The sequence below is a fragment of the Streptomyces sp. NPDC001406 genome, from assembly GCF_042895285.1.
GTDB lineage: Bacteria > Actinomycetota > Actinomycetes > Streptomycetales > Streptomycetaceae > Streptomyces.
Window position 1 is genome coordinate 393,324 of record NZ_JBIAWG010000008.1, and the last position, 46,051, is coordinate 439,374.

Consider the following 46,051-nt stretch of genomic DNA (forward strand, 5'->3'; position numbering starts at 1 on the left):
AGTCCTCGTCACGGCGCGGGCAACCGCGGCACGGCTCGCGCATCCAGTCCGTGCCACGGTATCGGCTGAAGGCGCCGGAGTGCTCCCAGATCCACGCGAGCGGATGGTCCGCGACATTGGGCGGATCGAGGCCGGGCAGGGTCGCCGCGGCCGGACAGGGCAGCACGGTGCCGTCCGGAGCGACCGTGAGCGACACCGCACCCCAGCCACCCATGCACGGTTTCGCGACCCCGTCGACGTAGTCCGGTACCACCCAGACGAGTTCGGTCCGCTCGGCCGGCCGCTCCCGCCACCGTGCCACGGTCTCCGCCGCGCGGCGCAGCTGGTCGCGGCTCGGCATGAGTGCGGCACGGTTGCGCAGGGCCCAGCCGTAGAACTGGGTGTTGGCGAGCTCGATCCGGTCCGCGCCCCACTCCAGCGCAAGTCGTACCAGGGCGTCGATCGCGTCGAGGTTGTCGCGGTGCAGGACGACGTTGACCCCCAGGGGAAGGCCTGCCTGCCGGACCAGCGCGGCCGCGCGTTCCTTGGCGGCGAACGACCGGCGCCCGGCGATCCGGTCGGAGGAGACGGGGTCCGCGTGCTGTACGGACAGCTGCACGCTGCGCAGTCCGGCCGCCAGGAGCCCGGTGAGCCGGGCCCGGTCCAGTCCCAGCCCGCTGATGATGAGCTGCGTGTGGATCCCCGCGGAGTCCGCCGCGGCGACGATCGCCTCCAGGCCGTCCCGCAACAGCGGCTCCCCGCCGGACAGATGAGTGCTGACGACGCCCAGGTCCCCGGCCTGCAACGGCAACCAGCCCGACGGCTCGGACCAGGTGCTCGAAGCGGCTCTGAAGCCTACGGCGCCGTGATCCGCGCAGAGCGCAGGGTCCCCTCCCAGGCCGGATGGGCCGAGGTCAGTGAAGTCGCTCCGCGATGTGGTCGCCGACGCGCAGGGCGTTGGCCATCGCGGTCAGGGAGGGATTGACCGCTCCGATGCTCGGGAAGAAGCTCGTGTCGACGACGTAGAGGTTGTCGAGGTCGTGGGCCTTGCAGTTGACGTCCAGGGCCGAGCTTGCGGGGTCGCTGCCGAAGCGGACCGTGCCCGCCTGATGCGCGGTGGCACCGATGGGCATCCCCTTGTGCAGGTAGATGCTGCGCGACAGGAGATGGTGTTCGTGCATGCCCAAGTGGCTGAGCATGTCCTGCAGTTTGTGCCGCAGACGTTGCAGCCCGGCGATGTTGTTCTTCTCGTCGAGGGCCAGGTGGATGCCGCCGTCCCGGTCCAGGGTGACGCGGTTGTCGGGGGTCGGCAGGTCCTCCCCGCACAGCCAGAAGTCGACCGCGTGGTGGGCCAGTACCTCGAACGGCATGTCGGGGGTCACGGCCCCGGCCCAGCGGGGTGCTTCGCCGTGGATCTGCTCGGCGTCGGACTTGCCGAGCATCTGGATCCCGCCGAGGGGGTATTCCCAGTCGTCGGATCCCAGATACCAGTCGTGCAGCGCCAGGGTCTTCTGGAACTTGGTGTCGTTCGGTTCTCTGGACACGGCCATCAGTGCCAGGTTGTTGTGCCGCATGTAGTTCCGGCCCACCACGTCCGAGCTGTTGGCCAGGCCCTGCGGGTGCCGGTCGTTGGCCGAACGCAGCAGCAGGACCGCGGAGTTGACGGCGCCGCAGGCGACGACCACGATGTCGGCGCTGAACTTCACGGTCGAAGGGTCGCCGTCCCCCACGGTGGCGACGACCGAGGTGACACTCCGGCCGGTCGCATCGGTTTCCAGGCGCCGCACATCCGCATGAGTGATCATCTCGACGTTGGGGTGTTCGAGGGCGGGATCGACACAGATGACCTGGGCGTCGGACTTCGCGCTGACCAGACAGGGGAAGCCGTCGACGCGGTCGCACCGGATGCAGGCGCTGGTGTGCACGGCCCGGCCCCGGTCGTCCTGGCTGAGGTTCACCCCGATCGGGAGGTGGAAGGGGTGCAGGCCCTGCTTCTCCAGGTCGTGGCTGAGCTGCTGGATGCGGGGCTCGTGCTGGACCGGCGGGTAGGCGTACTGGGCGCTGGTGGGACCACCGGTGGGGTCTTCACCGTGCCGACCGTGCACGAGGTAGAGGTGTTCGGCCCGGGTGTAGTAGGGCTCGAAGTCCTCGTAGCGCAGCGGCCAGGCGGGCGAGATGCCGTCATGGTGACGGAGCTCGCCGAAGTCCTCGGGGCGCAGCCGGAAGAGCGCGGCGCCGTAGAACTTGGTATTGCCGCCCACGTAGTAATTCACCTCGGGCGGGAACTGGTTCCCGCTTTTGTCGAACCAGAATTCCGGAGCACGGTATTTGCCTTTGACGAAGACCGCGGTGGAATCCCAGTTGTCGCGTTCGCGGGGCAGATAGTCGCCACGTTCGAGAAGGAGGATCCGTTTTCCCGTGTCCGCCAGCCGGTGGGCGATCGTGCCACCGCCCGCACCTGTACCGATGACAATGACGTCGTAGTGCTGCGCTTCGGTCATCTCGGCCACCGCCCTCGGGTCCTGGACTCCCACACAAAGGTATCTCCGGGCGATATTTCCGGCGAGTTGGCCCATTCAAGTGATTCACGGCGTCCGGCTCGCCCGGATGATGCCGTGCTCATACCCTTGACCTGCACAGCTACCGCTGAACGAAGACGGGCCCGACGACATGGACCGTATCGCTACCAGGCCGAAGGTCGTGATCATCGGCGGCGGCTTCGCCGGGCTGTTCGCGGCCCGCGAGTTGCGCCACGCAGAGGTCGACGTGACTGTCGTCGACCGTGCCGGCCATCATCTGTTCCAGCCGCTGCTCTATCAGTGCGCCACCGGAATTCTGTCCGAGGGGCAGATCTCCGTGCCGCTGCGTGACCTGTTCAAACGCCACCGCAATACCGAGGTGGTCCTGGCCGAGGTGTTCGATTTCGACCTCGCGGGCCACAAGGTGCTGGCGCGACGGCCGGGCGGGGAGGAGATCGAGCTTCCCTACGATCACCTCGTTGTCGCGGCCGGTGTCCATCAGTCGTACTTCGGACACGAGGAGTTCGCGCGCTTCGCACCGGCTATGAAAACCCTGGCCGACGCGCTGGAAATCCGGCGACGCGTGTTCGGCGCCTTCGAACAGGCCGAGACGGCTGCGGATCCCGTCGAACGCAGGCGCCTGCTCACCTTCGCCCTGGTCGGGGCTGGACCGACGGGTGTGGAGCTCGCGGGGCAGCTGCGCGAACTGGCCACGCACACGCTCAGGTCCGAGTTCCGCGCCATCGAGCCCGAGGACGCGCGTGTCCTGCTCTTCGACGGCGCCGAGATGCCGCTGGCGCCCTTCGGACCCAAACTCGCCGCCAGGGCGGCGCGCACTCTGCGGGCTCTCGGAGTCGAACTGCACATGGGTGCCCTGGTGACCCACGTCGACGCCGACGGGCTGATCGCCCGGGACCGGCAGGGCAACGAAACGCGCTATGACGCGGGAACCGTGCTGTGGACGGCAGGGGTGCAGGCTCCCGCACTCGCCGGCGCGCTGGCGAAGGCCACCGGCGCCTCCTGCGACCGGGCAGGCCGCATCTGTGTCGAACCCGACCTGACCGTGCCAGGACACCCCGAGATCTCGGTCGTCGGCGATGTGATGAGCCTGGACAAGCTGCCGGGCGTGGCGGAGGTCGCCATGCAGGGCGGGCTGTACGCCGGACACCGGATCAGGCGGCTGACCACCGGGCACGACGCCCCCGGTCCCTTCCGGTACCTCGACCTGGGCTCGGCGGCGTACATCTCTCGGGGCCAGGCGGTGGTCAGCGTCGGCCGCCTGCAGTTCGGTGGCATGCCGGGCTGGCTGACCTGGCTCTTCATCCACATCGCGTTTCTCACCGGCTACCGCAACCGCGTGGGTGCGATCCTCACCTGGGCGCCGGCGTTCACACGCGGCATCCGCCGCGAACGGCCGTTCATCGGCACGGCCATCGATGTCCAGCACGACCCGTACACCCGCGCGGGTCGTCCCCCGGGCGGCTAGGCCTTCACCAGGTTCGCGAGCGGCTCCGGGCCACGGGTGACATTCACCAGGTGTCGACCGTGTGGCGAGAGGCGATAGTGGACGGGACCAGTGTCCCACCATGTCGGCAGGGAGGCCCGTTGAGCAGGCCCGTCGGACATGCGCCGGTGGTGGTCGTGATGGGTGTGTCGGCGTCCGGGAAGTCCACGGTCGGAACGCGGCTCGCGCAGTATCTCGGCGTGCCGTTCCTGGAGGGCGACGATCTCCATCCGGCCGCGAATCGCGCCAAGATGGCCTCCGGGCACCCTCTCGACGAGGCGGATCGCCGGCCTTGGCTGGCAGCCCTCACGGCCTGGATCCGGACGGCTGCCGAGGAGCGGGGCGGAGTCGTGTCGTGTTCGGCCCTCAGACGCACGTACCGGGATCAGTTTCGCCGCACCGGGGCGAACGTGCGGTTTCTCCATCTGGCCCTGGCCCCTGAGGTGGCGGCGGAGCGGATCGCCCGCCGGAAGGGGCACTTCATGCCCCCGGAACTGCTCGACTCCCAGCTTGAGACCCTGGAACCGCTGCAGGCCGACGAGCCCGGACTCACGGTCGACGCATCGCGCAGCACTGCGGACATCCTGGACGCGGCGCTGCGCCGGCTCACCCAGCCGGATGCGTAGGGTCCGGTTCCTGGGGCGGTGCGGTCACTCACCCCATGGGGTGATCCCCCAGCGCATGGTGTGCCGATCACCGGGTTCCAGGGCGACGACCGAGGTCCCGCTGGCGAACGCGTTCGGCGGGCACGACATCGGTTCGACGGCGATGGCCCGGCGCCGCTCCGGCTCCGCGAGCGTGTCGCCTGTGTAGATCTGCAGGTAGTCCGCTCCTTCGCCCAGCCAGAGGTCCACGCCGCGCTCGCCGGTGGGATGGGCGAGGCGGACCGACGTGCGTCCGTGTGCGTCTCGTACGAGTTTGCCGAACGACGTGTCCAACTGCTCGCGGCCGATGGCCCGCGCCGTGCGGAAGTCGTACGGCGTGCCGGCGACCGGCTCCTCCGCCACAGGTAGGCCCCTGTCGTCGGTACGCAGCCAGGTCTCCGCCGGGACGGTCAGCAACACCTCGTCCACCGTCGCCGTACCGACCGTGAGATAGGGGTGCTGGCCGACCCCGTAGGGCGCGGTGCTGTCGCCCCTGTTCCACGCGGTCACGGCCACCTCCAGGCCCGTGTCGGCGACCGCGTATTCCGCGTGGACCTGGAGGTGAAAGGGGTAGCCCGGCTGGGGCCACAGGGTGCTCCGGAGCACGGCCCGGTGCCCATCGGACTCGGTCACCTGCCATGAGGTCCAGCGGAGCAGGCCGTGAATGGCGTTCCCCTGTTCCGGTTCGGACAGCGGCAGTTGGAGGTCCTCGCCGTCCCACCGGTAGCGTCCGCCGCTGATGCGGTTCGGCCAGGGCACGAGGATCTGGCCACGGCCGCCGGTGACCCGGTCATCCGCGCCGAACCCGTGGAGCACCTGCCGCTCGCCGACGGAGTAGGACCGCAGTGTGCCCCCGAGCTCCACCACGACGGCCATATGGTCGTGGTGTCGCAGTGTCAGCTGACGTCCGGTCTGGTTCTCGTGCACCTGTCGAGCGTGCGAATCGCGCCCTTACCGAGCAAGCAGGACACATGGCCGGCGACGGAATCGGGCCCGGAAGTCGCCCATTGAGGTGATGAACGGACCCATGCGGCAAACACCGCGGCCGAGTCGGCGGCCGGCCATGGTCACCCAGCGGTCACAGGGCTCATGACTGTCCGGTGACCGGAGAGCAGATAGAACGTTGGGACCGTCGCGGCGCTCCTGCCGAGCCGCGCAGGAGCGACAGCGCGTCAGCGTGCAACGCCGGCAGATCAGCGCACACCCGCCCGCCACCCCCTCTGACACAGGAGATCAAGCGGATGGCTCATCGGCTCCGGACCTGTACCGCGTTAGCAGCGACCGCCCTGATGGTGGTCGTGTCCAACAGCACTGGCAGAACCCCGGCCGTGCGGGCAGCGGCCGCCACAGCTGCCACGTCGGCCGTCTCCACCCATGCCCCCGCCTCCGCGCGCCCGGGCTCCGTGTTGCACCCGGGAGACGTCGCCTCTTCGGCGGTGGACGAACCGCCGCCCGTCGACGTGCTGGTCCATCGCCCCGGACGGGCCCAGGGAGACCTCTTCGTCACGGCCCAGGGGCAGACCGAGTTCCCGCGAGGGCCGCAGATCATGGATGACCACGGCCGCCCCATCTGGTTCCGCAAGGTGCCGGACGGCAACTTCGCCAGCGACTTCCGTGTGCAGGAGTACCACGGGCAGAAGGTGCTGACGTGGTGGGAGGGCGAGTCCACGAACACCGGTGTCGGCGCCGGCATCGGATACATCGCCAACCAGAACTACGAGATCATCGCCACGGTGCAGACGCCTGATCCCGGCGAGGTGATGGACCTTCACGAGTTCCTGCTGACTCCGCAGGGGACCGCGCTCATCGTGAGCTACCAGCAGAAGCCGTACGACCTGAGCGAGTACGGCGGACCCAAGAACGGCTCGGTCGTCGACAGTGTCGTCCAGGAGATAGACATCGCCACCGGCAGGAAGGTGATGAACTGGAGCAGCCTGGCGCATGTGCCGCTCACCGACTCGGACTTCCGGCCCGCCCCCGGCAGCACCGTCCCCTACGACTACCTGCATGTGAACTCCGTCGACGTCGACACCGACGGGAACCTGCTCATCTCCGGCAACGGGGCCAGCACGATCTACAAGGTGGACCGTCGCACCGGCAAAATCATCTGGCGGCTGGGCGGGCGGCACAGCGACTTCCGGCTCGGCGCGGGCGTACGTTTCAGCTGGCAGCACGATGTCCGGTCCGTCGGCCACAACACGTACCGCGTCTTCGACAACGGCACGCGGCGCGGTCTGGAGGGCTACGAGTCGCGGGTGGCGTGGATCAGGATCGACCCCGCTCACGGCACGTCGAAGCTGATACGCCAGCAGGTCCACCCGAAACTGATGTCGAGCCCGGTGGAGGGCAACAGTCAGGCGCTGACCAACGGAGACACCTTTGTGAGCTGGGGTGTGGCGGGACCGGGCCGTATGTCGGAGTTCTCGCGCGACGGCAGGTTGTTGTTCGACGCCACATTCCCGTACAACGGCAGCAGTTACCGCGCCTACCGGCTCGGCTGGGAGGGCCGGCCGCTGACCAAGCCCGACCTGATCGTCGATGATGCCGCCTCCGGTGTGGTCAGGGCCAACTGGAACGGCGCCTCGGACGTGGCCCGTTGGCGGCTGCTCGCCGGTGAATCGCAGGGCGGCCTGAAGCCGGTCGCCAACGCGGCCTGGGACGGGTTCGACACGCCGATCAAGCTGCCCGCCGACGCTCGCGACGCGGCGCGGCTCCAGGTCCAGGCCCTCGACGAGCGGGGCAAGGTGATCGACAGTTCGCCCGTCACACCCGTCGGCACCGGCGCGTCCGGCGTCCGCTGAGCGGGGGTCGGGATGACACACGCACGGATCGCGGCGCTTTCCTTCCGGACGCCGCCGGTGGTGAGGATGGCGGAACTGGCGGGTCATGTCGCCTCCGACGTCGGCGGCCTCGCCATCGCCAAGGTCGTCGGCAATTCGGCCATCTCCACCAAGGGCATGGCGGTCAACATGCTGGCCGAAGACCCACGGTGGTGGTCCACCCGGCAGCGGATGGACCGCGGCCTCGCCGAGGCCTCCCGGCTGGGCGGCGCGGCGGTGCTGGAGGCGCTCGGCCGGGCCGGACTGCGCGCGCGGGACGTCGGGCTGCTGGCCACCGTCACCACCACGACCCACTCGGCCCCCGGCCTCGACGCCCTCGCCCCGGCGCTCGGCATGCGCGAGAACGTCGAGATCCTCTCCCTCGGTCCGATGGGCTGCTACGCGGCCCTGCCGGCCCTGACCACCTGCGCGCACTGGGTCGCGGCCCGGCGCAAGCCCGCCGTACTGCTCGCCGTGGACCTGTTCTCGCCGCACATGCAGCCGCCGCCGTACGACAAGGAGGCGGCGGTGGTGTGGACACTCTTCGGCGACGGGGCGGCGGCGGTCGTGCTGCTGCCCGACAAGGACAGGCGGGGCATCTGCGGGGCGCAGGTCGTCGACGCCGAGCAACTGACCGTCCCGGCGCATGCCGAGGACCTGCAGGTGCACGTCGGCGACCTCGGGCTGCGGATCCGGCTCGCCCCCACCATGCCGGACGTCGTGGCCTCGGCCGTCGGTGTCCCGGCGAAGGCGCTGCTGGCCAGGAACCGTCTCGCGTGGGGCGACGTGGTCTGGTGGGCTGTGCATCCCGGCGGCCGGCGCATCCTCGACCGCGTCGAGGATGCGATCGGTCTGCCCGAGGACTCCATGGCGGAGGCCCGCGCCGCGATGCGCGCATACGGCAACACCGCGGCCCCCGCCGTCCTCGGCGTGCTGCAGCGGCTGCAGGCGGCCCGGCCCCTGGCCCCCGGAGAGCACGGCGTCGTCCTGGCCTTCGGGCCCGGCGCCACGATCTGGGCGGTGCTGCTGCGCGGCGCGTGAGCACCCGTAAGACCCGTACGACATGAGGAGAGACGATGTTGGAGATCTTCGGCGTGGGCTTCGGGCGCACCGGAACCCTGTCGCTCAAGAAGGCCCTGGAGCAACTCGGGTTCGGCCCGTGCCATCACATGCTGGGCCTGTTCGAGGACCCGGACACCGTTGCGCTATGGCAGGCCGCCGCACGCGGGGAGCCGGTCGACTGGACGCGGGTGTACCAGGGCTACCGGTCGGGCGTCGACTGGCCGGGCGCCGCCTTCTGGCGGCAGATCACCGCCGCCTTCCCCGAGGCGAAGGTGATCCTGACCGAACGCGACCCAAACGCCTGGTACGCCAGCGCCGAGAGCAGCATCCACGCCGCCGCCGTGGCACCGCTGCCCGACGACGCCGACCCGCTGTTCGCCCGGGTGCGGCAGATGTCGCTCGACGTCGTCTGGGACGGCGTCTTCGGCGGACGGTTCACCGACCGACAGCACGCATTGGAGGTTTACGAGGCGCACATCGCCGCGGTCAAGCGGGAACTCGACCCCGCACGGCTGCTCGTCTTCGAGGTCGGCCAGGGCTGGGAGCCGCTGTGTGCGTTCCTCGGGGTGCCCGTCCCCGACGAGCCCTTCCCGCGCAGCAACGACCGGGCGGCCTTCGCCGAGCAGATCGCCCGGCTCAGGACCGCCGGCAGCACGGCGGAGCCGGCCGGCTGAGCACATTCCAGGCACACGCCGACGTGCCCGCGGTGGGGGCTCCCCCGCCGCGGGCACGTCGGCCTTCTTCACGTTGCTGTGCCGTTCTCGTCCACCCGCACCGTCACCTCTCGCGAGGCCCAGGTGGTCCGTTGTGGTGATGGACCGGCCCGGGGCCGCCGGGCCCGGCGCCGTCGGAATCGCCCGGGCCGCCGCCCGGGGGCGGGCCGTGGTGATGGAAGATCGGCGGAGGCCCCCCGGGAACGGCCCGGCTGAGGTCCGGCGAACCGGCCCCCGGACCGAAGTGGTGATAGCCCGGCCCGGCGGCACCGGCAGGCTCGGGAGTGCGCTCCGGCTCCGGCTCCGGCAGCGGCGCGTCGTCGTGTCGCGAGAACTGGGTGCGATACAGCTCCGCGTAGAGGCCGTTGCGCGCGATCAACTCGTCGTGCGTGCCGCGTTCCTGGACCCGCCCGTCGTCGATGACGAGGATCTGGTCGGCGTCCCGGATGGTGGAGAGCCGGTGCGCGATCACCAGCGAGGTCCGGCCCGCCAGCGCGGACTTCAGCGCCCGCTGCAGGGCCGCCTCCGACTCGGAGTCGAGATGTGCCGTGGCCTCGTCCAGCACCACGATCGGCGGTGCCTTCAGCAGCAGCCGGGCCATGGCGATGCGCTGCTTCTCCCCGCCCGACAGCCGGTAGCCGCGGTCACCGACCACGGTGTCGAACCCGTCGGGCAGCGACTCGATCAGCTCCCAGATCTGCGCCGCCCTGCACGCCTCGATCATGTCCTGTTCGGTCGCCTGGGGGCGGGCGTAGAGGAGGTTCTCCCGCAGCGTGGTGTGGAAGAGGTGCGCGTCCTGGGTGACCATGCCGACCGTGTCGTGCAGCGACTCCAGCGTCAGGTCGCGGATGTCGTGGCCGCCGATGCGGACAGTGCCCTCCACCGGGTCGTAGAGCCGAGGCACCAGGTGGGTGATGGTCGTCTTGCCCGCGCCCGACGGGCCGACCAGCGCGGTCAGCTTGCCCGCGGGCGCGGTGAAGTTCAGGTCGCGCAGCACCCATGCGTCGCTGTCGCGTTCCCGCGTCGGCATCGCGATGGACTCCAGGGAGGCCAGCGAGACCTCCGACGCCTTCGGGTAGCGGAACGACACGTTGCCGAACTCGATCTCCGGTGCCTTCTCCTTCGGTGCGGCGGAGGACGGCAGTGCCACCGCGTCCGGCTTCTCCGCGATCAGCGGCTTGAGGTCGAGCACCTCGAAGAGCCGGTCGAAGCTGACCAGCGCGGTCATCACATCCGCCTGGGCATTGGACAGTTGGCCGATCGGCGCGCCCAGCCGGGTGAGCAGCGTGGCCATCGCCACCAGCGTGCCGATCTGGAACGCGCCGTCGATGGCCATCGACCCGCCGAAGCCGTAGACCACGGCCGTGGCCAGCGACATCACCAGCATGTTCGTGATGAACAGCATCTTCATGGACACGGAGTTGCGCACTCCCACGTCCCGGCTGCGGCCCGCCAGCCCGGCGAAGAGCCGCGTCTCGCTGTGGGGACGGCCGTAGAGCTTCGCCAGGAGCGCCCCGGTGACGTTGAAGCGCTCGTTCATCATCGAGCCCATCTCGGCGTTGATCTGCATGTGCTGGCGCAGCAGCCGTTGCAGTCTGCGGCCGACGATCCTGCCCGGCAGCACGAAGAACGGGAGCAGCAACAGTGAGATGACGGTGATCTCCCACGACAGATAGAACATCGTGACGAGGACGAAGACCAGGGTGAGGCTTGCGGAGACCACCGTGGCGAACAGGTTCGTCAACGCCTGCTGGGCTCCGACCACGTCGGTGTTCAGCCGGCTCACCAGGGCGCCGGTCTGCGCCCTGGTGAAGAACGCGATCGGCTGCCGCTGCACATGGTCGAAGACGCGGGTCCGCAGGTCGTAGACGAGGCCCTCGCTCACCCGTGCCGAGAACCAGGACTCCGCGTACGCGAGGAAGGCCGCCGCGACGGCCAGTACGCCCACCGCGACGGCGATCCACACGACGACGGACTTGTCGTGGTCGGCGATTCCGTCGTCGATCAGGTACTTGAACATCAGCGGCATCGCCACGGTGATGCCGGCGTTCAGCGTGGTAATGGCCAGGAGAGCGCTGATGATGCCGCGGTATGGCCGTGCGTAGGGAACGATCCGTTTCGCCGTGCCGGGCTTGACCCGCATCTTGCCCGAGGGCGTCTCCGGCCCTTCCCCGTGGATCAACACCGGTCCCGGGCCACCCATCATGGCCACAGATACCACCTCTGTCTTGTCTCGGGATTGCTGTCGGGACGAGCCGGCTCAGTTGGCTGTCTCGTACTTGCTCATCTCGTCGATGAGGCTCTGCGGGCGCATGTCCGTCCAGTTCTCCTCGATGTAGTCGAGGCACTCCTTTCGGCTGCTCTCGCCGAAGACGGTCCGCCAGCCCGCCGGTACCTCGGCGAACGCGGGCCACAGCGAGTGCTGGTTCTCGTCGTTCACGAGCACCAGGAAGGAGCCGTTCTCGTCGTCGAAGGGGTTGGTCATGGTCACTCCTGTCAGATGGTTGTCGCACGGAATGTGCGCAAATGCCGTGGGAAACAGGTGTCTTGTGCGGCGAAGAAGTCGACGATCGCGGAATTCACCGCCTCCGGCTTCTCCAGATATCCGTAGTGGCCGCACCCCGCGATCTCGGTGTAGCGGCACCGCGGGATGGCGTCGGCCACTTCTCTCGCCAGCTGGGGCCGCATGACCAGGTCGTCGCCGAATCCGATCACCAGGCACGGACAAGCGATGGCCCGGTATGCGGGCCGCCGGTCCGGGATCATCTGGAGCGCCAGCTGTCCGCGCACGCTCGCGAGGTCGACCATCGACATCTCGAAGACGTCGAGCCAGTCGCGCAGCCGGGCTTCGTCGTTGAGCGTGGCGGGCGAGAGGTTCTGCAGCGCCTGTACGTAGGCCGCGTAGCGCGGCGGGACCTTGATGTCGCTGTCGCAGAGCTCCAGCTCCGCGGCTGTCATGGCGTCGGTGAGGGCGTCGGCTCTGGCCGTGGTGGCCATCAGCACGGCCTGCCGCACCAACTCCGGCCGGGCCACGAGCAGTTCCTGGACGACGACGGCGCCCAGCGAGAAGCCCACGACCCGGCACGCACCGATGCCGAGGTGGTCGATGAGCGAGGCGACGTCCGCCGCCATGGCGTCGAGCGTGAATCCGTCCGGACACGGATCGCTCGGCGGAATGCCCCGGTTGTCGAGTGTGATCACCCGGTGGCCCGCCGCCCTGAGGGCGGGCACCTGGTGGGTGCGCCACATCCGGCCCGGCGCTCCGGTGCCGGTGACCATCACGACGGGATCCCCCGTGCCGTGGTCGTCGTAGCCGAGGTTGATCCCGTTGATGCGGGCAACCGGCATGTCCTGTACCCCCCTTCATCCGCCGGGTTCGGTCACCCGGCGTGCCCCGCGAACCTGCCGACCTTGCTGATGACGTCCTCGCCGTACAGACGCAGTGCCTGTTGCAGCGCGAACTCGGCCATGTAGCGCCGGAAGTCCTCCGGCGGATCCTCGGCGACGCGCAGCATCTTGCGGTTGGGCACCACGGCCGGCGCACTGAGCCGGTCCGCGGCCCGGGCCACGGCGGTGTCGAGCTCCTCCGGCTCCACGGCCTCGTCGAACAGGAACCGCGCGTCCGGCTCGGTCGCGAAGACACGACGGCCCTGGAGGATGATCTGGCGGGAGGCGCGCGGCCCCAGCGCCCGGCCGAGGCGGAAGTTGCCCGCGCCCGGCACGATGCCCTCCCGGGCGGCCGGCAGGGTGAAGTACGCGTCCGACGCGGCCGCCACATGGTCGAGGACGAGGAGCAGTTGGGCCCCGCCGCCGATCGCGAAGGTGTCGACGGCGGCGACCCACGGCTTCTCGATCGTGGGCGACTGCCAGGAAGCCGCCTCGTCGACCAGCACCCCGCGCACGAGCTTGTGGATGTAGCCGATTTCGCGGCGGAGCAGAAAGCCGACCAGCGAGATGTCTCCGGCGTGCAGGCTCTTGAGGTTGATGCCCGCGCTGAACACCCGCCGCCCGCGGTAGCGGGGGTGGGTCATCTCCCCGCCGCGCAGCACGCCCACGGACACGTCCGGGTCGAGCAGCGCGACGTCGACGGCCGTCTCCATGTCCTCGACCTGGACCTCGTCCTCGGCGTTGAGGCAGTCCTGCCGGCACATGGTCAGATGCGCCACGCCGTCGCGCCGCTCCAGCCGCACCGAGCGTAGTTCGAGCCGGCCGGTGGTACGGAACTCCGGCAGCAGCTCCAGCGCCCGCGGCGTGGGCCGCAGCATGGCGTCGAGCAGGTGCGGACCGGCCACCGGCGACCGCAGGACCGCCCTGAGGAAGATCCCCTGGTCGATCTCGTAGCCTTCCTTGCCGGCCTGGCGGTGACTGCGCTCGGACGCCAGCTGCGCTGCCGTCGGCACCATGCCGGGGCAGGCGTCCGCGGCGGCCTCGACCAGCTCCGGCAGCCGCAGGAAGACCGAGCGGTTGTCGGTGAGTTCGTCGTAGACGGCCTCGGCATGCCGGTCCAGGAACCGGGCCCGCTCGGTGCGGGCCACGTTGTGCGCCGCGGCCATCTCGGCCCGCTGTGCGGGAGTTCGCTCGGCGGGCTCCGGCAGGGCGGCGACCAGCTCCGCCACCCGTGCGGTCGCTTCGCCCACGCCCGGCGGCACACGGAACGCGGTCTGCTCGGCGACCCGTACGGCGGTCATGAGGCCTCCTTGGCGGCGATCGTGCGCAGTTGGCGGTCGCAGGCCGCCAGGTGGGTGCCCAGCGCGTCCTCGAAGCTTGTGGTCGCGGCGTCGAAGAGCAGCTGCCGCCGGATCGCGATCTCCTTGCCAGACAGGCCGCTGACCAGCCCGGCCGTGGCGGCCACCGCGCTCGCCGGGTCGACGACCAGCTCGTCGACGATGCCCAGCGACACCAGTTCCGGCGCCTCGAGCGACAGCCCGAAGAGCACGGCCTTGCGGATCCGGGCGGCGCCGGCGAACCGGACGAGCCGGTAGCCGGCCATGCCCGGCCAGGTGGCCTCGCCGTCGTGCGGTATGCGCAGCCGCATGCCGGGCGTGGCCACCCGGATGTCCGCGGCGAGGAAGGCGTCCAGCGCCGTACCGCCGCAGTCACCGCGGGCCACCGCGACCGTCGCCACGGGCAGTCGCTCCAGTCGGCGCAGGGCACGCTCCCACTTGCTCACCAGCATCACGTCCAGGCCGTCGGCCCAGTCGTCGCCGGGGGCGCCGGACACATGCACGCAGACGATGCCGCCACCGCGGTCCTCGGCCTCGTCGCAGAGCGAGGCCAGTGCCGCGACCGTCGTGGCCGTGGGCGGCCGGGTCCCGTCGATCACCAGCGTGAGCGGTTCACTCATCACACCCTCCGCGCTCACCATCGGACCAGCGCCGTCTCGATCGTGGAGCCGGGCCCCATCGTCATGAGGACGCCGTACTCGCCGGGCCTGGTGACGCCTTCGTCCAGGAGCCGCTCGTAGGAGAACAGGAACGAGCCGCTGGAGACGTTGCCGTGGTCGCGCAGCACACCGCTGGTATGGCGCACGTCGTGCCGGGTCAGCCCGAGGTTGACGGTGACGGCGTCGATGACCTTCTTGCCGCCGGAGTGCACCAGCCAGTGCCTGATGTCGCTGCGGCGCAGGCCTGTGTCCTCCAGGAGGCGGTCGACGACGATCTCGGAATGGGCTCCGACCACATACGGGATGAGGGGGTCGAGATAGAAGCTGAACCTGCCCTGGTCACGGTCCCACTCGTAGCGCATGGCGTCGACGGCTTCGGGGATGATGCAGCTGGCGAACTTCAGGATGCCGGGACCCTCGCCGTCGGCCGATCCGCCCGGTCCGCGGCCGCCTTGGCTGATCAGCGCGACGGCGGCGGCGCCGTCGCCGAAGAGGCTGTTGACGACGGCGGTGCGCATCGTCCCGTCCATGGCGTACGCCGAGGAGCACGCCTCGGCGCACAGTACGACGGCGAGCTCGCCCGGGTGCGCGGCGGACCAGCCCGCGACCACATTGAGGGCGTTCAGGCCGGCGTTGCAGCCCATGCCGACGATGTCGGAGCGGCTGCAGTGGCGGTCGATGCCCAGTTCCTTGATGAGCAAGGCGCTCAGCCCCGGGGTGAGGAAGCCGGTGGAGGTGACGCAGCACAGATGGCGCAGGTCGGACAGCTCGGCGCCGGCCCGCTTCAGACAGGCCCGCAGGGCCTCCGCCCCCATCTCGACCGCCGACCGCTTGTGCTTGTCGAGCAGATCGCCCTGCGGCTCCGAGACCCGCACCCCGTTCTCGTCCTCGGGGGGCAGGACCAGGTGCCGACGCTCGATCGCACTGTTCATGAAGACCGAGCGGATCCTGGGATCGGTGATGGCGAAGGCGTCGAGCACCTCCTGCTGCGTGTACGAGGTGGCGGGCGCTGCCGTACCGACGCCGATCATCCTCGGACGGGCCGCGGCCGGGTCGAGGCGCACCCCGACCGGGACCGGTGACCCGAGCAGATCCGCTTCCGGCGCTTCAGGAATTGCAACATTGACGGTCATCGGAAAGTCCAACCCCACATTCGCGGCTTGCTGAACAGCCGTCGCCGCCGAGTGACACGAACGCTGATCACGTGCATGCCTTTCTGAATCGATCGCGAATTGGTACGGATACACCTACGGATAGGTGTACGAATGCGTGTCAGGACGCCTCTGCTTCCGCCTCGATGAAGCGGACGAGCCGCCCGATGCCCTCTTCGATTTCCTCGGGCGTCAGATAGCTGGTGGACAGGCGGAGGGCGCGATGGCCGCCGCCGTGCGGATGAAAGTTGCGCATCGGCGTCCAGATGACGCCGAATTCCTCCGCGGACCGGGTCAGGGCCGCGTTGTCCGCCTCGAAGGGCACCTCGACCCGCAGGAAGAACCCGCCGGTGGGCCTGTTCCACCGCACGCCGAGGGTCTCCCTGCGGGAGGCGGGCAGGCGCCGGTCGAGCTGTTCGAGCGTGGCGCGCATGGCGCCGCCGTAGTACGCGGCGGGGCCGGAGTTGAGCTCCGACACCCGGCCCCGCGCGGCCAGCAGGGTGCCGGCGACGGCGGCCTGGCCGAGGGACGAGGTGTTGACCGTCACCATGCTCTTGATCTTGGCGAGTTCATCGGCGAGCAGTCCGGTGCGGCCGGAGTCGTCCACGACCCGCTGATCCGCTATGACGAACCCGACCCGGGCGCCGGGGAAGACGGTCTTGGAGAACGAGCCGAGGTGCACGACATGGCGCGCTCGGTCGAGCGACTTCAGTGTCGGCAGCGGCGGCCCGGGGCTGACCAGCCGGTACGGGCTGTCCTCCAGGATCAGGATGCCGTACCGGTCGGCCAGTTCCAGCAGCTCGGTACGGGTTTCGAGGCTCAGCGTGGTCCCGGACGGATTGGAGTGGTCGGGGACCACGTAGAAGGCACGGGGCCGGCGCCCCCGGGCGCGCTCCTCGTGGATCGCGGCCTCGACGTCGGCGCAGTGGAGCCCGTCCGGGCGCTCCTCGACGCCATGGACGGGGACGTCGAGCAGCCGGGCCGCGCCGGTGATGCCCACGTAGCAGGGGCTGGCGTGCAGCAGCACGTCCTCGGGCCGCGCCATCAGGGCGCGCAGCACGAGCAGCATGGCCTCCTGGGCGCCGACGGTCACCACGAGGGACTCGGCGGGGACGTCGATGCCCTCGTCGACGCGCAGGGAGTCGGCGAGGATCTGGCAGATTCGGCCGGCCGTCGGGCCGTACTGGTACATGGCGGTACGGATGTCCTGCTCCGTGGCGCCCTGTTCGGCCAGGTGGTCCAGATAGCCGCGGACGTGGGTGAAGATCTGCTCCGTGGCGAAGAACCCGTCGTAGGGGCGGCCGGGCGCGAAGGAGATCGCGTCGGGGTAGCGGAACGTCACCTCGTTGAGGAAGTTCATGGTGTCCAGGACCGGGTCCGAGACGCTGGCGTGCAGGTCCGCCTTGCGCAGGACCGCCGCAGGCTCCGGCTGCGGCCCGGCCGCGGAAGGCTCCGGACGCGCGGAGCGGGTCGCGGTCGCGGTGCCCAGTCCGGCCACCACCTCGGGCCGGACGTCGGCGACCGTGCCGGTCCCGGTGAACGCCATGGCCTCGGCCAGTTCCGCGACGAGGCGGTCCAGGGCCCGCGGCAGGCCCTCGGGCCCGGCGGCGAGCGGTCCGGCCACGGCCGGGTGGCCGAGCAGCACGGCGTCGGCGCCGTGGGCGAGGGCCACCAGCACATCGGCGCCGCGCCGGATGCCGCCGTCGAGCAGGACGGGGCAACGGCCCGTGACGGTCGCCGCGATCTCCGGCAGCGTGTGCAAGGAGGCGGCCACGACGACGTCGGCGCCCGCGTCGAGCGCGCGTACGGCGTCCGCGGCCGTGTCGATGCCTGCGGCGAGCAGCGGAAGTCCAGCGGCCTCGCGTACTGCCGTGAGGGCGGACAGGCCGAGGTGATCGGGTGTCACCAGCAGTGCGCCGAACCCGGCTGCCGGCGCGCGGCGGGCGAGGCCCAGGGCCGTCTCCCGGTCGCCCACACCGTGGAGTCGCAGCCAGGGGGCGGGGCCGGCGGCCGCCGTCAGATCGGGGAGTTCGCGTGCGCCGTACGCGCTGACGACGGCCGGGAGACCGGCCGCGCCTGCCGTCTCGACCAGGGCGAGTTCGTCCTGGGGACGGGTCGGCGCGGCGAAGGGCCCGACAGCCACAGGCGCGGCCCACGTACGGTCGAGGATCTTGGTCGCCGTGTCGGGCCGGCCGATCGCGCCCGACGTCCCCTGGCGCAGCCCGGCCCGGGACAGCGCCTCGCGGTTCGCCGCCCAGGCGCGCTCCTCCGCGGCCAGGAACCCGTGCGGCACGCGGGCCTTGCCGTGCCATGCCGACGTCGTCCCGCCGGCCCCCCGTACCGCCATGAATTTCCCCCACAAGCAGCGGCCAATTGCGTTGCCTTTCCGGTGATTAGATTTTCATGAGCGACGCGTGTCTACAACGGCGTCCAACTCACCGGAACGCAACAGCACCCATGCGACGGGGGACTGTTCCTGCTTATTCTTGTGGGGGACTCAATTCAGCGGAATCGTAAACTCCGTGAAAGCCGTGGGCCGGATGTCCAACCGTGAAAAGCGCACGGTTGGACGGCACGGCCCCAGTCGTGGACAGAGCGGTGCTCCTGCGCACGGGGGGACACTCCGGCAGGAGCACCGCGGTCTAGTGGGCGGCCAGCGCCTCGGTGGGAGGCAGCCGGGCCGCTCGTACGGCCGGATAGAAGCCGGCCAGACCGCCGATGACCAGGGTGGCCCCGACGCCCCCCGCCATCGCCCAGACCGGCACGATGGAGGGCCAGTTCTGGTAGGCGGCGTAGCCGCCGGTGACCGCGATGCCCAGCAGTACCCCACCGACGCCGCCGAGGCCGGACAACAGCAGTGCCTCGGACAGGAACTGGGTGCGGATCTGGCCGCGGGTCGCGCCGAGGGAGCGGCGCAGCCCGATCTCGGCGCGCCGTTCGAGGACGGAGATGACCATGGTGTTGGCCACGCCCACACCGCCGACCAGCAGCGCCACGCCGCCGAGGCCCAGCAGCAGGCCGCTCAGGGCGTCGTCGGTGGCCTCCTTGGCGGCCAGCGCGTCGGAGGGCCGGGAGACATCGACCTCGCCGGGGCTCTCCGGGTTGGCCGTGGCGCCGAGTACGCCCTGGACCTCGGTGACGGCGCCCTCGTCGGCACGCGTGTAGATCGTCGTCGGGTAGCCGTCGAAGTCCAGCTGCTTCTCGGCGACGGGCCAGCCCACCAGGGCCACGGAGTCCATCGCGGGCAGCAGTTCGTTGGGGGCGAGCAGACCGACGACGGTGTACCAGCGGCCGCCGAGCCAGACCCGTACGTCGGATCCCGCCCGGTAGACCCCCAACTGCTCGGCCGTGTGGGACCCGAGGACCACCGCGGGGTAGCGGCTGCTCGCCTTGTTGAGCCACTGACCGTCGACGACCTCGCCGCCGATGGACTTCAGCAGGTCCAGGCGTGCGGCGTTGACGCTGAGGCCGCCGGTCTCCTCCTTCGGCATGTGGTCGTTGCGGTAGATCTTGGCCGTCGTCTTGCCGACGGCCGACACCGACTCGACGGACGGGTTGTTGGCGATCATCCCGATGGACTCCTCCGGCAGGTGCGCGGAGTCGCCGGCCAGGGTCTGGCCGGGGGTAACCGTCAGCAGGTTGGTGCCGAGGGCGGCGAGGCGGCGGTTGAGGTTCTCGGTGGACGAGCTGGAGATGCCGACCACACCCACCATGGCGGCGATGCCGATGGCGATGCCCAGCGCCGACAGGAACACCCGCATGGGTCGCGAACGCAGTCCGGAGCCGCCGACCCGCACCACGTCCGCGAACCCCATCCGGGCGGGCTTGGGCCGGCGGGGCGCAGGTGCCGTGGGGCGGTCGGCCCCCTCGGGCTTGCTCGTGATGTCCAGCGCGCTCATCCCACAACCTCCTCGGTGACGCGGGCGAGCGGTATCGGCCGGCGTCCGGAATCGTGCTCGATCCGCCCGTCCTTGACGCGTACCTCGCGGGGCAGCGACGCGGCGATGTCACGGTCGTGGGTGATGACCAGGACCGTCGTCCCGGACCTGTGCAGCTCGTGCAGCAGCGCCATCACCGTCGCTCCGGAGCGGGAGTCCAGCGCACCGGTGGGCTCGTCGGCGAGCAGCAGCGGCGGGTCACCGACCACGGCCCGGGTGATGGCCACCCGCTGCTTCTCGCCGCCGGACAGCTGGTGCGGCTGGTGGTAGAGCCGGTGGCCGAGGCCCACCCGCCGCAGCGCGCGGGCCGCCAGCCGCCGGCGCTCGGAGCGCGGCATGCCGCTGTAGAGCAGTCCGTCCGCGACGCTGTCCAGTGCCGGGACTCCGGGCGCGAGGTGGAACTGCTGGAAGACGAAGCCGATGGTGCCCGCGCGCAGCGCGGACAGCTCGCGGTCGCTGAGGTCGTCGATGTCGTGGCCGTCGATGCGCACCGTGCCGGCCGTCGGGCGGTCGAGCGTGCCCATGATGTTGAGCATCGTGGACTTGCCCGAGCCCGACGGGCCGACGATGGCGAGCAGTTCGCCGCGCTGGATGACCAGGTCGACGGCGTGCAGTGCGACCACGTCGCCGTACGTCTTGGAGACCCCGGTCAGATCGACGATGGGTCGGGTCACTTGGGGACCCCCACTTCCATCCCTTCGTGGATGCCACTGCCGGACACCTCGACCAGGCCGTCGGCGAACATGCCGGTCTTGACCGCGACGTACTCGACGCCCTTGTCCGTGACGGCCTCCACGGAGTACTGCCCGCCGGGCTGGACGACCAGCGCGTTGATGGGGACGGCGAGCACGTTCTTGCGTGTCTCCGACTTGAGGGTGACATCGACGCCGGCCGCCTGGTAACTGCCCAGATCGTGCTGGTTCTTGACCTTCAGCTCCACGGGCAGGGTGGGCGTCTTGCTGTCGCTGGAGTCACTGCCGCTGCCGGAGGAGTCCTTGTTGGCGGGCGCGGTCGGGCTGCCGACGTCCGTCACCTCGGCATCGACCGTGGTGTCGTCGGGGAGGGCCACGGTGGCTTTGACGCCCTTGTGGACCAGGCCCTCGTACTGGACGTCCAGGTCCACGGTGATGACGCGCTCGGTTCCGGTCCAGGACAGCACGGTGCCGCTCAACTGGTCGCCGGGTGAGGCGTCCACGGCGGAGACCCGTCGTGCGCCGGACGCCACGACGGCGTCGCCGGGCTGTACGACGCCGGTCTCGTCCCGGCCCAGGTCCTTCTGCCACTCCTTGACGGCGTCGGCGGTGCCGGAGGTGTACTCGTCGTCGACGGTGAATCCGGTGTAGCCGAGCTTGGCGAGGTTCTGCTCCAGGACCTTGACGTCGTCGCCCTCCACACCGTCCTTCAGGGTGCGGTAGAAGGGCACGGATCCGTAGAGCAGGGGCACCGACTCCTCGTCGACCTTGTACACGGGTTTGCCGCGCTTGATGACGTCGCCCTCGCCGGGCGTCCAGGTGACGGTCCCGGAGGAGGAGCCGCCGCCGGAGGTGCCGCTGCCTGCCGAGCCGTCGCCCTGCGAGGGCTGCCCGCCACCGCTGCTGCCGCTGCTGCCGCTGCTCCCGCCTGCGGAGCCCGGGGCCTTGACGGTGGTCACGTCGCCGTAGCCGAGGTTGCCGTCGACGGTCTCCGTGCTGGTGAGCGTGGTGCGCTTCACGTTCGCCGTGGCCGGCGGGCCCGACGGCGCCGCGGCGGCGGACCCGCCGCCGTCACCGCCGAAGGCACCCGAGGCGGCGGCACCGGCCGCCGCTGCGACCGCAATGGCGATCACCACGATCATTGCGAGCCGGGCGGGCCGGCGCGGCCGGCGGGCGGCCGGCGCCGGAGCCTCGTCGCCGCCCTGGCCGTCCCCGCCGTCGTCCGCGACGGCAAGCGTGCCGTCGTCGCCCGGCGCGGCGAGCGCCTTCGACGTCTCGCGCGGCGCCTCGCCGTTCTCGTGGAGTTCGAGGGCGCCGCGCTCACCGTTGGCCCGGTTCAGCTCGTGAGTGCCTTCGGACGTCACTGGGGACCGCCGGGGCCCGAGAGCCTGAGCATGCCACCGGGGAACTTGTCCTGGCACGCCTGCTGCGCCTTCTGGAACGCGGGGTCACCCGGTGTGATGCCGGAGTCGCCGACGTTCACGACCAGTTCGTTGCCGTTGATCTCGGGGTCGGGCATCTTGGGCAGACCGTTCTTGCGCATGCACTTGGCCCACTCCGCGGCCTTCGCCGAGTCGACGGTGCCGCCGTTGGGTCCGCCCTGGCCCTGCGGCATCTTGTCGCGGCAGGCCGACATCGCCTTCTGGAACTCCGGTGAGTTCGGGTCCACGCCGCTGCCGGGACCGATGCGGACGCGGCCGTCGCTGTCCGGCTCCGGGTCCGGGTACTTGGGCACGCCGTTCTCGCGCATGCACTGCGCGAAGGCCACGGCCTGGTCGGCACCGGAAGTGGACGAGGAGGAGCTGGGCTTGTCATTGGTCTGCGCCTCCGACTCACCGGAGCAGCCGCTCAATCCAAACCCGAGGATGACTGCGGACATGGCCACTAAGGTCTGCGAGATGACTCGCTTGCGTGTCGTGAACATGGGCCAAGTTCTACGGGTCGGGCGGTCACACGCCGGGCACAAAGTCCCGGGCACCCGATGAGGGCGAAGTCCCGTGGGCGGACATGGCTGCGCCCCCGCCCTCGGACGATCCATCGGGGCGGGGGCGCGCGGGGCCGGTCAGCTCGCCTCGGAGGCGCTGGGCTGCTTCGTGCGCTCGTCGTCGTGCCGTAGCGTGATCGCGCCGGCCGGGCATCTGGCGGCCGCCATCCGTACCGCCGTGACCTGCCCGGGGCCGGGAGAGGCGGTTGCCAGGAGCACCTTGCCGTCGTCCTCGGACTGGTCGAAGACCTCCGGCACCGCCATCATGCACTGGCCGGTGCCCAGGCAGGTGTCGCGGTCGACCCGTACCTCCATCCTCACTTCTCCTCTCACCAGGTGACGGGCAGCGCTTCGAGGCCGTACTGGGGGGCCAGTGGGCGGAAGCGCAGTTCGCCGAGCGGGACGGCCAAGCGGAGATCCGGGAAGCGGCGCAGCAGTGCCGCATAGGCGATCCGCAGCTCCATTCTGGCGAGGGCCGCGCCCACGCAGAAGTGGATGCCGTGGCCGAACGCGAGATGGTTGGTCTGTTCGCGGGTGATGTCGAGCCGGTCGGGCGGCGCGCCCGGCGGCTGGATGCGATTGGCCGCGAAGAGCGAGACGTCCACGAGGTCTCCGGCCTTGACGACCTGGCCGCCCATGGGCACATCCGCGAGCGCGGTGCGGGGTGAGGCGGTGGAGACGACCGAGACGTAGCGCAGCAGCTCCTCCACCGCACGGTCCATCAACTCCGGTCGTTCTCTGAGCAGTTGAAGCTGATCGGGGTGCTCCAGCAGTACGAGGGTGCCCAGCGCGAGCATCTCGGCGGCGTTCTCGAAGCCGCCCGCGACGAGCGAGGCGCAGACGCCGCCCAGTTCCTTGTCGTCCAGTTCCTCGCCGTGCCCGAGGATCAGCATGCTCAGCAGGTCGTCTCCCGGCGCGCGGCGGCGCTGCGCCACCATCCTGACCATGTAGGCGTTGAACGCCTTCATGGCCTGGATGTTCTTCTTGGCGCGGCCGGAGGAGCGGATGTCGAGGGTGCGGGCCAGCTCGGCCTGGTCGTCCCGGGGCACGCCGACCAGCGCGCAGCCGACCAGGCCGGGCACGGGCCGGGCGAAGTGCCGCATCAGGTCGGCGGGCTTTCCGGCCCGCTCCAGCACATCCAGCCGCTCCTCAACGATCTTCTCGATCAGCGGCTCCATCCGCCGCATCCGCCGCACCGTGAACTCCGGTGTCAGCATCTGCCGCAACCGGGTGTGCTCCGGCGGGTCGTACTGGAGCAGGTTGCCCGGCTCGACCAGCCGGCGGGAGGCCTCGGCGGTCTCCGCCGGCGGTCTGGTGGTGAACCGCTGTGCGTCACCGAGGACCGCGCGCACCTCCTCCCGGCCGGTGACGACCCAGTCGTTGGCCCCGGGCCCGTCGTCGCGGACGAGGGGCGTCTGCGCGGCCGTCCGGCACAGCTCGGGCACGGGGTCCACTCCGTCCCGGATCCGGTGGACGGGCACCTCGGGTGGCTTCGGCATGGCAGGCAACCTCACCAGACGACGGGCAGTGTCTCGACGCCGTACTGGGGCGCCAGCGGTTTGAAGCGCAGCTCCTGACGGGGCACGGCCAGTCGCAGCTCGGGGAAGCGCCGCACCAGCGCGGCGAAGGCAATGCGCAGATTCAGCCGTGCCAGTGCGGCCCCCACGCAGAAGTGGATGCCGTGGCCGAACGCGAGATGGTTGGGGTGCTCACGGGTGATGTCGAAACCGTCCTGGTCCTCCTCTCCCGGCTGCGCCCGGTTGGCCGCGAACAGGGAGCAGATCACGCTGTCGCCCGCCTTGATCACCTGGTCCCCGATCCTCACGTCCTCCAGTGCGGTGCGCGGGGAGGCCACCGGGATGACGGACACGTAGCGCAGCAGTTCCTCGACCGCCTGGTCCATCAACTCAGGCTTTTCCCGAAGCAGTTCGAACTGCTCGGGGTGGGCGAGGAGGGCGAGGGTACCCAGGCCCAGCATGCCGGCACTGTTCTCCCAGCCGGCGGCCATCTCCGAAGCGCAGATGCCGATCAGCTCCTCGTCGGTGAGCTCGTCGCCGTGCTCGCGGAGCAGCATGCTGAGCTGGTCGTCGGCCGCTCCCGGGTCGCGCCGTTTCTGTGCCACGAGCCGGCCCATGTAGCTCTCGAACGCCTTGGCCGCCGCCTGCTGCCGGGTGCGGTTGGCGCTGCGGCTGAGGTCGAGGTTGCGCGCCAGCTCGGCCTGGTCGTCGCGGGGCACTCCGAAGAGCGCGCAGCCGACCAGGCCGGGCACGGGCCGGGCGAAGTGCCGCATCAGGTCGGCCGGTTGTCCCGCCCGCTCCATGACGTCCAGCCGGTCCTCGACGATCCTCTCGATCAGCGGCTCCATCCGCCGCATCCGCCGCACCGTGAACTCCGGTGTCAGCATCTGCCGCAGCCGCGTGTGCTCCGGCGGGTCGTACTGCAACAGGTTGCCGGACTGGGTGCGCCGGGCCAGCGAGGCGCTCGCCTCCGGCGGCCGGTTGCTGAACCGCTCCGCGTCGCCGAGGACCGCGCGCACCTCCTCCCGGCCGGAGACGACCCAGTCGTGGAACCCGGAGCCGGAGTCTTCGAGGACCGGCGTCTTTTCGGCCATCCGGCGCAGCCCCGGCAGCGGGTCCATCCCGTCACGGCCCTGGTGCAGGGGAATGTCTGTCGGTTTCGGCATGGGTGGATCCCTTCCTTCGATACGCCTCGTGGAGCCGCCGGTCGTGCCGGTCCGCTACCAGGCGACGGGCAGCTTCTCGACGCCGTACGTGGCGAGCAGCGGCGGCCGGAAGCGCAGTTCCCGACGGGGCACGGCGAGGCGCAGACCCGGAAAGCGGCGCAGGAGTCCCGCATAGGCGGTCCGCAGCTCCATCCGGGCCAGCGCCGCGCCGACGCAGAAGTGGATGCCGTGTCCGAAGGCCATGTGCGAGACGTTCTCGCGATCGACCCGGAACTCGTCCCTGTCGGTGTCGTCGAGCTGCGCGCGGTTGACGGCGAGCAGGGAGCAGGAGACGATCTCGCCCTCCTTGATCTCCTGGCCGCCGATGGTCACGTCCTCCAGCGCGGTGCGCGGCGAGGCGATCGGTACGACGGCGACGTACCGCAGCACTTCCTCGACCGCCTGATCCATCAACTCGGGCTTCTCCTGGAGCAGTTCGAGCTGGCCGGGGTGGTCGAGCAGCGCGAGGGTGCCGAGGCCGAGCATGCCGGCGACGTTCTCCATGCCGGCGGCGATGACGGACGCGCAGATGCCGACGAGCTCCTTGTCGGTGACGTCGGCGCCGTGGTCCTGGATCAGCATGCCCAGCATGTCGTCGCCCGGGTCGCGGCGCTTCTGCTGGACGAACCTGGCCAGATAGCCGTCGAACGCGTTCACCGCGGCCTGCCGCAGTTGCCAGTTGCGGTTGGCGCGCCGGCTGAGGTCGAGGTTGCGCGCCAGTTCGGGCTGGTCGTCGCGGGGCACTCCGAGCAGCGTGCAGCCGACCAGGCCGGGAATGGGCCAGGCGAAGTGCCGCATGAGGTCGGCCGGTTGCCCGGCCCGCTCCATGACGTCCAGCCGGTCCTCGACGATCTTCTCGATCAGCGGCTCCATCCGCCGCATCCGCCGCACCGTGAACTCCGGCGTCAGCATCTGCCGCAGCCGGGTGTGCTCCGGCGGGTCGTACTGCAGCGGATTGCCGATCTGGGTGATCTGCCGGGACTCCTCCTCGCTGTCCGCGGGTGGCCGGGTGGTGAAGCGCTGCGCGTCGCCGAGGACGGCCCGCACCTGCTCCCGGCCGGTGACGATCCAGTCGTGGATGCCCGGTCCGGTGTTCTTCAGCATCGGTGTCTCGGCGCTCATCCGGCTCAGCTCGGGCAGCGGTTCCAGACCGTCCCGGGTGTGGTTCTGCAGAACTTCCGGCGGCTTCGGCATTGGCGGATCCCTTTCGTCGTCTTCGTCGTCGCGCCCGGTCAGGCGTCGGTCCCGGACCGGAGCGTCTCGGTGATGACGCGCCCGATGTCCGCCAGATGCGCGGACTGCAGCATGTCGTTGTGGGCGGCGGCGATCTCGTGCACCACCACGTCCCCCGCGGTGTAGGGACGCCAGCTGTCCACCGCCTCCGCCACCGGCAGGTCCTCGGGCCGGTCCTCGGTCGCGACGAACAGCAGGACGTCACCGCCGAAGCGAGGGGGCGTGTGGTTGCGGGAGATGCCGACCGCGTTCCGCATGACCTCCTCCATGTTGGTCATCAGCGGACCGCTCACACCCATCGGCATTTCGCCGCCGTCCGGGGAGGTGTGGAACTCGCGCCGCTGCTCCGGCGCCGAGTGGGTCTCCCCCGCCTCGTCGTCGCCGACGAGGGCCCGGCCGAGCCCGGCGGGGTACGAGTCGAGCAGGGCGACCAGGGCGGCCTGCTCGCCGAGTTCCTCCAGGCGAGCGGCGATCGCCTGCGCGATCACACCGCCGAAGGACCAGCCGAGGAGGTGGTACGGGCCGCTGGGCTGCAGCCCCCGGATCTGCTCGACGTAGTCGGCGACCATCTCCTCCATGCTCTGCGGCAGCGGCTCGGGCCCGGCCAGCCCGCGCGCCTGCACGCCGTAGACCGGCAGGTCCGACGGCAGGTGCTGGAGCAGGGCCGCATAGCCCCAGCTGAGACCGGTGCTGTGGTGCACACAGAACAGCGGCGGACGGCTGCCCTCGGCCCGCAGCGGCAGCAGCACCTCCAGGTCGTCGCGATTGCGGACCTTGCGGCGCGCCGCCACGGAACCTCCGTACCGGTCCTGCCCTTTGTCCCGCAGGGCGATCAGACCCTCGGCGGTGCGTTTCGCCCGCTCGCCGGTGCGGACCATTCGCGCCCCCGCGGGCCCGAACGGACACGCCACGAAGCGCGAGCCGGTCCGGCCGGGCCGACCCGCATAGCCGCGGGCCGACGAGGCACCCGCCACATACAGGTCGCCCACGGCTCCCGGCGGTACCGGGCGCAGGAAGTCGTCCAGCACGTACGCACGGGTGTTGGCGACCGGGCCGCCCGCGAGCGGCTCCGCCGGCAGCGTCCCGGAGGGGGTGCGGTGCTGCCCGGAGGGGGCACGCTCCTCCCCGGCGGCGATGCGCTGCTCCCACCACGCCCCGCCGGCCTCGGCCGCGCCCTGGACGGTCACCAGCCGTGACTGCGGGTGTTCCGCCCGCCGGCTGTGCAGGTCCTCCGCGACCACCGGGGTGCCGTGGCCCATGGCCCACACTTCCGCGAACTCCGGCACGCCGTCGGTGATTTGTCCGTCCGGGAGCTGACCGGCGGTGGTGACCAGCACCGCGGTGCCGTCCGTCGTGGCCGCCACCGGCCGCGCACCGGGCGCACCGAGTCGTACGCTCATGCCCGCGCACAGCGCCGCGAGCACCGGCGCGAGCAGGGCGGCCTGTGCCTGGACGGGGGCCCGCCCGTCGAGCACCAGCTCCGCCGACTCCGCCGGCAGCGACCGCATCCGGTGGGCCACCAGATTGAGCAGTGTCCGGTGCTCGATCACCGCGACCTCGCTGAGGCCGTCCTCCGGCGAGACGGGCAGCAGCAAGGCCGCGCTGCCCGGCAGCGGCCGCGGCACCGCCACGCTCTCACGCACCCCGGTCGCCTCCTGCTCCTCCTCCAGCGCGACCACCGGGATCATGACGTCCTCGGGCACCACCCCGGCGATGGTCGCGGGGCACACCAGCGCCGCGGCGCCGGACTCGCGCACCAGCTCGCCGACCTCCTCCACGGGCCGGTCCGGTCCCGCGAACAGACAGACGGCACCGGCCTCCAGCACGCCGAGCGCGCCGACCACGACGCCGCTGCTCGGCGGCACGGCCACCATCACCACGTCGTCGGCCCCGATCCCCCGCTCGGCCAGCCGCCGCGCGAGCCGCGAGCCCGCGTCCCGCAGCGCCGCGTACGTCAGCGCGGTGTCCTGGCCCTGCTCCACGAGGGCGACGGCGTCCGGGGTGCGGGCCGCCCGGGCTGCCAGCAGCTCGACCACGGTGCCGGCCGGCACCTCGGCCGCCGTGTCGTTCCACACCTCGACCACCTGCTGGTACTCGGCCGGGTCCAGGAGCACGTCCACCTGGCTCAGGCGCAGTTCGGGATCGGCCGCGACCTGTTCGAGCACCCGCACCAGCCGGCCGGCCAGCGCCTCGACGGTGGCCCGGTCGAACAGCTCCGTCGCGTACCGGATCACACCGTCGATGCCGTCCGGTGTGCCGTCGTCGTGGCTCCGCTCGGTGAGGCTGACGGTCAGATCGAGCTCGGAGGACTCCGTCCCCGCGTCCAGGCGCCTGGTGCTCAGGCCCGGCATCTCGGAGGTGTCCCACTTCTCCGCGTCGTCGTCGTGCACCTCCAGGAGCACCTGGAAGACGGGATGGTGCGGCGCCGCCGGGTCGGGCAGGGGCAGCACCTCCGCCATCCGCTCGAACGGCAGGTCCCGGTAGAGCAGTGCCTCCTGGTGGGCGTCCCGTGACCGGCCGATCAGCTCCAGGAAGGTCGGGTCGCCGGAGGTGTCGGTGCGCAGCGGCAGCGGGCCGGCGAACGGACCCACCACACCTTCCAGGCTGTCCTCGGCCTCTTGGCGCGGCAGTACGGTGCCGAGCGTGACGTCCGTGCCCGCCCCCAGCCGGCTGAGCAGCAGCGCGAGCGCCGCGTGCACCACGATGAACGCCGAGGGCGAGCCGCCGGACTGCGCCGCCTCCATCAGCCGGTCGTGCGCCTCGGCGCCCAGGCGCACCGGCACCGCGTCCACGCGACGCGACGGCGACGCCTGCCGCGGCCGGTCGGCCGGCAGCTCGGTCTCGGCGCCGACGCCCGCCAAGGTCTCGCGCCAGTACTCCACCTGATCGCTGATCAGGCTGTCCGGCCGCTCCTCGCCCTTGAGCAGCTCCCGCTCCCACAGCGCGTAGTCCGCGAACTGCATGGGCAGCGGCGCCCGTTCCGACACCCGGCCCTCGCGCCGCGCGCCGTACGCCGCGGCGAGGTCCCGGACGAGCAGGTCGAGCGACGCGTCGTCCGCGGCGATCCGGTGGACGACGAGGAGCAGCACGCTGTCCTCCTCGGACAGCGGGAAGAGGTACGGCCGCCAGGGCGTCTCCCGTGCCAGGTCGAACCGGTATGCGGCGTGGGCGGCCAGCACTTCCGGCAGCTCCTCCTCGGTCGCCGGCGTCACCGTGAGCGAGGGACGGGCCTCGTCGAGGTCCAGTACCCGTTGGTGGGGCACGCCTCCGGCCTCGGGGAACAGCGTCCGCAGCATGTCGTGGCGCGCGGCGACGTCCCCGAGCGCCGCCCGGAGTCCGTCCTGGTCCAGTGGGCCGCCCAGGCGCAGCGCGACCGCGCTCTGGTAGGCCGTCGCGTCCTCGTGCCGGCGGTCCATGTGCCACGTACGGAGCTGGCCTGCCGTGAGGGGGATCTCCGCCGGGCGCTCGTCGGCCGGGCGGAGGGCGGGGCGCACCTTCGAGCCGAGCATCCGGGCGACGCCGACCGGGGTCGGCGCGCCGAAGAACTGCCGCATGCTCAGTTCGGCGCCGAGTTCGGTGCGGATCCGGCCGGCGAGGCGCATCGCGAGCGCCGAGTTGCCGCCCAGGTCGAAGAAGTTGTCGTCCGCGCCGATGCGTTCGGCCTCAAGGACCTCGGCGAACAGTCCGCACAGGATCTCCTCCACCTCGCCCTGCGGCATCAGCGTGGACACCTGGCCGCCGAAGTCGGGGGCGGGCAGGGCGTCGCGGTCGAGCTTTCCGTTGGGGGTCAGCGGCAGCGCGGCGAGCGGCACGATCGCGGCGGGCACCATGTACTCCGGCAGGGCCTTGGCGATGTGCTCGCGCAGCAGGGCCGGGGCGAGTTCGGCGCCGGCCGTGGCGGGGACGGCATAGCCGACCAGCTGCGGGTCACCGGGGCCGTCGATCCGGGCGACGACCGCGGCCTGGCCGACGTCGGGGTGGGCGGCGAGCACCGCCTCGACCTCCCCGGGCTCGATGCGGAAGCCACGGATCTTGACCTGTTCGTCCGCCCGGCCCGCGAAGTGCAGCTGTCCGTCCGTGCTCCAGCGGGCCAGGTCGCCGGACCGGTACATCCGCCGGCCCGGCGCGAACGGGCAGGCCACGAACCGCTCCGCGGTCTGCCCCGGGCGGCCGACATAGCCGCGGGCCAGACCGGGACCTGCGATGTACACCTCGCCCACCGCGCCGACGGGCATCGGCTGCAGGAAATCGTCCAGCACATACACCCGGGTGTTGGCCAGCGGGCGCCCGATCGCGGGTGGCGCGTCCTCGGGGCGGATGCCCTCATCGAGCGGGACGGCGGTGGTGATCACGGTGGCCTCGGTGGGCCCGTAGGTGTTCCACACCGTCGCCTGCGGCCTCCACCGCGCGGCAAGGTCCGCGCTCAACCGCTCGGCGCCCAGCACCCAGTTGTCCACGCCGGGCACGGTGGCCGGGTCCAGCACGCCGAGCAGCGACGGCACCACGCTGGCCGCGCCGACCCCGGAGCTGCGGATCATCTTCGCCAGCGCGGCCGGGTCGCCCCGCTCCTCGCTGGAGGCGATGGCCAGCGTGCCGCCCGTCGCCAGGGTGACGGCCACGTCGAGGACGGCGGCGTCGAAGCTGAACGAGGCGAACTGCAGCGTGGTGATGCCCTGTTCGGCGCCGAGCACCGGGCGCATCGCCTCGGCCAGATTCGCCACTCCGCCGTGCGCGACGGCCACGCCCTTCGGGCGGCCGGTGGAGCCGGAGGTGTAGATCACATACGCCAGCCGGTCAGGGGACGGCAGCGCCTCCAGCGGTCGGCCGGAGCGGGCCGCGACGGCCTCGGCGGCCTGGTCGAGCAGCACCACGTGTTCGGCGTCCCACGGCAGCCCGGCCGGCGCCTCGGAGGTGGCGAGCACCACCGACGCACCGCTGTCGGCGACCATGAACGCCAGCCGGTCCGCCGGGTATTCGGGGTCCAGCGGCACGAACGCGCCGCCCGCCTTCCACACCGCCACTTCGCTCACGACCATGTCGATGCCGCGGGGCAGACACAGCCCCACCCGGGACTCCCGGCCGATTCCCAGATCGCGCAGATGGCGCGCCAACCGGTTGGAGCGCGCCTCCAGCTCCGCATACGAGAGCAGCTCGCGCCCGCAGCGCACGGCCACCACGTCCGGCGCCAGCTCCGCCTGCTCGGCGATCCGCTCCACCAGCGTGCCCGACGGCATCGGACCCGTGGTGGCGTTCCACTCCTCCACCACCCGCGCACGCTCGGCCTCACCAAGGAGGTCGATGGCGCTCAGGCGGGCGTCGGGGTCGGCGGCGACCTGCTCCAGCACCCGGGCCAGGCGCGCGGCCAGCCCCTGGACGGTGTCCTCGTCGAACAGGTCGGCCGCGTACAGGATGCCGCCGCCGAGACCGGCCGGGGTGCCATCGGCGTCGCGTTCCTCGGCCAGGGTGACCGACAGGTCGAACCGGGCCGGCGGCGCCTCGGCAGCCGGTATCGGGGTGATCTCCAGTCCGGGCAGCTCCCAGCGGGAGTCGGGGACGTTCTGCAGTGCGAGCATCACCTGGAAGAGCGGGTTGCGCGACAGCGAACGGGCGGGGTTCAGCTCGTCCACCAGCCGCTCGAACGGCACGTCCTGATGCGCGTAGGCCGCCAGATCCGCCTCGCGCACCCGCCCCAGCAGCTCGGCGAAGGTCGGGTCGCCGCTGAGGTCCGTGCGCAGCACCAGGGTGTTCACGAAGAACCCGGCCAGTTCCTCCAGTTGTGTGTCGCCACGCCCCGCGATCGGAGTACCCAGCGGGATGTCGTCCCCGGCACCCATGCGGGACAGCAGCACCGCGAGCGCCGCGTGCACCACCATGAACATCGTCGCCCGGCCCCGTCCCGCCAGCTCCACAAGCGAGGCGTGCGTGGCCGCGTCCACGCCGACGGGCACACTCCCACTGCGGAACGAGGAAACCGGCGGGCGCAACCGGTCGGCCGGCAGACGCAACTCCTGCGGCGCGCCTGCCAAGGCCTGCTTCCAGTAGCCCAGTTGACCGCTGATCATGCTGTCCGGGTCGTCGAGGTCGCCCAGCGCCTCACGCTGCCACAGCGCGTAGTCCGCGTACTGCACCGGCAGCGGCTGCCGGTCCGGTATCCGGCCTTCGAGACGCGCGGCGTACGCGGCCCGCAGATCCCGCGCCAGCACCCCCATCGACCACCCGTCCGACGCGATGTGATGCGTCACGACCAGCAGCACATGCTCACTCGCCGACACCCGCAGCAGCCACACCCGCCACGGCAGCTCCTTGCTCAGCTCGAACCCCCGCTTGGAGTACGTGGCCAGCCGATCCGCCAGCTCCTCCTCGCTCGTCTCGACCACGGACAGGCGCGGGCGGGCGGCCGGGCCGTGCAGGATGCGCTGTCGCGGGACGCCCTCGGACTGCGGGAAGACCGTGCGCAGGCTCTCGTGCCGCTCCGCGACATCGCCCAGCGCCGCGCGCAGGGCGGCCACATCCAGCTCACCGTCGAGCCGGAGCGCCAGCGGCAGGTTGTAGGCGGCCGCGGCCGCGCCCAGGTCGCCCTCGTCCAGCCGGTTGAGGAACCACATGCGCTGCTGCGCGTACGACAGCGGCAGCACCTCCGGCCGTACCTGCGGCCGCAACGGCAACCGACTGGTGCCGGACGCACCCTCGATCAGCCGCGCAACCCCCGCCACCGTCGGCGCACCGAACAACTCACGGATGCTCACCTCCGCATCCAGCACCGACCGCACCCGCGCCAACAACCGCATCGCCAGCAGCGAGTCACCGCCCAGACCGAAGAACGACGCCTCCGCACCGACCCGCTCCAGGCCCAGCACCTCCGCGAACAGTCCGCACAGCACCTCCTCGGTGGGCGTGGCCGGGGCGCGGCTCTCGTCGCGGGCGGTCGGGGCGAGGGCGGGCAGGGCGGTGCGGTCGAGCTTGCCGTTGACGGTCAGCGGCAGCGCCTCCAGCTCCACGACCGCGGCCGGAACCATGTACTCCGGCAGGGACTTGGCGATGTGTTCGCGCAGCAGGGTGCTGTCGAACTCGGCGTCGGTGGCGGGGACGGCGTACGCAACGAGTTGCCGGTCGCCGGGGCGGTCCTCGCGGACGACCACGGCACTCTGGCCGACGTCGGGGTGAGCGGCCAGCGCCGCCTCGACCTCGCCCAGCTCGATACGGAACCCGCGGATCTTGACCTGCTCGTCCGCCCGTCCGACGAAGTGCAGCTGCCCGTCGGCCGACCAGCGGGCCAGGTCCCCAGAGCGGTACATGCGCCGGCCCGGCGCGAACGGGCAGGCCACGAACCGCTCCGCGGTCTGCCCCGGACGGCCGACATAGCCGCGGGCGAGTCCCGGCCCGGCGATGTACACCTCGCCCACGGCACCGACGGGCACCGGCTGAAGGAAGTCGTCCAGCACATACACCCGGGTGTTGGCCAGCGGGCGGCCGATCGGAGGGGGCGCGTCCTCCGGAGACAGAGTGTCCTGAAGGAGAGTGGCGGTGCTGATGACGGTGGCTTCGGTGGGCCCGTAGGTGTTCCACACCCGTGCCTGCGCCCGCCAGCGGGCGGCCAGGTCGGCGCTCAACCGCTCAGCGCCCAATACCCAGTTGGACACCCCGGGCACGGCGGCCGGGTCGAGTACGCCGAGCAGAGAAGGCACCACGCTGGCCACCGAAACGCCCGACGTGAGGAGCATTTCCGCCAGCGCGGCCGGGTCGCCCCTCTCTTCGCTGGAGGCAACGGCCAGCGTGCCGCCCGCGGCCAGAGTCACGGCCACGTCGAGAACAGCCGCGTCGAAGCTGAACGAGGCGAACTGCAGCGTGGTGATGCCCTGTTCGGCACCGAGCACCGGACGCATCGCCTCGGCCAGGTTCACCAGACCGCCGTGCGCGACCGCCACACCCTTCGGACGGCCGGTCGAGCCGGAGGTGTAGATCACATACGCCAGCTGGTCGAGGCTCGGTGACGACCCCAGCGGCTCCTCCGGCTCCGCGGCCATCGCCTCCGCCGCCTCATCCAGCAGCAGCACGTGCTCGGCCTCCAACGGCAGCCCGGCCGACGCCTCGGAGGTGGCGAGCACCACCGCCGTACCGCTGTCGGCGACCATGAACGCCAGCCGGTCCGCCGGGTATTCGGGGTCCAGCGGCACGAACGCGCCGCCCGCCTTCCACACCGCAAGCTCGGCCACCACCATGTCCACCCCACGCGGCAGACACAGCCCCACCCGCGACTCCGCGCCAACGCCCAGGCGGCGCAGGTGTCGGGCCAGCCGATTCGCGCGGGCCTCCAGATCGCCGTACGAGAGCATCTCGTGCCCGCAGCGCACAGCCGTGGCCTGCGGAGTGCCCTCGGCCCGTGCGGCGATGAGGTCCACTATCGAGCCGGACGGCAGCGGCCGCGCGGTGTCGTTCCACTCCTCCACGACCCGCGCACGCTCGGCCTCACCAAGGACGTCGATGTCGCTGAGGCGCAGCTGCGGTGTGGCCGCGATCTGCTCCAGCACCCGGGCGAGGCGCTGGGCCAGCCGCTGGGCCGTGTCCTCGTCGAACAGGTCGGCGGCGTAGAGGATGCCGCCACCGAGACCGGCCGGGGTGCCGTCGGCGTCGCGTTCCTCGGCCAGGGTGACCGACAGGTCGAACCGGGCCGGCGGCGCCTCCATGGGCGGCAGCGGCGCCACCCGGAGACCGGGCAGGTCCCACTGTGCCTCCGGCACGTTCTGCAGCGCCAGCATCACCTGGAACAGCGGGTTCCGTGAGAGGGAGCGCGACGGGTTGAGCTCGTCCACCAGCCGCTCGAACGGTACGTCCTGATGCGCGTAGGCCGCCAGATCCACCTCGCGCACCCGCCCCAGCAGTTCGACGAAGGTCGGGTCGCCGCTGAGGTCCGTGCGCAGCACCAGGGTGTTCACGAAGAACCCGGCCAGCTCCTCCAGCTGTGGCTCCCCCCGGCCGGCGACCGGGGTTCCGAGCGGGATGTCGTCGCCCGCGCCCATGCGGGACAGCAGCACCGCGAGCGCCGCGTGCACCACCATGAACATCGTCGCCCGGCCCCGTCCCGCCAGCTCGACCAGCCGGGCGTGCGTGGCCGCGTCCACCCCCACCGGCACGCTGCCGCTGCGGAACGAGGCGACAGCGGGCCGCGGCCGGTCGGTGGGAAGGTCGGTCTCCTCGCCGAGGCCTGCCAAGGCCTGCTTCCAGTAGCCCAGTTGGCCGCTGATCATGCTGTCCGGGTCGTCGAGGTCGCCGAGCGCCTCGCGCTGCCACAGCGCGTAGTCCGCGTACTGCACCGGCAGCGGCTGCCGGTCCGGTGTCCGGCCTTCGAGACGCGCGGCGTACGCGGCCCGCAGATCCCGCGCCAGCACCCCCATCGACCACCCGTCCGACGCGATGTGATGCGTCACGACCAGCAGCACATGCTCACTCGCCGACACCCGCAGCAGCCACACCCGCCACGGCAGCTCCTCACTCAGCTCGAAGCCGCGCTCGGACAGCTCGGCGAGCACCTGTACGACCTCGTCGGCGGCGGTCTCCACCACCGTCAGTGACGGCCGGGCCGCGTCGCCGTCGAGGATCCGCTGCCGCGGTACGCCCTCGACGCTCGGGAAGACGGTGCGCAGGCTCTCGTGCCGCTCCGCCACGTCGCCGAGCGCCGCCTCCAGGGCGGCCGTGTCCAGTTCACCGGACAGCCGGAGCGCCAGCGGCAGGTTGTAGGCGGCGGCCGCCGTGCCGGAGGCGGTCTCCTCCAGCCGGTTGAGGAACCACATGCGCTGCTGCGCGTACGACAGCGGCAGCACCTCCGGCCGTACCTGCGGCCGCAACGGCAACCGACTGGTGCCGGACGCACCCTCGATCAGCCGCGCAACCCCCGCCACCGTCGGCGCACCGAACAACTCACGGATGCTCACCTCCGCATCCAGCACCGACCGCACCCGCGCCAACAACCGCATCGCCAGCAGCGAGTCACCGCCCAGACCGAAGAACGACGCCTGCGCACCGACCCGCTCCAGGCCCAGCACCTCCGCGTACAGTCCGCACAGCACTTCCTCGGTCGGGGTCGCCGGTCCCCGTCCGCCCTGGACCACCAGGTCGGGCGCGGGCAGCGCGGCGCGGTCGAGCTTGCCGTTGGGCGTCAGCGGCAGCGCGGCCAGCACCACGACCGCGGCCGGGACCATGTAGTCGGGCAACGAGGCCGCCATGAACTCCCGCAGTGCGCCGGTGTCCGGGGTGCCGTCCTGGCCGTTGGGGACGGCGTAGGCGATCAGGCGTGTGTCGCCCGACCCGTCCTCGCGGGCGACGACCGCCGCCTGGCCGACGCCGGGATGGGCGGCAAGTACGGCCTCGACCTCGCCAGGCTCCACTCGGTGCCCGCGGATCTTCACCTGCTCGTCGGCACGTCCGGCGAAGTGCAGTTGACCGTCCGCGCTCCAGCGGGCCAGGTCCCCGGAGCGATACATCCGCTGACCGGGCAGGAACGGGCAGGCCACGAACCGCTCCGCGGTCAGCTCCGGGCGGCCGACGTAGCCGCGTGCCAGGCCCGGCCCGGCGATGTACACCTCACCCACCGAACCCGCCGGGACGGGCTGAAGGAAGTCGTTCAGCACGAACACCCGGGTGTTGCCGATGGGCCGCCCGATCGCCGGAGGCGGGTCCGCAGGGGTGATGGCGCCGCCGAGGGGGGTGGCGGTGGTGATGACGGTGGCTTCGGTGGGCCCGTAGGTGTTCCACACCCGTGCCTGCGCCCGCCAGCGGGCGGCCAGGTCGGCGCTCAACCGCTCGGCACCCAGTACCCAGTTGGCCACCTTGGGCACCGTGGCCGGGTCCAGCACCCCGAGCAGCGACGGCACCACACTCGCAACGCTGACATCCGCCGTACGGATCAACTCCGCCAGTGCGGCCGGATCGCTCCGCTCCTCACTCGACGCGATGGCCAACGTGCCGCCGGCCCCCAGCGTGACAGCCACATCGAGAACGGCAGCGTCGAAGCTGAACGACGCGAACTGAAGCGCCGTCACACCCTGCTCCACGCCCAGCACCGGGCGCATCGCCTCCGCCAGGTTCACCAGACCGCCGTGCGCGACGGCCACGCCCTTCGGACGGCCGGTCGAGCCGGAGGTGTAGATGACATAGGCCAGCTGGTCGAACTCCGGGGGCGACTCCGGCGCGTCCGCGGATTCCGCGGCAATCGCCTCCGCCGCGTCGTCAAGCAGCACCAGGTGTTCGGCTTCCAGCGGCACGTCGCCGAGCGTGTCGCGAGTGCTGAGCACCACCGCCGTACCGCTGTCGGCGACCATGAACGCCAGCCGGTCCGCCGGGTATTCGGGGTCCAGCGGCACAAAGGCGCCGCCCGCCTTCCACACCGCAAGCTCGGCCACCACCATGTCCACCCCACGCGGCAGACATAGCCCCACCCGCGACTCCGCGCCAACGCCCAGACGGCGCAGGTGTCGGGCCAGCCGGTTCGCGCGGGCCTCCAGATCGCCGTACGAGACCGTCTCGTCCCCGCACCGCAGGGCCACCGTCTCCGGCGAGCGCCGCACCCGGTCCCGGAACAGGTCGAGCAAGGTGTCGGACGGCACGGGACGGGCCGTGTCGTTCCACTCCTCCACCACCCGCGCACGCTCGGCCGCGCCGAGAACGTCGATGTCGCGGACCCGGATCTGCGGATCGTCCGCAATCTGCTCCAGCACCCGCACCAGCCGGTCGACGACCGACGTGGCGGCGTCGCGGTCGAAGAGGTCGGGCCGGTAGTCGAGCTTGAAGTGCATCCGGTCGGCCGGGACCACGACCAGGGTCAGCGGATAGTGCGCCGCTTCCTGCGCCCCGCCTGCGCGGATGGCGAAGCCGTCCGGGCTGGGCGGCCCGGCCGGCGGGCGGGGGTAGTTCTCGTACACCACAAGGGTGTCGAAGACCGCGCCGGCACCGGCGAGGCGCTGGACCTCGGGCAGCCCCAGGTGCTGGTGCGCCATCAGCGCGGACTGCCGCGCCTGCAGATCGGCGAGCAGCGCGGCGACAGGCTGGGCGGCGCCGAGTTGCGCCCGTACCGGAAGGGTGTTGAGGAAGAGACCGACCATCGACTCCACGCCGGGGAGTTCCATGGGCCGTCCCGCCGACGTGGCGCCGAAGACCACGTCGGTGCGTCCGGTCAGGTGTGCCAGCACGATCGCCCATGCGCCCTGGATCACGGAGTTGACCGTCAGCCCCTGGCCACGGGCCAGTTGCACCACCCTCTGGGTCAGTTCCTCGGAGATCTCGTGGATCAGGTTCTCCGCGGCGACCGGCGGCCTGCCCGGATCGGCCGGCGCGACCAGGGTGGGCTCCTCGACCCCCGCCAGCTCCGCACGCCAAGCCGCCCGGGCCGCGGCCTTGTCCTGGCGGTTCAGCCACGCCAGGTACTCCCGGTAGGAGGTCGTGCGAGGTAATCCGGCGGTGCTGCCGCCCGCCGCGTACACCGCGGACAGCTCGGTGAGCAGGACCGGAATGGACCAGCCGTCCATGAGCACATGGTGACTGGTCATCACCAGCCGGTGCCGGTCCTCGGCAAGCCGGACGAGCAGCAGCCGCAACAGGGGCGCCACCGCCGGATCGAACCTCTGCGCGCGCTCCCGTTCCGCCAACCGCTCCAGCTCGGCGGCCGCATCGGTCTTGGCGAGGCCGGAGACGTCCGCCTCGTGCCACGGCAGGACGACCTCACGCGCGATGACCTGGACCGCCTCGCCGGACTTGCGCCGTCGGAAGCTCGCCCGCAGCGCCGCGTGCCTGGCCAGCAACGCCTCCCAGGAGGCCCGCAGTTGACCGGCGTCGACCGGCCCGATCAGATCGAGCATGCGCTGCCCTTGATACACATCGGGGCCCTCGTCGCCGAAGGCGGCGTGGAAGAGCAGCCCCTCCTGCAGCGGCGACAGCGGCCAGACATCCTCGACACGAGATCGGGTCATCGCTCTATCTCTCCTTACAGCGTCTCAAAGCGCGCGTTAGATGTGGTCCTCGGCGAATTCGGACTCGAGCTCGTCAACTTCTTCTTGTGCAAGGTCGAGGAGGGGGAAGTCGGACGGGGTGTGGCCGCCGGCGGCGGGGTCGGTGGTGTGTGCGGCCAGGCCGTGCAGCATCTCCAGCCACAGCCCGCCGAGGCGTTCGGCCTCGGATTCCTCCAGCAGCCCGCCGGCCCAGCTGAGGGTGACGGTCAGCTCGGGGCCGTCCGGGGTGTCGCGGACGACGGCGCCGGCATCGAGGGCGTGTGTGACGGGGGCGTCGGGTTCGGCGGCGCCGCCGACCGCCGTCTGGCCGGCCATCTGCCAGGCGCGGACGGGACGGGACTGCTCACCGGCGGTGAAGCGGCCGAGGTAGTTGAACCCGACCTGGGCGGTGGGGAGTTGGGCGAGCACCTGGGCCGTGTCGGGGTTGAGGTGACGCAGCAGACCGTAGCCCAGTCCGTCCCCGGGCACGGCGCCCACCTGCTCCTTGACTGCCTTGAGCAGCGCTCCGGCAGCCGGGCCGCCGGAGCGGGCCTGGGGCAGGTTCACCCCGGCGGTGTCCAGCCGGAGGGGGTGGACACCGGTGAACCAGCCCATCGTGCGGGACAGGTCCACCCCTTCCATCGGCTCGCGGCCGTGGCCCTCGATGTCGACCAGGACCCGGCCGGCCGGACCTGGCCGCCAGGAGGAGATCGCCCCGGCCAGGGTGGCGAGCAGCACTTCGTGCAGCCCGCAGTGGAACACGGCCGCCGTCCGCCCGGCCAGCACCGCCGCCTGTTCCACGGGCACGGTCCAGGAGCGGTGCCTGAGCGTTCGTACGGTGTCCCGGTCCGGATCCAACTGCCGGACGCCGAGCAGCGGTTCCTCACCTCGGAGCAGTTCGGTCCATCCCGGCAATTCGGCGCGCCGCTCGTCGCTGCGGGCCTGGGTGGTCAGCAGGTCCGCCCAGCGGCGGAAGGACGTACCCGTCGGATCGAGGGCCGGTGTCTCGCCCACGGCCACGGCCTCGTACGCGGCCTGCAGATCCGGCAGCAGGATCCGCCACGACACGCCGTCCACCGCCAGGTGGTGGACCACCAGCACCAGGCGGCCCACTCGTGCTGGCCCGGCATCGGCCCACACCACCTGCAGCAATACGCCCGAGGTGGGATCCAGCCGCTCCACCGCTTCGCGGGCCGCCCGGCCCACCACCTGATCGAGGTCGCCGTCGGTGGCGTCGACGCGGCTGATCAGCGCGGCCGCGTCCACCGACCCGGGCTCGCGCACCACCAGCCGCGATCCCCCGTCCTCGACGCGGGCGCGAAGCATGTCGTGCACATCGATGACGGCAGCAACGGCCGTGCCGAGCGCCTCCCGGTCGAGTCCGGCCGGTGCGCCGACGACCATCCACTGCGCGAACCGCGCGTCGGCGGCCCGCTCACCCATGGCCTTCATCGCGGGCGTCCAGGCGACCTCGCCCACGCCATCGTCGGCGTCGCCAGGCGACTGGCCGTCGACGGGCTGGGCAACGAGAGCCAGGCGCTCGACGGTCTTCTCCTCGAACACCTGCCGTGGCGTGACCACCCATCCGGCGCGCCGGGCCCTCGATGCCAACTGCATCGACATGATCGAGTCGCCACCCAGCTCGAAGAAGCCGGCATCGGCCGCGACCTCTTCCAGCCCCAGCACCTCGGCGAACAGCCCGCAGAACAGCTCCTCTTCGGGCGTGACCGGAGCCCGGCCCGCCCTGCCGCCGGGCGCCTCGGGCACGGGCAGAGCGGCCCGATCCACCTTGCCGTTGACCGTCAACGGCAGCGCCTCCAGCACCATCACCGCCGACGGGACCATGTACTCGGGCAGCGTCTTGGCGACGTGCTCGCGCAGCAGTGAGGTGTCGAGTCCGGCGCCGGTGGCCGGGACGGCGTAGGCGACCAGTCGCTTGTCGCCCGGCCGGTCCTCGCGGGCGACGACCGCGGCCTGGCCGACGTCCGGGTGGGCGGCGAGCACGGCTTCGACCTCGCCGGGCTCGATACGGAACCCACGGATCTTGACCTGCCCGTCCGCCCGCCCGGCGAAGTGCAGCTGCCCGTCCGCGCTCCAGCGCGCCAGGTCTCCGGAGCGGTACATCCGCCCACCGGGTACGAAGGGACAGGCCACGAACCGCTCCGCGGTCTGTGCCGCACAGCCCACATAGCCGCGGGCCAGGCCGGAGCCGGCCACATACAACTCGCCGGTGATGTCCGGGGGGACCGGCCGGAGAAAGTCGTCCAGGACGAAGACCCGGGTGTTGCCGATGGGGCGGCCGATCGGCGGCGCCGGGTCCTGCGGCCGTATGCCTGGGTCCAAGGCCGTCGCCGTGGTGATCACGGTGGCCTCGGTCGGCCCGTAGGTGTTCCATATCTTCGACCGGGCCGTCCACCGGGCGGCCAGGTCGGCGCTCAATCGCTCAGCGCCCAGCACCCAGTTCGTCACTCCGGGCACGGCGGCCGGATCCAGCACACCGAGCAGCGACGGCACCACACTCGCCACGCTCACACCCGCCGTACGGATCATCTCCGCCAACGCGCCCGGGTCGCCCCGCTCCTCGCTCGCCGCGATGGCCAGCGTGCCGCCGGCGGCAAGGGTGACGGCCACGTCGAGGACGGCCGCGTCGAAGCTGAATGACGCGAACTGCAGCGTCGTGACGCCCTGTTCCGCGCCGAGGACCGGGCGCATCGCCTCCGCCAGGTTCGCCACACTGCCGTGGGCGATGGCCACGCCCTTCGGACGGCCGGTCGAGCCGGAGGTGTAGATCACGTACGCCAGCCGGTCGGGGCTCGGTGACAGCGACAGCGGCTCCGCCGACTCCGCGGCGATCGCCTGCTCGATCTCGTCGAGCAGCACGACCCGCTCCGACGCCTGCAGCAGGCTGTCGAGTGCGTCGGTCGTGCTGACGGCCACCGTGGCCGCACTGTCGGCGATCATGAACGCCAGCCGGTCGGCCGGGTACTGCGGATCCAGCGGTACGAAGGCACCGCCGGCCTTCCAGACGGCCAGCTCGCCGACCACCATGGCGACCCCGCGCGGCAGGCACAGCGCCACGCGTGACTCCGGACCGACCCCGAGGCGGCGCAGACACCGGGCCAGTTGGTTGGAGCGCGCCTCCAGCTCCGCGTACGACAGCTGCTCTGCCCCGCAGCGGACGGCCACGGCTTCCGGCACGCGTCGCGCCCAGTCCTCGAACCGCTCCAGCACCGTGCCCGTCGGCACCGGCCGGGCGGTGTCGTTCCACCGCTCCACCACCGACGCCCGCTCCTCGCCGTCCAGCACGTCGATCTCGCCCACCCGGAGCCGAGGGTTCGCCGCGATCTGCCGCAGCACCCGTACCAGCCGACGCCCGGTCCGGGCTGCCGCGTCCCGATCGAACAGGTCCGGCCGATAGGTCAGTTCGATCTGGAGCCGGTCGTGCGGGGTGATGCCCAGGGTGAGCGGAAAGTTGGTGGCCTGACGCGTCTCCAGGCCGGAGAAGGTGAGCACGTCGGGATCGGACGGCCGTGCCGGGGGCCGAGGGAAGCTCTCGTACACCACCAGCGTGTCGAAGAGCGCCCCTGCTCCGCCGAGCTTCTGGACCTCTGCCAGGCCGAGGTGCTGGTGCGTCAGCAGAGCGGACTGCCGCGCCTGCAGTTCGGTGAGCAGATCACCCACCGGCTGAGCGGGGTCGAGCCGCACACGTACAGGGAGGGTGTTGATGAAGAGGCCGACCATCGACTCCACACCCGGCAGCTCCGGCGGCCGCCCGGCCACGGTCGCGCCGAAGACGACGTCACGGCGGCGGGCAAGGCGCGCCAGCACCAGCGCCCAGGCACACTGCACTACGGTGTTGACCGTCACCCCCTGGGCACGGGCCAGCTCCTCCAGCGCCCGAGTGGCCTCCTCGGACAGCTCGGTGGCGAACTCCTCCGGCAGCACCGCCACCCTGGCCGGGTCGGCCGGCACGATGAGCGTCGGCTCGTCGGCCCCGGCCAGCTCCGCCCGCCACGCGGCCCGCGCCGCCTCTTTGTCCTGACGGTTCAGCCAGACCAGATGGTCCCGGTACGACGCCGCCGCGGGCAGCGCCCGGGTGTCCCCGCCTGCCGCGTACACCGTGGACAACTCGCCCAGCAGGACGGGCATCGACCAGCCGTCCATCAGTATGTGATGGGTCGTCATGACGAGGCGGTGGCGGTCCGCTCCGAGGCGTATCAGCAGCAGCCTCAGCAGCGGCGCGACCGCCAGGTCCAGCGGCTGCGCCCGCTCCTCGGCGGCCAGGGCGTCGGCCCGGGCCGACATGTCCGCCTCCGGCAGGTCCGACAGGTCGACCTGCTGCCAGGGCAGCGTCACATCACGGGTGATGAGCTGCACGGGCTCACCCGATTTCCGCTCGTGGAAACTCGCCCGCAGTGCGGCATGGCGAGCCACCAGCGCCTCCCACGACGCCCTGAACCGATCGGCGTCCAGGCAACCGTCGACCGCCAGGACGCACTGCATGGCGTAGACATCGGGTCCTTGGTGATCGAAGGCGGCGTGAAAGAGCATCCCCTCCTGCAAGGGCGACAGCGGCCACACTTCTGCCAGGGCAGAGCCCTTGGCGGCGGTCGGCGACTTCACAGGGACCGTCCTCCTTCGAGTCGTGCGGCTATTGCTTCGAGTTCTTCGACCTCGTCCTGTGAGAGATCGAGGAGGGGGAAGTCGGACGGTGTGTGGCCGCCCGCGGTGGGTTCGTCGGTGGTGTGCGCGGCCAAGCCCCGCAGCATCTCCAGCCAGAGCCCGCCGAGGCGTTCGGCCGCCGCGTCGTCGAGCAGGCTGCCGGGCCAGCTGAGCGTGAGGGTCAGCTCCGGTCCGCCCGTGGTGTCGCGCACCACCGCACCGGCTTCCAGGGCGTGTGCCACGGGCATGTCGGGGTCGGCCGCGCCACCGACCGCCGTCTCGCCGGCCAGCTGCCAGGCGCGGGCGAGGCCGGACTGCTCGCCAACGGTGAACCGGCCCAGGTAGTTGAACCCGATCTGGGGGGTGGGGAGTTGGGCGAGGATGTCGGCCGTGTCGGGGTTGAGGTGGCGGAGCAGGCCGTAGCCGAGCCCGTCACCGGGGACGGAGCGCACCTGTTCCTTGACTGCTTTGAGCAGTGCGCCGGCCGCTGGGCCGCCCGTCAGGGCTTCTGCCAGGTCGGCAGGTGTTGTGTCCAGGCGGACGGGATGGACGTTGGTGAACCAGCCGACCGTTCGGGACAGGTCCACGCCTTGCACGGGTTCCCGGCCGTGCCCCTCGACATCTATCAGCATGTTGGTGGCGTCGGTGGGGCGCCAGTGGGCAACCGCTCCGGCCAGAGTCGCGAGCAGCACTTCGTGCAGGCCGCAGTGGTACATCGTGGGCGTCTGGCCGGCCAACACGGCTGACTGCGCGGCGGGTACGGCCCATGAGTGATGGTGCAGGGTGTGGACCGTGTCCAGGGCCGGATCCAACGCGCGGTCGGCGAGCGGCGGTTCGTCGCCTTGGAGGAGTTCGGTCCAGGCTTGGAGTTCCGCGTGCCGTTCGTCGCTGCTGGCCTGGGTGGTCAGCAGCTCCGCCCACCGGCGGAAGGAGGTACCCACCGCGTCGAGGGCCGGTGTGCCACCCGCGATCACTGTCTCGTATGCGGTCTGCAGGTCAGGCAGCAGGATCCGCCACGACACTCCGTCCACTGCCAGGTGGTGGACCACCAGCACCAGACGGCCGGTGCGGGACGGTCCCGCATCCACCCACACGACCTGCACCATCACGCCGGAGGCGGGGTCCAGGCGCTCCACTGCGTCGCGGGCCGCACGACCGGCAACCTCGTCCAAGTCACCGTCGGTGGTGAGGGTCGCGTCCAGGTGGTGGATCAGCTCGGCTGCCGTCACGGTTCCCGGCTCACCGACGATCAGCCGCGTCCCGTCGTCCTCGACGCGGGCGCGCAGCATGTCATGGGTGTCGAGGACCGCGCCCACGGCCGTGGCCAGTGCATCCCGGTCCAGCCCGGCCGGTGCGCCGACGACCGTCCATTGCGCGAAGCGGGATCCGATGACCGCCTGTTCGCCGAGTGTCCGCATCACCGGCGTCCAGGGCACCTCGCCCACGCCGTCGTCCGCCGTGTCGGCCGTATCGGCGCCGACGGGCTGGGCCACCAGTGCCAGGCGTTCGACGGTCTTCTCCTCGAACACCTGCCGCGGGGTGACCACCCAGCCGGCGCGTCGGGCTCGCGACGCCAATTGCATCGACATGATCGAGTCGCCGCCCAACTCGAAGAAACCGGCGTCGGCCGCCACCTCTTCCAGGCCCAGGACCTCGGCGAAGATCCGGCACAGGGTCTCCTCGACCACACCTTCCGGCGCCCGACCGGACACCTGCTGCGCGAAGTCCGGTGCCGGCAGGGCGGCCCGGTCCACCTTGCCGTTGACCGTCAGCGGCAGCGCCTCCAGCACCACCACGGCGGACGGGACCATGTACTCCGGCAGCGTCTCAGCCGCGTATGCACGCAGTGTGTTCGGCAGGTCCTCCTCGGACCGGTCCGAGAGATCCGCGACAACATAGGCGACGAGTCGGCTGTCACCGGGTGTGTCTCCGCGTGCGATCACAGCCGACTGGGTGACTCGCGGGTGACTGTCGAGGGCGGTTTCGATTTCGCCGGGTTCGATGCGGTACCCACGGACCTTGACCTGCGTATCGGCCCGGCCGAGGAACACCAACTCCCCCTCATCCGT

General features: G+C 71.4%; 26 protein-coding genes and 1 pseudogene (1 of these 27 running past the window's edge). 5 read left to right on the forward strand and 22 right to left on the reverse strand.

Going from position 1 to position 46,051, the window contains the following annotated elements:
• Positions 1-790: the 5' portion of a pyrroloquinoline quinone biosynthesis protein PqqE gene (gene pqqE, locus ACFY1J_RS22035; protein WP_390731723.1), read on the reverse strand. The gene continues 167 nt to the left of window position 1, outside the view; 790 of the gene's 957 nt are visible here — the first part of the coding sequence; it begins with the start codon at positions 788-790; its stop codon lies off the left edge, out of view.
• 103 nt (positions 791-893) lie between these two features.
• Complete coding sequence (locus tag ACFY1J_RS22040; RefSeq protein ID WP_390708067.1) at positions 894-2,480, reverse strand: GMC oxidoreductase; 1,587 nt, start codon at positions 2,478-2,480, stop codon at positions 894-896.
• 169 nt (positions 2,481-2,649) lie between these two features.
• On the opposite strand from ACFY1J_RS22040, the gene ACFY1J_RS22045 reads away from it, so the two are divergent.
• Both ACFY1J_RS22045 and ACFY1J_RS22050 read left to right on the forward strand, forming a co-directional pair.
• Entirely contained in the window at positions 2,650-3,984 is a 1,335-nt protein-coding gene (locus ACFY1J_RS22045; protein ID WP_390731724.1) for an NAD(P)/FAD-dependent oxidoreductase, read from the forward strand.
• A 119-nt stretch (positions 3,985-4,103) separates the two neighbouring features.
• Positions 4,104-4,628: a gluconokinase gene (locus ACFY1J_RS22050; RefSeq protein WP_390708069.1), complete on the forward strand. Its 525-nt coding sequence runs from the start codon at positions 4,104-4,106 to the stop codon at positions 4,626-4,628.
• Between the two features lie 24 nt (positions 4,629-4,652).
• Here ACFY1J_RS22050 and ACFY1J_RS22055 read toward each other — a convergent pair whose 3' ends face one another.
• Positions 4,653-5,573 (reverse strand): aldose 1-epimerase family protein, encoded by a 921-nt coding sequence (locus ACFY1J_RS22055; RefSeq protein ID WP_390708070.1) that lies wholly within the window; start codon positions 5,571-5,573, stop codon positions 4,653-4,655.
• 362 nt (positions 5,574-5,935) lie between these two features.
• Here ACFY1J_RS22055 and ACFY1J_RS22060 point away from each other — a divergent pair, with 362 nt between their 5' ends.
• From ACFY1J_RS22060 to ACFY1J_RS22070, 3 genes are read left to right on the forward strand one after another with little or no spacing between them, the layout of a single operon-like run.
• Positions 5,936-7,447, forward strand: a complete 1,512-nt coding sequence (locus ACFY1J_RS22060; RefSeq protein WP_390731732.1) for an arylsulfotransferase family protein — start codon at positions 5,936-5,938, stop codon at positions 7,445-7,447.
• Between the two features lie 12 nt (positions 7,448-7,459).
• Positions 7,460-8,506 (forward strand): 3-oxoacyl-[acyl-carrier-protein] synthase III C-terminal domain-containing protein, encoded by a 1,047-nt coding sequence (locus ACFY1J_RS22065; protein ID WP_390731725.1) that lies wholly within the window; start codon positions 7,460-7,462, stop codon positions 8,504-8,506.
• Positions 8,507-8,541: 35 nt separating this feature from the next.
• Positions 8,542-9,201 (forward strand): sulfotransferase family protein, encoded by a 660-nt coding sequence (locus tag ACFY1J_RS22070; RefSeq protein WP_390708073.1) that lies wholly within the window; start codon positions 8,542-8,544, stop codon positions 9,199-9,201.
• 103 nt (positions 9,202-9,304) lie between these two features.
• On the opposite strand, the gene ACFY1J_RS22075 is transcribed toward ACFY1J_RS22070, so the two are convergent.
• From ACFY1J_RS22075 to ACFY1J_RS22165, 19 genes and pseudogenes are all read right to left on the reverse strand, one after another.
• Positions 9,305-11,446, reverse strand: a complete 2,142-nt coding sequence (locus ACFY1J_RS22075) for an ABC transporter ATP-binding protein (protein WP_390708104.1) — start codon at positions 11,444-11,446, stop codon at positions 9,305-9,307.
• A gap of 54 nt (positions 11,447-11,500) precedes the next feature.
• Positions 11,501-11,725, reverse strand: a complete 225-nt coding sequence (locus ACFY1J_RS22080) for an MbtH family protein (RefSeq protein WP_363302172.1) — start codon at positions 11,723-11,725, stop codon at positions 11,501-11,503.
• Between the two features lie 11 nt (positions 11,726-11,736).
• The gene (locus tag ACFY1J_RS22085; protein WP_390708074.1) at positions 11,737-12,588 is read right to left on the reverse strand and encodes an alpha/beta fold hydrolase; all 852 of its coding nucleotides are present in this window, start codon (positions 12,586-12,588) and stop codon (positions 11,737-11,739) included.
• A 32-nt stretch (positions 12,589-12,620) separates the two neighbouring features.
• The gene (gene dpgC / locus ACFY1J_RS22090; RefSeq protein WP_390708075.1) at positions 12,621-13,928 is read right to left on the reverse strand and encodes a (3,5-dihydroxyphenyl)acetyl-CoA 1,2-dioxygenase DpgC; all 1,308 of its coding nucleotides are present in this window, start codon (positions 13,926-13,928) and stop codon (positions 12,621-12,623) included.
• On the reverse strand, positions 13,925-14,584 hold the full coding sequence (gene dpgB, locus ACFY1J_RS22095; protein WP_390708076.1) for an enoyl-CoA-hydratase DpgB: 660 nt from the start codon (positions 14,582-14,584) through the stop codon (positions 13,925-13,927). Before dpgB ends, dpgC begins: the two co-directional genes overlap by 4 nt.
• 14 nt (positions 14,585-14,598) lie before the next feature.
• On the reverse strand, positions 14,599-15,654 hold the full coding sequence (gene dpgA / locus ACFY1J_RS22100) for a 3,5-dihydroxyphenylacetyl-CoA synthase DpgA (RefSeq protein WP_390708105.1): 1,056 nt from the start codon (positions 15,652-15,654) through the stop codon (positions 14,599-14,601).
• A 241-nt stretch (positions 15,655-15,895) separates the two neighbouring features.
• Complete coding sequence (locus ACFY1J_RS22105) at positions 15,896-17,134, reverse strand: PLP-dependent aminotransferase family protein (RefSeq protein ID WP_390708106.1); 1,239 nt, start codon at positions 17,132-17,134, stop codon at positions 15,896-15,898.
• Positions 17,135-17,281: 147 nt separating this feature from the next.
• Positions 17,282-18,121: pseudogene (locus ACFY1J_RS22110) on the reverse strand (alpha-hydroxy-acid oxidizing protein); the annotation flags it as partial.
• Positions 18,122-18,416: 295 nt separating this feature from the next.
• Positions 18,417-19,673: an ABC transporter permease gene (locus tag ACFY1J_RS22115; RefSeq protein WP_390708077.1), complete on the reverse strand. Its 1,257-nt coding sequence runs from the start codon at positions 19,671-19,673 to the stop codon at positions 18,417-18,419.
• Positions 19,670-20,386, reverse strand: coding sequence for an ABC transporter ATP-binding protein (locus ACFY1J_RS22120; RefSeq protein WP_390708078.1), 717 nt, complete (start codon positions 20,384-20,386; stop codon positions 19,670-19,672). The genes ACFY1J_RS22115 and ACFY1J_RS22120 overlap by 4 nt, the downstream gene beginning before the upstream one ends.
• Complete coding sequence (locus ACFY1J_RS22125) at positions 20,383-21,768, reverse strand: peptidoglycan-binding protein (RefSeq protein WP_390708079.1); 1,386 nt, start codon at positions 21,766-21,768, stop codon at positions 20,383-20,385. The genes ACFY1J_RS22120 and ACFY1J_RS22125 overlap by 4 nt, the downstream gene beginning before the upstream one ends.
• Positions 21,765-22,283: a hypothetical protein gene (locus ACFY1J_RS22130; protein WP_390708080.1), complete on the reverse strand. Its 519-nt coding sequence runs from the start codon at positions 22,281-22,283 to the stop codon at positions 21,765-21,767. Before ACFY1J_RS22130 ends, ACFY1J_RS22125 begins: the two co-directional genes overlap by 4 nt.
• A gap of 183 nt (positions 22,284-22,466) precedes the next feature.
• Positions 22,467-22,703: a ferredoxin gene (locus ACFY1J_RS22135; RefSeq protein WP_390708081.1), complete on the reverse strand. Its 237-nt coding sequence runs from the start codon at positions 22,701-22,703 to the stop codon at positions 22,467-22,469.
• Positions 22,704-22,717: 14 nt separating this feature from the next.
• Positions 22,718-23,887, reverse strand: coding sequence for a cytochrome P450 (locus ACFY1J_RS22140; RefSeq protein ID WP_390708082.1), 1,170 nt, complete (start codon positions 23,885-23,887; stop codon positions 22,718-22,720).
• An 11-nt stretch (positions 23,888-23,898) separates the two neighbouring features.
• Positions 23,899-25,071 (reverse strand): cytochrome P450, encoded by a 1,173-nt coding sequence (locus ACFY1J_RS22145; RefSeq protein ID WP_390708083.1) that lies wholly within the window; start codon positions 25,069-25,071, stop codon positions 23,899-23,901.
• A 54-nt stretch (positions 25,072-25,125) separates the two neighbouring features.
• Entirely contained in the window at positions 25,126-26,304 is a 1,179-nt protein-coding gene (locus ACFY1J_RS22150) for a cytochrome P450 (RefSeq protein ID WP_390708084.1), read from the reverse strand.
• A 38-nt stretch (positions 26,305-26,342) separates the two neighbouring features.
• The gene (locus tag ACFY1J_RS22155) at positions 26,343-39,302 is read right to left on the reverse strand and encodes an amino acid adenylation domain-containing protein (protein ID WP_390731726.1); all 12,960 of its coding nucleotides are present in this window, start codon (positions 39,300-39,302) and stop codon (positions 26,343-26,345) included.
• Positions 39,303-39,338: 36 nt separating this feature from the next.
• On the reverse strand, positions 39,339-43,943 hold the full coding sequence (locus ACFY1J_RS22160) for an amino acid adenylation domain-containing protein (protein WP_390731727.1): 4,605 nt from the start codon (positions 43,941-43,943) through the stop codon (positions 39,339-39,341).
• Positions 43,940-46,051 (reverse strand): condensation domain-containing protein (locus ACFY1J_RS22165; protein ID WP_390731728.1); only part of this gene is annotated, 2,112 nt, incomplete at its 5' end. The genes ACFY1J_RS22160 and ACFY1J_RS22165, both read right to left, overlap by 4 nt.

Bases quoted from the DNA above. Each gene is read 5' to 3' on its own strand.
- ACFY1J_RS22040 (WP_390708067.1), bottom strand. From the start codon at position 2,480: ATGACCGAAGCGCAGCACTACGACGTCATTGTCATCGGTACAGGTGCG.
- ACFY1J_RS22045 (WP_390731724.1), top strand. From the start codon at position 2,650: ATGGACCGTATCGCTACCAGGCCGAAGGTCGTGATCATCGGCGGCGGC.
- ACFY1J_RS22060 (WP_390731732.1), top strand. From the start codon at position 5,936: ATGGTGGTCGTGTCCAACAGCACTGGCAGAACCCCGGCCGTGCGGGCA.
- ACFY1J_RS22065 (WP_390731725.1), top strand. From the start codon at position 7,460: ATGACACACGCACGGATCGCGGCGCTTTCCTTCCGGACGCCGCCGGTG.
- ACFY1J_RS22070 (WP_390708073.1), top strand. From the start codon at position 8,542: ATGTTGGAGATCTTCGGCGTGGGCTTCGGGCGCACCGGAACCCTGTCG.
- ACFY1J_RS22075 (WP_390708104.1), bottom strand. From the start codon at position 11,446: ATGATGGGTGGCCCGGGACCGGTGTTGATCCACGGGGAAGGGCCGGAG.
- ACFY1J_RS22080 (WP_363302172.1), bottom strand. From the start codon at position 11,725: ATGACCAACCCCTTCGACGACGAGAACGGCTCCTTCCTGGTGCTCGTG.
- ACFY1J_RS22085 (WP_390708074.1), bottom strand. From the start codon at position 12,588: ATGCCGGTTGCCCGCATCAACGGGATCAACCTCGGCTACGACGACCAC.
- dpgC (WP_390708075.1), bottom strand. From the start codon at position 13,928: ATGACCGCCGTACGGGTCGCCGAGCAGACCGCGTTCCGTGTGCCGCCG.
- dpgB (WP_390708076.1), bottom strand. From the start codon at position 14,584: ATGAGTGAACCGCTCACGCTGGTGATCGACGGGACCCGGCCGCCCACG.
- dpgA (WP_390708105.1), bottom strand. From the start codon at position 15,654: ATGATCGGCGTCGGTACGGCAGCGCCCGCCACCTCGTACACGCAGCAG.
- ACFY1J_RS22105 (WP_390708106.1), bottom strand. From the start codon at position 17,134: ATGAACTTCCTCAACGAGGTGACGTTCCGCTACCCCGACGCGATCTCC.
- ACFY1J_RS22115 (WP_390708077.1), bottom strand. From the start codon at position 19,673: ATGAGCGCGCTGGACATCACGAGCAAGCCCGAGGGGGCCGACCGCCCC.
- ACFY1J_RS22130 (WP_390708080.1), bottom strand. From the start codon at position 22,283: ATGTCCGCAGTCATCCTCGGGTTTGGATTGAGCGGCTGCTCCGGTGAG.
- ACFY1J_RS22135 (WP_390708081.1), bottom strand. From the start codon at position 22,703: ATGGAGGTACGGGTCGACCGCGACACCTGCCTGGGCACCGGCCAGTGC.
- ACFY1J_RS22140 (WP_390708082.1), bottom strand. From the start codon at position 23,887: ATGCCGAAGCCACCCGAGGTGCCCGTCCACCGGATCCGGGACGGAGTG.
- ACFY1J_RS22145 (WP_390708083.1), bottom strand. From the start codon at position 25,071: ATGCCGAAACCGACAGACATTCCCCTGCACCAGGGCCGTGACGGGATG.
- ACFY1J_RS22150 (WP_390708084.1), bottom strand. From the start codon at position 26,304: ATGCCGAAGCCGCCGGAAGTTCTGCAGAACCACACCCGGGACGGTCTG.
- ACFY1J_RS22155 (WP_390731726.1), bottom strand. From the start codon at position 39,302: ATGACCCGATCTCGTGTCGAGGATGTCTGGCCGCTGTCGCCGCTGCAG.